A 57671-nucleotide genomic window follows, 5' to 3' on the forward strand; every position below is an offset into this window, starting at 1 on the left:
TCAAGATGAGATTTCCCACAGCATTAAGCTGGTAAGATCCCTGAAAGACGATCAGGTTGATAGGTCAGAGGTGGAAGCGCGGCGACGCGTGGAGCTGACTGATACTAATCGATCGAGGACTTAACCAAATAGAAAAGCGGAAGTGTCCGTTTAGCGGCGTATGGACTGGAGCGCTTCGACTGAGATAAAGGAAACACGAAGAGCGTGAGCGATTCGATGTTGACTTATCATAGGGAGAAGAGCGAAGTACACTAGGCGCTGGACGCTGTAGCTAGACAAATATATTTGATCATTCGTTCCTTGAACTTCTTCTTGCATTATCCAGTTTTGAGGGAATGAAATTTTCCTTGAAAAAACCTAAAAAGGCATTATAATAATAGATGTCTGATTCATTGTCCGGCAGTTATGGCGAGAAGGCCACACCCGTTCCCATCCCGAACACGGAAGTTAAGCTTCTAAGCGCCGATGGTAGTTGGGGCCTTGCCCCTGTGAGAGTAGGACGCTGCCGGGCTTTGATTTATTCCTTAGTAGCTCAGTCGTAGAGACGAGCATCACTTCCACGAATAAGCTTCGAGTTGTATACGCCGAGCTGCTCAATGCATGGCTTACCGAGGCAGGGACACAAATGCGAATGTTGAGTATAATCTATGATTACTATTCCGCAGTAGCTCAGTGGTAGAGCAATCGGCTGTTAACCGATCGGTCGTAGGTTCGAATCCTACCTGCGGAGCCACTAATATTGAATTTAACTTTTAATGCTTCCATAGCTCAGTAGGTAGAGCACTTCCATGGTAAGGAAGAGGTCAGCGGTTCGAGCCCGCTTGGAAGCTTTTTAATAAAACGGCCCCTTGGTCAAGCGGTTAAGACACCGCCCTTTCACGGCGGTAACACGGGTTCGAATCCCGTAGGGGTCACCATTTGGAGGATTAGCTCAGCTGGGAGAGCATCTGCCTTACAAGCAGAGGGTCGGCGGTTCGATCCCGTCATCCTCCACCATATCTTTTATAACCTGATAGTTATTATGCCGGTTTAGCTCAATTGGTAGAGACGAGCATTACTTCTATGAGTAAGCTGCGAGTTGTACACGCCGAGCCGCTTCTTGCATTGCTTCCTGAGGCGGGGACACAGCGAAAGGCTAAAATAGGTTATGGAAATGATATGTATATGACTACTTATTATGCCGGTTTAGCTCAATTGGTAGAGCAACTGACTTGTAATCAGTAGGTTGGGGGTTCAAGTCCTCTAGCCGGCACCATTTTTTCGGTGGGGTAGCGAAGTGGCTAAACGCGGCGGACTGTAAATCCGCTCCCTCAGGGTTCGGCGGTTCGAATCCGTCCCCCACCACCATTTTTGAATAAGTTCCACTCAAAAGAGCAATACTATGTTTGTTCTTTTTAATTTGTATTGAAAAGCTTAATATGGAAACGATATTATTATTGGGCTATAGCCAAGCGGTAAGGCAACGGACTTTGACTCCGTCATTCGTAGGTTCGAATCCTGCTAGCCCAGTCTTTTTTATTTTTTCTTGGGCCATTAGCTCAATCGGTAAAGACGAGCGAGGCTTCATGAATATACTGCGAGTTGCGAGAAAGAACGGAAGCTTACGGAGCATCTTACATAAAATAAGGGGACAAATCCCATTCGAGCCATTAGCTCAGTCGGTAGAGCAACGAGCAACGCTTCATGAATAAGCTGCGAGTTGCGGAGTAGGACGGAAGTTCTACGGAGCATCCAACATAAATTAATCAACATTTAGGGGACTTTATCCCATTCGAGCCATTAGCTCAGTCGGTAGAGCATCTGACTTTTAATCAGAGGGTCGAAGGTTCGAGTCCTTCATGGCTCATTTTCATTCTTGTCTTATAATTATATTTTCGTTATAATATTACCGTATGCGGAAGTAGTTCAGTGGTAGAACACCACCTTGCCAAGGTGGGGGTCGCGGGTTCGAATCCCGTCTTCCGCTCCATAGCCGGGGCCTTAGCTCAGCTGGGAGAGCGCCTGCTTTGCACGCAGGAGGTCAGCGGTTCGATCCCGCTAGGCTCCACCATCACATTTACATAAAGACCATTTTGCCTTAAATCATCTCTGATTTAAGGCTTTTTTATGCTTTATATATAAAACTAGCTAAGGATTAGTAATTTACAGATAAGCCCAAAATCATTTCTGTTGGCTCTTCGGCCGCTAAAATAAAATAGATCGCTAAAGTCAGACTTAGTGACTGAACAACAATGGCCAGCCGTTCCTTCGGTTCCTAAACGAGGACGTATTAACTGAAGAGCATATGCCAGTTGGTGCTTCGGTCACTAAACGACGATTTATTAACTGAACAGCGGCTGGCGGCCGTTCCTTCGATCACTAAACAAGGACTTATTAACTGAAGAGCAATGGCCAGCCGTTCCTTCGGTTCCTAAACGAGGACTTATTAACTGAACAGCGGCTGTCAGCGGTTCCTTCAATCACTAAACGACGATTTATTAACTGAACAGCGGTTGGCGTCCGTTCCTTCGGTCACTAAAGTTAGACTTTTGACCGAATAGCAGTAGGCAGGCCGTCCTTCGGGTTCTAAAGATGTTTTTACAACGTTCGATAATTAAGTTCGGATAGTAAACCGGTAAATCAAGATTTAGCTGTCCGAAGAGCCCCCAAGTTCAGACAGCGACCATGCAAATCAAGCTTCAGCTGTCAAAAGCCTTCCCACCAACTCCCCACAGCTAAAAAGGCATCTTTACCTTTGCAATGTATATATATGCAAAATAATGTCAACTTGAGTCATTGCAATGAAAGCGGTTAAAATAGAGGCAATAGAGGGGGAGTAAAATGAAAAAACTGTCCATTATCGGGATGCCAATGGACCTGGGGCAATTGCGCCGGGGAGTTGACATGGGTCCGAGTGCGATTCGATATGCAGAAGTGGTCGACCGGCTTAGAGGTTTATTTGAAGAAATTGAAGATTTAGGCGATATTCCGGTCGGGAGACCCGAAGTCGTCATTGATCAGCAGTCAAAACTAAGAAATTTGGAGCTAATCACGAAGAAGAGTGAAATACTTGCCACAGAGATTGACAAGGTGGTTGAGAAGGGTTCATTTCCGTTAATTCTAGGAGGAGACCACAGTATTGCCATCGGAACGCTTGCGGGAGTTTCAAGACATTACGAGAATCTTGGGGTGATTTGGTACGACGCCCATGGTGATTTAAATACCGCGGAAACCTCTCCAACGGGAAATATCCATGGAATGCCCCTTGCAGTTAGTTTGGGAATTGGACATAAGTTGCTGACAGAATTAGGGGGATACAGCCCTAAGGTAAAACCTGAGAATGTCGTCATTATTGGCGCGAGAGCACTTGATGACGGAGAAAAGGAACTGATAAAAGAAACGGGTATCAAAGTCTACACTATGCATGAAATAGATCGAATGGGCATGGCAAAGGTTATGGAAGAAACCATCGCATACTTAAAGGAAAGGACAGACGGAGTCCATCTTTCCCTTGACCTGGATGGTCTCGATCCTTTAGATGCCCCAGGAGTGGGAACACCGGTAATTGGCGGGATTACATACCGGGAAAGCCATCTGGCAATGGAAATGCTGGCCGAGGCTGAAATCATTACTTCTGCTGAATTTGTCGAGGTGAACCCTATCCTTGATGAGAAGAACAAGACGGCGAGGGTAGCTGTCGAATTAATGGGTTCTCTTTTTGGGGAAAATCTCCTCTAATTCATTCATGCAATAATAAGGAAACCAGGAGCCTAGTTAATGTGGGCTCCTGGTTTTTAATATAGGGGAATGGTCCTCAGCATGGGTTTAATTCTTTTTATTCATTAAAATGTTGTATGTGTTTAGTAAAGAGTCCAGTTTTGTGCTAGCATCAATGACAGTATGGTCGGTTAGCGAAGATTGAGTCGCGAGCTGAATCATTTCATTGCGGGAAGATTCAATTTCCCTGGCAAGTTTTGATAGCAGAGGGCACATAAATACCATTTCCTTTCATTAAATTACTATTTTTATCTCCTAAAAGATGAAAAATCAAACCTATGTTTAGCAGATATGGTAAGATTTTAATTAAATTGTTTTATGTAATATGAAACTTTTTTGCAAGCGGTTCGTACTATAGATAGCCGCAATTAGAGGCGGAGGTAAAAAATTGGATGCACTTGTCAAAAAAAGAATCAAGCAAATAAAAAAAGGCGATCAGGATGCATTTGCTGAGATTGTTGAATTGTATAAGGATAAGTTATTCCAGCTCGGGTACCGTATGTTGGGGAACCGGCATGAAGCGGAGGATATCGCCCAGGAGGCTTTTATCCGTGCGTATGTGAACATCGACAGCTTTAAGCAAGAATATAAATTTTCAACATGGCTCTATCGGATAGCAACGAATCTTTGTATTGACAGAATCCGCAAGAAAAAACCGGATTATTATCTTGACGCCGAAGTTGCAGGGACAGAAGGACTGACCCTTTATTCCCGTATTTCTTCAGATATGCCTCTTCCGGAAAAAGAAGTGGAAATGATGGAGCTGCATGAAACAATACAGGGAGAAATTTTAAAGCTGCCCGAAAAATACAGATCTGTGATTGTTTTAAGATATATTGAAGAGTTATCGCTGAATGAAATAAGTGAAATTCTTGGTTTGCCATTGGGGACGGTAAAAACGAGGATTCATAGAGGGCGGGAAGCATTAAGAAAGCAATTAAGACATGTATAAGAGGTGAAACAATGTGAACTGTCCCGAAGAAATGATCGTCTATATGCATGAATATCTTGATGATGATTTAGAACCTGAGAATGAACGGGTGCTAAGAGAGCATCTGGGCAAATGTGAAGACTGCCAGGCTCTATTCCACGAGATGAATAAAACGGTTGCCTTGATTCAAAGTACCGCTAACGTCCATGCCCCTGAAAACTTTACAGCATCGGTTATTGCAAAACTTCCTAAAGAAAAGAAAAAAATCAGTTTTCAACGGTGGATGAAACAGCACCCCATGATTGTAGCAGCAGCGGTCTTTATGGTCCTAATGGCTGGAAGTCTCTTTTCGGCCTGGGAAAGTGACCGAGATTTTTCTACAACAAATGCCGACCAGGTCGTGATTGAGAATGATACAGTCATTGTTCCTGCGGGCAAAGTTGTAAAAGGCGATTTGGTTGTAAAAAATGGCGATATTAAAATAGAAGGCGAAGTACAGGGGAATGTTACCGTTATTAATGGCGAGAATTATCTAGCGTCAGCAGGGAATGTGACAGGGAAAATTGAAGAGGTTGATAAGGCCTTTGACTGGATATGGTATAATATTAAAAAAACTACTATAGATCTCTTTAGCCTGGATGGTAAAAAGGGAAACGATGAAAAATAGCCACCTGTTGGCTATTTTTCAATTTTAACCTTTTTGGACCGTAACCGTTTCGTCATTCCATTGCTACGGTCAGGAATTATTTTATGGTATAATAAGAAAGTTACATATCGAAAACCCCTAAAAATGTAGATGGTTACGTATACTATTATAAAAGCAGGCATGAAAAGCTTGCCCTATTTAAAATGACTAATCAGCCTTAAAAGGCGTTTTTAATTAACTTACCGGAGGAAAGCCAATGCCTTTTGGAGATATTAACCTTTTCCGATACTTGGCGAGCATTGTAGATATCGCCATTATCTGGTATGTCGTCTATAAATTAATTATGCTCATAAAGGGTACGAAGGCAGTCCAGCTTTTAAAAGGAATCTTTGTCATCCTGCTAGTGAAGCTATTCAGTGACTTTTTGGGATTGAGGACCCTTAGTTGGCTCGTGGACAATATCATCACCTGGGGTTTTCTTGCCATTATTATCATTTTCCAGCCCGAATTAAGGCGGGCGCTTGAACAGCTAGGCCGGGGGCGGTTTTTCTCGAGGACTGGAGGCCAGGAAGAGGAAGAAGGGGAGCGGACAGCTTCAGCGATTATTAAAGCCACTGACTATATGGCAAAGCGGAGAATAGGCGCACTCATATCAATTGAACGTGAAACTGGCATGTCGGACTATATTGAGACAGGAATCAGAGTGGACGGCAAAATCTCGTCCGAATTGCTGATTAATATATTTATTCCGAACACTCCTCTTCATGACGGGGCAGTTATTTTGCAAAAAAATAATGTTGCGGCAGCAGCATGCTATTTGCCTTTATCTGAAAGTCCTTTTATATCGAAAGAACTTGGGACAAGGCATAGGGCGGCACTTGGAATCAGTGAGGTCACGGACAGCATTACAATTATTGTATCTGAAGAAACCGGAAGCATCTCACTTACGAAAAATGGGGAGCTGTACCGGGATTTAAGCAGGGAAACATTCAAAGATATGATCACAACTGAAATCGTAGGGAAGGAAAAAGAGAAAGCTTCCTCTTCAACCCTTTGGAACTGGAGGATGAAGAAAAATGGATAAAATGCTTGATAACAGCTGGTTTGTGAAGGTTGTCGCCCTGCTGCTTGCATTCCTGCTCTATTCGTCCGTTCCCACGTCAGATTCAGATGGGAAAAAGCTAAAGGAGAAATACGTACCGGGTGACGAAACAACGGAAACGATTAAGGATGTTCCGGTAAGTGCCTATTATGATACAAAAAATCTTATTGTAACAGGGATTCCGGAGACAGTTGATTTGACAGTCGCAGGCCCAAAAAGCCATGTGCAAAATGCGAAAACGCTGAAAAACTTTGAAGTGTATGTCGACTTAACTGGAGCAGAGATTGGCACGAAAACAGTCAAACTCAAGGTGAGGGACTTGTCGGATAAGCTTCAGGCATCCATTTCTCCAGCGTCTGTAACGATTTCCATTCAGGAAAGAATTACAAGGGAATTCAGTGTCGAGGCGGAGTATAACACCTCTCTTGTAAAAGACGGCTTCGGTGCCTCCCCCCCGAAGGTCCGTCCGGATAAAGTGAAGATTACAGGGGCAAGGGATGTCATCGATAGCATTACTTATGTAAAGGCAACTGTGGATATTAAAGAGCCGCTGGTCGAAACAACTACGAGAAATGCGAAAATCAAAGTTTTTGACAGGGAACTGAACAAGCTGGATGTAATCGTGGAACCTGACTCCGTAGAGGTCACGATCCCTGTTAGAAGTGTGACGAAGCAAGTGCCAATTCAACTTATTCAAAAAGGCTCGCTCCCAGACGGGCTTGCACTTGAGTCAATAGATATGGATACGAAGCAGGCAGTTATTACAGCTGAAGAAGATGTGCTGGTAGCGGTAAAGGCAGTAAGGGCCGAGGTTGATTTAAGCAAAATAAAGGAAACTGAGACCGTATCGGTGCCTGTACTTATTCCGAACGGCGTCATAACTGTTTCTCCAGAACTGGTTAAGGTAACGGTCAAAGTGCGTAAAAAAGAGGAGGAAAAGAATATTTCCTCTATCCCAGTCAACATCAGGGGCCTTTCACCTGACCAAACGGCGGAATTTAAGGACCCAGCTTCGGGCAGTGCAACTCTGCTTGTGTACGGTTCATCAGATAAAATTAGGACGCTAGGTCCAGCTGATTTCAGGATTTTTGTAGAACTGTCGGGTTTGGAAGAAGGAGAACATGATGTGGACATCCAGGTTGATGGGCCGAAGGATGTTTCCTGGCGAATGCCCAAGTCAACAGCAACGATAAAAATAACAAACGATACTGATGCTTAATATTCGGATTTGGATTGATCAGGAGGAGCGATAGGATAATGGGTAAATATTTTGGTACCGACGGAGTGCGCGGAGTCGCGAATAGTGAACTTACACCAGAGCTTGCATTTAAACTAGGCAGATTTGGAGGATTTGTCCTTACAAAAGATACAGAAAGGCCGAAAGTCATTATTGGCCGAGATACCCGGATATCAGGCCATATGCTAGAAGGAGCCCTCGTAGCCGGCCTCCTATCCATAGGTGCAGAGGTCATGAGGCTCGGGGTAATTTCCACGCCAGGTGTTGCCTATTTGACAAAGGCACTTGGAGCGCAGGCCGGGGTGATGATTTCCGCCTCGCACAACCCGGTAGAAGACAACGGCATTAAATTTTTCGGTCCGGATGGGTTCAAGCTGTCCGATGAACAGGAAGATGAAATTGAGCAGCTGATGGATCTTCCTGAGGATAATCTCCCACGCCCTGTAGGCGAAGCGCTTGGTCTGGTAAATGATTATTTTGAAGGCGGTCATAAATATCTTCAATACTTGAAGCAAACGGTTGATGAAGATTTTTCAGGTATCCATATTGCGCTTGACTGCGCACACGGGGCCACGTCTTCGCTGGCGACCCATCTTTTCGCCGATCTGGATGCTGACCTGTCGACAATGGGAGCCTCGCCTGACGGGCTGAATATTAACGCGGGAGTCGGATCGACCCATCCTGAGGCATTGGCTGCTTTCCTTTTAGAAAAAGGAGCGGACATTGGACTTGCTTTCGACGGTGACGGTGACAGGCTGATTGCGATTGATGAAACCGGTGCAGTCGTTGATGGCGACCAAATTATGTATATTTGCGGCAAATACTTAAAAGAGCAAAACAGGCTGAAACATTCCACTGTTGTATCGACAGTTATGAGTAATATTGGTTTTTATAAAGGCTTGGAGCAGAATGGAATTCAAAGTGTGCAGACTGCTGTAGGTGACCGCTATGTAGTCGAAGAAATGAAAAAAAACGGATACAACCTCGGTGGCGAGCAGTCGGGCCATATTATATTCCTGGATTACAACACAACAGGCGATGGTCTTTTGTCAGGCATTCAACTTGTTAATATTATGAAAGCGACGAAAAAGCCGCTTTCCGAGCTTGCGAATGAAATCAAGAAATTCCCGCAGTTGCTTGTTAATATCCGTGTGACGGATAAGTATCATGTTACTGATAATGAGAAAGTAAAGGCGGTTATCGAGCAGGTGGAAGCTGAAATGGCCGGTGATGGACGGATCCTCGTTCGCCCGTCAGGTACGGAACCGCTTGTCCGCATTATGGCTGAAGCACCGACTGAGGAGCTGTGCCGTGACTATGTAAACCGTATTGCCGAAGTCGTTGAGGCGGAAATGGGACTAAAGGAATAGGTTGGACATCGATGATATGCATAAGGGAACATTCCTGTTCTCTTATGCATATTTTATTTTAAAGCGAGTCCGTATTTTTGAGAGATGTTTTAGGTCAAGACAGGAAGAACTTTACATCTTGACGGATGTCCAATCGTCCTGTAACATGGATTTTGCTCGTTTTTAAAGTTGGCATTTTTATCAAAATAACACCAACTTTCATTCTAAACAGAAGGGTGGACAGAGGTTACACCATTCAAAGCGCCAGAACTAATCCGGACGGAGATGGGATTAGTTGACGAGGTGGAGGTTTATCGAAGATTTCGGCGGATGCCTCCCGGCCGCAGCGCATGGCCGTATATTGCTCCTTAAAGCATTGAGGCGACTTGATGGACAAAGGGAAGCAAGCTGCGCATAGAAAAGGATGTTGGAAGAAAGGCATCCTACTAGAACATTACAGAGATAAGGGGGCAAGCTTTGCCCTCGGCACAGTCTTGCCCTCTTTTTAACAGGAGGAAAGAAAATGTGTGGAATCGTTGGCTATATAGGAAATCAGGATGCGAAGGAAATTTTGCTAAAAGGCTTGGAAAAGCTTGAATACCGTGGCTATGACTCAGCAGGAATTGCTGTAATGAACTGTGAATGCGTGCAGGTGTTCAAGGAAAAAGGCCGGATTGCGGACCTGAGGGGAATCGTCGACATGGGTGTTGAAGCGAATGCCGGCATCGGACATACCCGCTGGGCAACCCATGGGGCGCCAAGCATTCGCAACGCGCATCCTCATCAAAGTGACAGCGGCCGGTTTACGCTCGTCCATAACGGCGTCATTGAAAACTATTCAGAGCTAGAACGTGAATACTTGAACGATGTTGAGCTTAAAAGTGATACGGATACAGAAGTCATCGTCCAGCTGATTGAGCTTTTTGCAAAAAATGACCTTAGTACTCTGGAAGCTTTCCGCAAGACGCTTAGTCTGCTGAAGGGTTCTTACGCGCTTGCATTGCTTGATGAGAAGGATAATGAAACCATCTATGTGGCCAAAAACAAAAGCCCGCTGCTTGTCGGTCTTGGTGACACCTTCAATGTTGTTGCAAGCGATGCAATGGCGATGCTGCAGGTAACTGACCAGTTCGTTGAGCTGATGGACAAGGAAATTGTCATTGTTAAGAAGAATGAAGTCATCATACAGGATCTGAAGGGTGAAACAATCAGCCGGGCACCATATAAGGCTGAATTGGATGCAAGCGATATTGAAAAGGGGACCCACCCCCACTATATGCTGAAAGAAATTGACGAGCAGCCGCTTGTCATGCGCAAAATCATTCAGAAATATCAAGATAACGATGGGGAACTGGCCATTGACGGCACAATCATTGATGCAATCAAGGCAGCTGACAGGATTTATATTATTGCGGCAGGGACGTCCTATCATGCCGGCCTCATTGGGAAGCAACTGATTGAAAGTATGGCTAAAATTCCGGTTGAAGTCCACATTTCCAGCGAATTTGGCTACAATATGCCGCTTTTGTCCGAAAAGCCATTGTTTGTCTTTATCTCGCAAAGCGGAGAGACAGCCGACAGCCGCGCTGTTCTTGTCCAAGTGAAGGAAATGGGCCATCCGGCGTTAACGATCACGAACGTGCCTGGCTCGACCCTTTCACGCGAAGCGGACTTCACCTTGCTGCTCCATGCGGGACCGGAAATCGCGGTTGCTTCCACGAAGGCCTATACAGCCCAGCTTGCCGTACTGGCAATTGTAGCGGAAGTGGCAGCGAAGAGCCGCGGTGTTGAAATCGGCTTTGACCTGGTCAAGGAACTCGGCATTGTGGCAAATGCAATGGAAGTCCTTTGCGACTTAAAGGAAATCATTGAGCATATTGCGCGTGAATTCCTGACTGTCACAAGGAATGCTTTCTTCATTGGAAGGGCGGTTGATTATTATGTCAGCCTTGAAGCCGCCTTGAAGCTTAAGGAAATTTCCTATATACAGGCGGAAGGTTTTGCCGGCGGCGAGCTGAAGCATGGCACGATCGCCTTGATAGAGGAAGGGACACCGGTCATCGCTCTGTCCACCCAGGAGAAGGTAAACTTAAGCATTCGCGGAAACGTTAAAGAAGTAGCTGCCCGCGGAGCCTACCCTTGCATCATTTCCATGAAAGGACTTGAACAGGACGAAGACAGCTTCGTACTCCCAGCAGTCCATGAACAATTAACACCGCTTATCTCTGTCATACCTTTACAGCTATTAGCTTATTACGCGGCCCTCCACCGCGGCTGTGACGTCGATAAGCCAAGGAATTTGGCTAAGTCAGTGACGGTCGAGTAGGAGGTAATACACTTCAAAAAGATTTGATTTATTAAAAGAAAGTTGTTAAATATAAAAGATAGTTGTTAAATTTAAAAGTAAGTTGTTAAATATAAAAGTAAGTTGTTAAATGGTTCTCCTCTACTTTGAGGGGGACTTTTTTTTGTGTAGTTTGAATAAAATTACCTATTATTGAAATACTAGACAATATAAAGAGCAGTGGTAGCCAATGACATATTGACGGCCAGCTACAAAAAAGTAACCAACACCTTACAACATCTGCTACAAAGCGGTAAGGGTTGGTTACTTTTTTATAATAATGCAGCTTTTACTGCCTCTTCCACTGTATCAAATGGGCGTGCCCAGACTTTGCCAGCGCGCAAGGACCAGACAGTATATCCACTTTCGTTTGATTTTTCAATTGGTGAATCCGTCCATTTACCTTTAGTAAATAACCTAACAGCAATATCTAAATCACCTTCAAAATCTCTAATATCCAATAACTTTTTACCTGCATCTTGGACAATTAAATTTTCACCTTTTGGATCCAATGCATATATCTTGTTGTCCTTCCAGACAAGGAAATCCGGGAAGAAATTTCTGCTAGTCCCCTTATGTAATAAGGGGATAAAATACCCCCCATTTGAGGGGTTTCTTGACCAGGGATATCCTTCTTTATCTATAGCCCTCGCAAATTCCAATTCTAAACTATTTAGCCCACTGTACTTAGAATGTAGTGCATTTTCAAAATGCTGAACTGAATCTGGATTAACCATAACTGGTCCAACTTCATAATAATTTTCTCTGTCTGATACCAATAAGGAATTTTTTAAATATTCATCGACAATATTGTTCCCTGCTTGTTTTAATACCTGATGAGCAGGACTAGTAAACTGTGTCTTTGCATCAAGTCTAGGATCAGTTAATAAGCATACTCCTCGGGCTCTAGGATATAATTTTTGAATTTCCCTATCAATAATCCACCTGGCAGTTACCCTATTGGTTTGAGGTAAGAGAGTGCTTACTATCTCTGATTTTTCAGAAGAGGCCACTTTTTGTACAGTCTCGGAACGTACTCCTTGTCCGACAGTATTTACGTTATCCCCTCTATAGTCGTGGATACTATTCAATATTCTTTCAATAGGCAAAATTGCCTCACTTGCATCAATGTGAGTTTGAGGAACTTTCATAACCCCCTTTACGGGTTCCTGGATTCTTGATCCAGATGACCCTGTATTGGTATAGCTGTTAAAGTCAACCTCAGGGAACTCACTTGCAATCTTCGCACGTACTTTCTCAATAATTACGGGAAAAACTGTCCTATCATCCATCCGAATATAAAAGTGGGCAGTGTTTAAGTCCGAATCTGGAAAATGAGTTGCGTTTGGTTGCCTTAAAACCCGTCCTATTACTTGCTCAACTTGTACACTAGATTCCATGCTTTTATCAATGTAAGCAAAGTAACAATTCGGATCATCCCAACCTTCCTGTAAACTAAGATTAAAGATGATGTGCTTATAATTTCCATTTTGAAATTCCTCGAAATCACTTTCACCATTGGAGAACAAAATGAAATCATCCGGGGGTGGAAAGTCTTTCGAAAATTTTAAATCGCAATAAACTGCTATTGATTTAGGATCAACACCTTTTGTAACCAGATATTTCCATATTAGTATTGGAGGAGCTTTTCGTAATTCAAAATCCCGGGCAGGATTATCAGGAATACCTTCCTCCTGATTAATATTCGTTTTGCATACATAAATTGCCTTAGGATTTATTTTGAGATTTAATTCTTCAACTTTACTTTCAAGTATTTGCATTTTTTCAAGTAAAGGGTCTATTGCAAGTTCCATTGTGGTTTCATACCCACCAAGCAAAATTTGTTTTTTAACTAACTGTGCATCTACTATATCCTTACTTGAAACAATCGTGACTAAATCATCGTTAGTCCTTCCAGTTGCCTTAATCCTGTCAATCATCTGTCCTAATTTCCCTGGTGTTTTTAAAGTTGCGCTGGCAACTAATAGTGCTTCGGGTTTTAATCCCAAAAGAAGATCTATTTGCTGGTCTGAAAGGTTATGACCTTCATCGTATACAATTATTAAGTCTCGACTTTTACCCTCAGCTGTTTGCCTTTGTTTTACTAGCTCCCATAAAGATATGGAGGATTTATCTTCATTGGTTTGATATATCTTTAATGAACTATCCTCTTGATCCCTTTGATTAAAAGTTCCTGTTGTTGCTATTGCAATAACTGGTTTAGTTCCATCTTTTATATCGGATTCAGATAAATCCTTAAGATAAGTAATAGTGAATGAATCTAATAAATGTGCATATTTACCACCTGCACGAAAGTTACCGTATGTTTGGTCTACAACTGATTTTGCTTTTGAAATCCAAAGCACTATTGGCTCTGTTGGCATTGATAATCGTATTTGAAAAACAGTGTCAGCTAAAATTGGTGTCTTTCCTCCTCCAGTAAGTGCAGAGAGAGCTTGGTAATATGGAGTAGGGATTGTCCTCGTTTCATATGGCCTAGTATCACTGTTTCTAAATTCAACATATCTATTAGCCATCTGTTCAGATGCTTTTATTTGAAAGGGCATTAACTCAATCATTTTGAGCTACCTCCATGTTTATTCTTCTTCGTTATACGGGTCAATTGCTTCATTGTAACCAAGGTGAGCTAATAAACGATCCGGTATTTGATAAAACTCGATATTAGGTCCTTGGTAAGACCAAAGTCGAGCATAAACGTGGTATCTCTTTTGCAAACCAGCCTCTTTAGCTTCTGTAGCAATCGCATGGAAGGTAGATCTATCTAATATTGGTGATGCTTTAGGCCCTTCCCAAACTAAGAAATATCCTTCATTTCTACTATTTGTTGCAAATAAATATCTATGGCTGCCTGGTTCCAGTCTCCTTAGATGGGATCCTCCCCTATCTTGTTGTTCCCAATGACTGACTAGAAGAAGGTCAATCATTTCTTCTCTTTCAAGAGCAAGTAAAGCCGGTGAATCAACCTTCTTTGTCAAAGTAATAAATCGAAACCCGCTATTAAGAGGTTCAAATAACCCCTTATCCCATTTACCAGAGATTACTCTTTTAATCCGCTCTGCTGTAAGAGTTCTAGCATATGGATCTCCCCGATCTTCTCTTCCTTGTTCTATGAGAATAAAGCGGCGGTTAGTATTGGGTACGGTTTTATTCAACATCAATACTGCATGTCCTGTAGTTCCTGAACCAGCAAATGGATCTAAAATAATTCCGTCAGGTGGGCACCAAAGCTGAATAATTTTCGTGATTAATTTTAGTGGTTTTACTGTTTGGAATCCGTGCCCCTTTCCGACTACAGCATCCAGCTCATTTATTCCTGCCTGACTGTGACCTGATTCTTCATGGTCCCAAGATTGAGCTCCAAGGTAAAGGGGTTGGTCATAATCTTCATTTGCCCAATATGAAAGGGGTACTTTCCCTCTTTTAACTTTATTAAGATGGCGTTTAATCCTTGGGCGTCCATCACCCTCCCTTAAGAAGATTAAGTTTGGCCAGACTTCATTGGCCTGTATTTCATGAGCTTTTTCACGAGCATTTTTTATTTTTTCATTTTGTAATAAACCGTAATGATCAATAACAGGATTATTCTCTAGGTTCGGATTTTTGGGTATCTCTGGAGTGATGCCATTCTTTAATATTAGGGCTTTGGCCCTTCCATCTCCTAAATTCTTTTCTATGTATTTAGAACCCCATTGCTGCAACCATTCTTTCATTTTCTTTTTTGGGTATCTCCAAGCACCTTTTCCAGGATAATGTAAAGCTCCAGTAAACGGGGATTGGATAGCATAACGATCTTTATCTGTAGGGGTAGATGCGACAGGATCCCCTCCAGTCCATAATCCTTCAGGGTCATTATCGGGATTCTTATATTTCGAATTCATATCCTCGTCACGTGGCGTTAATGCCGTCTTTGCACTCTCCGCATTTTTGGCATAGATCAAAACGTACTCAGTTGCAGTAGACACATGGCTACTGTCATTTTTAGGTGAATATGATTTTTGCCAGTTTATTATAGCAATCCTATTTTCTTCACCGAAAATTTCATCTAAAAGCATTCCCAACCTAAACAGTTCCCTTTGGTCAATACAAATTGCTAGGACCCCATTTGGTTTGAGCATTTCTTTCATCATCCATACACGTGGAGTCATAAACCTTAACCACTTAGTATGTTTTGAACCATCATCCTTAGGTACTAAATGACCTAAATCAGGGTCATTTGGGTCTTCGTCCCATTTGTCATTGTAACGGAAGTCATTCCCTGTGTTATAAGGGGGATCGGCTACTATCAAATTTACCTGGCCTCTATACTTATATAAAGAGACCATTGCTTGAAGGTTTTCGCCTTCAATAATCATATTTGATGTTTGATTTGCTTCAGAACCCACGGACAAATACTTTATGATATTTTGAGCTCTTGGTTTTACCTTTCTTACTATCTGCCACGGTGGTGTGCGCCCATTGTATGTAATCCGAATTCCACCATTTTTTTCTTCTTCAATTAGGTCATGTAATTTTGCATTCTTTAGCATGATTTTATCTCCGATTCTAAAAGGTAAAGTTTTGTTAATAAGTAATTTTGGGGTAAAATTTGTATTAATAAGTAAATTATAATTCAGTGTCTAAATATTTGGAATACAAAAAAGGCATTATTTTAACATAAATGATAAATAACGGCAATTTGTTACAAATTATTCAAGCGAGAGGGTGTTTAGTCATGGCCAAAAGAAGATACTCCTTGACTGAAGATAAGATAAAAAAATGGATAAAAGAAGGCCGAGGTAGTGGGCAATTAAAGGAATATAAGCCGTGGCTTACTATTCATGATGTACCAAGCATAGGAAACTCCTCTCGCTTAAAGGGATGGAAAACCTCAAGAATACATCACTTTTTGTCAAATGTTGAAAAGAACTACTTTTTCTTATTGGAGTGGAGTGACATTGTTTTAGATATACGGGAGCAATATCCTCTCAATAGAGAGGAAACTCTTCGAATTGCCGAAAAGCTTAACATTCCTCATCCCATGGATAACTCGGTTTTGACCGTGATGACCACTGATTTCTTAATTACTGTTAAAGGAAATGGGAAATCCAAAAGTATAGCACGAACAATTAAACCGGCTAGTGAATTAGAAAAAGAAAGAGTTATTGAGAAGCTTGAAATTGAAAGGGTTTTTTGGGAGGAGAAAAATGTGGATTGGGCTATAGTCACTGATATGGATATTCCTAAGGAGTTCGCAAAAAACGTTAGCTGGCTACATAATTTTTATCAGTTACCAGGGAAAGATGATCATGCCACAGCACTATTATTTTTAAAGTATCTAAAAAATTTTAGGGAAAGTCCTATAAAGGTTGTGGAAGTTTGTACTCTATTTGATGAAGAATACTCTCTTGAATTTGGATCCAGCATTAACTTTTTTAAGCATCTCTTAGCTAAAAAATTTATTGAGTTAGATATGAATCAAAAAATAAACCTCCCTACATTACAAGTCAGCCAAATGAAAATCCATGAACAGGAAGATCAAAATGAATTATATAGCAGTTAATGACCTTTTTACTGATGAGAATAATGTTTATAGAGTCCTCTGGAAAGACCCGGGCAATATTATTTGTTATGTTATTGAAATTAACGAGAAAAGCTCTCTACCTAAAAAATATCTAATTAAGGAAATAGAAGAAAACCTCACTAATGAGGTTTATCGGATTATCCAAGATAAATCCCTTGTCCAAAGGCTATCTTCCAGTCCTCCTAATGAAAAGGATTTAGCTTATAGGGACAATGCTTGGAATCATATTCGAGAATTAATAAGCAAGGAGCCAGCGATTTATGAGAGACAACAGCGTGGTTTGTTAATCAAAGAAGCGCAATTAAAACAGAATAAATCATTTAACACCTTAATTAAGCTTCTCAGGAAGTACTGGCAGCGCGGTTTAGTTAAAGATTGTTTATTACCTGACTATCATAATTGTGGAAAAAGTGGATCGAGAGTATTTACAAAGAAAACTGGAAGGCCCAGAAAGGCAGAAAATCAAACAGGGATAAACGTTGATAAAGATATATTAAAAATGTTTGAAATAGCGATTAAAAAATATTACTTAAACAATATTCGTCCTAGCCTAGCCTTTGCATACAGGAACATGATTAAAGACAATTATACTAAAGGGTATTATTTTGATGATAATACCAAAAAATTGGTTATTGAGGATGTCGATAAAATTCCGAGTAAACATCAATTTTACTACTGGTTTAAAAAAATATTTAACTCAGAAGAAATTATACGTAAACGGGAGAGTAACTCTGCTTTTGAAAGGAATCATAGAGCATTATTGGGCTCAACTGAATTTGAAATGATGGGGCCAGGCTCACTATATCAAATTGATGCTACACCAGCTGATATATTTTTAGTCAACAGATTAAATCCGAATTGGCTCATTGGAAAACCAACAGTTTATTTTGTAACCGATGTTTTCAGTAGAATGATTACTGGCTTCCATATAAGCTTAAGAAACCCTTCTTGGATTTGTATGGCGGCGGCTCTTTCTAATACAAATGCTTCTAAGGTGGAATTCTGTGCTCAGTATGGCATAAACATTCAAGATAAAGATTGGCCTGCCAAATATTTGCCTGATGCAATTGTCGGGGATAGAGGAGAATTAGAAAGTCATTTTGTTGAGAGCTTGATTACCGGGCTAGGAATAGACATTAACAATAATCCTCCACATAGACCTGACTGGAAAGGTATTGTGGAACAGTTGTTTAACAATTCACAAAAAAAGCTAGGTCCATTATTGCCTGGTTATTTACCAAAGCATGCAGCTGAAAGAGGTTCAGGTGATTTTAGACAAAATGCTACTTTAACATTGGATGAGTATATAAAAGTGATAATCCATTATGTATTACAATACAACCATCATCATTATATGGATAATTACAACAGAAGTGAAGATATGATTAGGGAAGGAGTAAGGCCAATTCCAATTGAGTTATGGAACTGGGGGATTAAGAATAAGTCTGGTTCTTTACGGGCATTTTCTCCTGAAATAGTTAATTTCTATTTACTCCCTAGAGACTCAGCAACTGTCACAGCTAATGGTATAAAATTTAACAAAAAAATGTTGTATTCTTGTGACAAGGCTGTAAGAGAAAATTGGTTTTCACTAGCAAGAAAAAAAACTTGGAGAGTAAAAGTTTCTTATGATCCAAGGAATTTAAATCAAATATTTCTGCATGAGAATGATGGATCAAACCCATATACAATTTTAACATTAATAAGTCACCAAGAAGATAAGTTCAAAAATAAAACAATAGATGAAATAGACCAGTTAATTGAATTCGAAGAACGAGAAAAAAGTAATTTCAAACACGCAAAGCTTGAGAGTGAAATAAACTTGATAGCTGCAGTCGAGGAAATTGTAGATAATGCTATTAAGAATAAAGAAAAACATAAAAACCCATCCATTAGTAAAACAAGAAAAATTAAGGAAGTTAAGGAACAGAGAGAGAAGGAAAGAGTAATTAGGGACGTTGAAGAATCATTTGTAAAAACAATTGAAAATGAGCCCCGGCCTGAACCAATTCTAAATAATACCGGTAGCACAGGAGGTTCAAAAGTTTATTCTATAAAAGATTTATTCAAGAAAAATAAGGAGTTAAAAAACAGTGATGGTTGAGAGCGATTACCTAATTTCTGAAAATGGAAAAAGGCTTCCTTACGCCAAATATACTACTCAAGAAATTGCGGATTTTAAGAATAATCCTTTGATTGAAGCCCTGCCTCCTATTCTGTCTTTTGAAGAGGCTTATAAAAAATTGAGTTATCTACCTGAGTTTGATTTAAAAGAGAGAAATTTGTCCATCCATCATCGCTATCATGCGCTTCTTAGACTAACAAGGTTTTATCAGCCTATTAATCAAACTATAGAGTTGGAATTTAAATTTTCAAGGTTTATTCGTTATGGATATGTTCACAGAAATCCTTATCATAAAAATCATACTATGGTTTTGAATGAGCTCCATGATCGATTATTAAACAAAGAAGCTTTAGGGCTATCACCTGATATTAGAACGACTTCATCAAGTTTTACTCTGATGGGGTTCTCAGGTATAGGAAAAACATCTGCTATTGAAAGAGTCCTTTCTCTATACCCTCAGGTAATTGTCCATAAGTATCCTTTAAACTTAATGCAGATCGTTTGGTTAAAATTAAATACTCCTTATGATGGTTCAATTAAAACCTTGTGTATGGATTTTTTTCTAAAGGTAGATGAGTTATTAGGAACAAATTACTTCGAAAAATACGGAAATAGGCGTAATTCTAATAGTTCCATGGTGGTTAGGATTGCACAAGTAACACGTATACATTGCATTGGTGCAATTATTATTGATGAAATTCAACACCTCTTAACTGGGAAAAAATCACAAACAGATGAATTAATGAATTTCTTTGTAACCTTAATAAATGAGGTTGGAGTACCAGTCATGTTGATTGGGACAATGAAGGCCAAACAAATATTACAGAGGGATTTTAGACAGGCCAGACGTAGTAGTGGACATGGAGATATGGTTTGGCAGCAAATGGCTAATGACGAAAATTGGGAAGTCTTATTGGAGTCGATGTGGGAATACCAATGGACAAAAGAAGAAGTTCCCTTTTCGGAAGAATGGAAAGATTTTTTTCATAAGGAAAGTCAAGGAATTACAGACGTGGCAGTAAAACTGTTTTTGCTGGGCCAGTCCTATGCCATAGAAACGGGAACTGAAAAAATCACCCCGCAAATAATTAAGCATGTAAAGAAAGAACATTTAAAATTAATAAATCCAATGTTAAAGGCCCTTGAATCTGGTATTGAGTCTGAAATTGCTAAATATGAGGACATTACACCAATTGATATGGAAGACTTATTGCTTAGCCGAATGCCTCTTATCGATATGAAGAAAAAGCTGCAAGAAGCGAAGGAAAAACAAGCGCAAAAGAGAATGGATAAGGAATTACCCTTACTCGAAAAAACCGTTTTAACTCTCATATCACTGGAAGTGGATGAAAGAGTAGCTGAAGAAGCTGTTAGGAGAATAATAAAAACTAACCCTGCAGCTACAAGTCTAGAAATAATATTATTAACTTTGGAGGAGATTAGAGAAAAAAATAGTAAACAAGAAAAGGTTCAGACTAAGGAAGTTAAAAAAGGAATTAAGAATAAACTACAATTGATTGTCAATAATGGTAGGAACAATAAGAAGTCAGCACGGGAATCTTTAATTGAAAGTGGCTATATACATTCCGTGGTTGATGAACTTTTTATTTAAAGGAGTCCTACCAGTATGCTCTCTATGTTCCCTAAGCCTTACAATGATGAGTTGTTATATAGTATAGTTTCTAGATATCATAGGCAAAGCGGGAACATAGAGACAAGATATACTCTATCCGATCTTTTTGGTGAAGAGAGAAAATTTCTTTCTTCCGATTTTCCAACAAAACTAAATGTTCTTTTTGAGAGGCTAAGGCATTTTATTGCAATTGAACCCTTAGTTTTTTTAAAAGAACATACTCCATATTTATATTACACCAACTTCCTTTCTCCGGAGATAACGGAAAAAATACAAAATAATATAATGTCAATACGCACTAATGTCCATTCCAGTACGGGGCAAATGGCGAGCACAGTAAAGGACTCCCCTTTTTTCAAATTCTGTGATTTGTGTGCACAAGAAGATTTTAATCAATTTGGAGAGACATACTGGCGTGTGTCTCATCAACTACCTAGCGTAATGATATGTACAAAGCATGGAAATTTACTTAAAGAATCATACATTAGATACCGTGGCGGAGAAAAGTGTCAGTTACATTTTGCTTCAACAGAAAACCAGATTAATGCTAAAGAAATCTTTCAAGATATATTGCTCACCCAAGAGGATCTAAATCATATAAATGACATCGCTTTACAAAGTGAATTACTTTTAAAAGAATCTTTTAGTCGTGGAAAGGATTTCTTTAGAAGCGCATATTTCTATTTATTAAAAGTTAATGGCTATACATCATTTAAAGGTACAATTTATCAAACAGAATTGAGAGAACATTTTATCCGTTATTTTGGGGATAAAATACTAAGGCTTTTTCAGTCTTATCCATTAAATCTGGATAGCAATTGGCTTGAAAGTATTACAAGGAAGCATCGGAAGTCATTTCACCCCCTAAGACACATATTACTTTTGCTTTTCTTGAGAACTCCTGTCCAGGATTTTTTTAATTTAGAAATAAATGGCCCAAGGTTATCTGTTTTTCCTTTTGGCCCCTATAAGTGTTTAAATAAATTTTGTCCACAGTTCAATGAAAATGTTATAGAAACAATTATTGTAAAAACATGTAAAGATACCAAGAGACCTCTTGGAGAATTTAGATGTAGCACATGTGGATTCACCTATACAAGGCTAGGTCCAGACCTTATAAGTCCCTTAGAATATTCTATTAGAAGAATTAAGGATTATGGTTGGTTGTGGAGGGAAAATTTAGTCGAGTTCGTTGATAAGAAGGAACTAAGTTATCGGGCAACAGCAAGAGAAATGGGGGTAGACGTTAACACGGTTATAAAATATTATCGGTTAGAAAAAAATTCGAAAGATGCCCATGTAACTGATGAAGTGGATGAAGACAAATTAAAGTGGATGGAATTAATAAGGAATAATCCTCAGATTACAAAAAAAGCATTAAGAGAGTTAGAACCGGCTTTATTCTCTAGAATATACCGAAAAGATAAGGAATGGCTTAAGAGAACTCTTCCTAACAATCGTAAAAAAGTAATTAACAACAGGGTTAATTGGAACGAAAGAGATAAAGAAACCTTAAGACTAATAAAGGAATATATCTTAAACAATAGGAGTGAAGTTAGGCAGAATAGAATTACTATTTCTTTTATTGGGGCCAAAATAAACAAAACATCTCTACTACAGAAAAAGTTAAATAAAATGCCTCTTTGTGAGTGTTTTTTAAAGTGTTTATACGAGGATTTCTTTGAACTGAAGATTAAAAAAGGTAAATTGGCATCCTAATTTAGGAGTGAAAAAATGCTCTCCCATTTTCCAGCCCCTTATGAAGGTGAGTTGTTTTGGAGCGTAGTTGCACGATATCATGAAAGATCACTGGCCGTTAGCCTTACTGATACTCTAAAAATGTTACATGGAAAAAGTGATAAGAACCCCCAGTTTAATTTAGAGCGTATCTTAGATAGGGTTAAATATTTTGAATATTGTTCTCTTGATGAAATACTCAATAATAATACCACTTATAATTTTCACGTTTTCTTTATTAACCAAGATCAAAGTAAAAATTTTTTGATGATGTTAATAAACGGTGCCATTAATTTTAAAAATGATAAAACTAATCTACGGTTTTGCCCACATTGTTTAAAAGAAGATATAAATGATAAAGGTGAAACATACTGGCGGTACTTTCATCAAGTACCTTCTGCATTTACATGTTTAAAGCACAATACTCTATTACAAGAAAGCACAGTTGAATACAAAGCTAAGAAACTGGCTGCAGCTAACGAAAAAAACTGTATCGCTTTACCACCTAAAAAAATTTCGCGTAAAACATATTTTATGTTGCAGCGAGTAACTATTGAAAGTGAATTTATTTTTATAAATAAAGCAAAATTTGATCACTCAAAATTGCAGTTATTTATTGGCCGCAGCTTAGAATCAAAAGGTTTGATTGATCAATTTGGTGTAGTAAAAAAGCCTTTACTCTTTTACCAATTGATTAAAACATTTGGTTTGGAATTTTTTCAGTACATTAATTTTGATATTGAAAAATTTATTGAGGTCATTTTCACAACGTTTGGGCATAGTGGTGTCCAAAGTTACCTATCATGTACAGAGTTATTAATTCTGGTTATTTTCCTATGTGGCTCAGTAAAGAATTTCCTTAAAGAAATCAGTGAATTTTCGGCTAGAGCAAGGAAATGCATAGTATGTGGTAATAGTTCCTTAACTAGCCGTCTTCATATGGATGAAAAAACAAACAAGTGCACAATGGATACTAAATGTGCTTGTGGAGTTTCTCAGTTTAGCATTATGGGCGATAGGTATATATCCTACCGCTCGCTAAAAATCATTTTTAAAACTAGGGAACATGAATTGGATTACTATTATAATCAAATTTTTAATAAAGGTCTTAGACTCGATAAGCTTTCCTGGAAGTTAAACGTAAATGAAGTCCAAATTGAGCACCTATTGGCTGAATGTTTGGCAGCAAGGCAAGAGGATAAATCCATAACCCGAAAATACAAAAAAGAATGGGAAGCTTTATCAGATGCAGTAACGCCAATTGAAGAACTTAAACTACTTAATTATCCTGCTTACATCTGGCTTCATACCTATGCTTTTGATTATTTATTGAAATTTAATTACCCTCCATTAAATGCTTCTTCAATTAATAAAGATATTTGGAAGAAAAGGGATAAAAAGATTAAGGAAACCTTAAGGGATTTTCTGTTTTCAGATAGACTTTCTTGTAAGAGTGGAAGAATTATTATCACGCTAAATTACAGATACGGTGAGGGTTTGTGTTTAAAGTGGCCCATGGAAATTTCCTGTTTGCCTGAAACAAAGAAGTTTATTGATAAATTGAAACTTCTGAGAGATGGATTGCTTATATATAAATAGCTTTAATATGAATCCTTCCTTCATGTCCTTAATATGAGGGTTTTTATTTGGCTTAATTAAATATTAATTTTAATTATTATTCATTGAACTTTCACAGACAAGCTTATGTCCTATATGGTATTAATTGGTATAGGTTGAGTTAGGAGGTGATTTGTTTCATGCCAAAAGGAAAAACAACTTTTAATAAAGATGCTTTGCAGAAGGCGGTGTTATTGTACCAAGAAGGCAACATAAAGGTTTTGGACATAATTAAAGTAACTGGATGCAGCCAAGGTAGTTTGTACAAAGCCATTCACAAACAGAAAATTCAAATGAAATATGATGTTAAGCAATTTGATTTTTTAACTCGCAGAAACCCTATTTAACAACTTACTTTTAAAATGAATTTATAAATCGGTGGGTTTTTATTTAACAACTTACTTTTAATACTTCCCATCTATGGTCCTAAGGACAAGGGTTTTGTAGTTTTTTATTTAAAGACTTACTTTTTAAGAATCAGATTGTTACGTGGAAAAGTCCCGGAAACAAAAAAGAATTGAGATTTCTGCTAAAAAATTGGCTAAAATCTCAGTGCTTTTTCATCTGCGTTGTTAAAAAGGGGCTGTCTCAATTTTCATGAGACAGCCCCTTTTTATGAATAGGATATGCAATTCCGCATTCACGATCAGCATTAACAAGTAACTTTGATCGTTCCTGTATTTAAAAACAAATGCCTGTTATGCTTTTCGAGGTGTTCCTTCAGCATTTGATACAATCGCATCAATTTGGATCAAAGCATCTTCAGGTAAAGCTGATACGCCAACTACTCTACATGCAGGAGTACCTTGTGGGAAGAATGTTTTGTAAGCTTCGTCTACTGCATCCATATCCTGGATGTTTTTAACGAAGATATTCACTTTAACGACATCTTCCAAAACATGGTCGATGCTTTCTACAATTGCTTTGATATTCTTCAAGCACTGTTCAGCCTGCTCTTTTACCCCACCAGCTACCAATTTGCCCGTTTTTGGATCCAAAGGCAATTGAGCTGAAAGGTGATTGTAATGAGAGAACGCTACAGTTTGTGTAGACAGGGAATCCTTTGGTGCATTTTCAGTGTTGTTTGCCCAAATGACAATGCCATGTCTGTCTTCAATTTCTTGTGGAGGTGTACCGTCTCCGTGTGACACGACTGCTTCGATTTGAACAGAAGCACCCAAAGGTAGAGCAGCAGCTTGAATTGTTGTACGTGCAGGGACGTAGGCTACAGTTCTTGCAATCGCTGAATCCGGGAAGAACTTAGAGTAAACTTCATTTACAGCTTCAGTATCAGCCAAGTCTGTAAGGAAAACGTTGATTTTAACGATATCGTCAAATGGAACATCAATGCTTTCCAAAATTGCCTTGATGTTCTTCAAGCACTGTGCAGTCTGCTCTTTGACACCGCCAATTACTAATCTGCCCGTTTTTGGATCGATCGGCAATTGAGCTGAAAGGTTATTGTAATGAGAGAAAGAAACGGTTTGTGTAGATAGAGGGCATACTGGTGCATTTGCCGTGTTATTTGTAAGTTTTACGAGGTCGCCTGCTTGTGGCGCGTTCGGAATTGTACCTTCACCATGTGATACAAGTGCTTCAATTTGCACCATAGCATCCATAGGCAAAGCTGCAACTGCCACTGTTGTCCGTGAAGGAACATAGGTTGGGAAGAATGTTTTATAAACTTCGTCTACAGCGTCAACATCTTTGATATCCTTAACGAATACCGTGATTCTAACAATATCGCTCATAACATGACCGATGCTGTCTACAATTGCCTTGATATTTTTAAAGCACTGTTCAGCTTGCTCTTTAATCCCACCAGCTACCAATTGGCCAGTTTTGGGATCGATAGGTAATTGAGCTGAAAAATTATTGTAATGGGAGAAAGCTACGGTTTGTGAATATAGCCCATTACCGTTTGGAGCATTTTCCGTATTTTTTGCTGATACTGCGTTATAGCCGCTCATGATGTATTCCCCTTTTCTTAAAATTTTTCAATGAAACATCATTAAAAGTATGCACAAAAAAACCGGTCTAATCCATGGGACCGTGATTGAAACAATTCCCACTAGACACAGACTTCGTTTTTGAGCAAGTGCCAATTATAGCAGTCTTTCTTTCTGTTGGCTACATGTTTGCTTTGAAAAATTTTTGAGTTGAGTTTTTTTCTGGAGAACAACAGTTAGGGCCACGTCAAATGATTGAATCAATTCGACGCAGCCCTTGCTAAGCTTATGCATTAGCCTACGAAACTTCGGCCAGTTATTTTAAAAGTACTCATTCGCTTCGTCTTTTCTAATTTAAACGAACGTTCGATTAAATTCGAATTGAGCTTGTTATAACAATGGTTTTGCCTGATTTGACATTTTGAAAACTGATAAATTTTTGTCCAACAAAGAGATAAAATGCATTGATGCAGGAGATAGATGGATCCCGCGATGATAGACGCAGTTAGCTCCCAGATGAACTTTATACTATTAATTGGCACTTCGATTAATTTTGAGTTAGCTTCTATATTCAATGTCGCATCACAATGTCTTTTGCCGCTCCAGTAATTGGATTGCGGATTGAACCATCCACTTTACACCGACTTTAATGGCTTCTTCATCAACCATAAATTCCGGGTGATGGAGGCCATGGATGATCCCTTTTTTTTCATTTCTTGAGCCCAGCCATACGAAGCAGCCAGGAACTTCTTTCTGATAGTGGGAAAAATCTTCACCACCCATTGTTGTTTCGGCTAGGAGTGTGTTTTCCCTTCCGACTACCTTGATTGCGGCTGAACGGGCGACATCTGTCACTTTAGTGTCATTTACAACGGCGGGAATCAAAAATTGGTAATCGATTTCAACTTCACCGCCGAGTGCTGTGACGGTATTGGCCACGACAGATTTAAACAACTTATAAATATTTTGCCGTACCTCTTCATTGTACGTCCTGACAGTTCCTTTAAGGATTGCCTGGTCCGGAATGACATTGTTTGTCGCTCCTGCTTGGAAAGCCCCGATGCTGATGACCGCAGATTCCTTGGTGGAAATGTTTCGGCTTATGATTGTCTGTAACTGGGTAACAACAGCGCTGCCTATCATGATCGGATCAATGGTTCTTTCAGGCGTTGCGGCATGTCCGCCTTTCCCTTTTATAGTAAGAGTGAAATCATCAACGCTGGCCATCGAGAAACCTTCTTTTATTCCAATTGTGCCTGTTGGTAAATCAGGGGAATTGTGCAGGCCAATAATTGACTCAACACCGTCCAGCAAGCCTTCCTCTATCATAGAGACAGCCCCTCCCTCTGTTTCCTCTGCTGGCTGAAATAAAATGCGGGCATTCCCAGGAAGGATATCTCTCAGTTCCTGTAGGATGATTGCAGCACCCAATGCAATCGTGGTGTGTACATCATGGCCGCACATATGGCTAACGCCGTCTATTTTAGAGCGATATGGAAGATCGGATTTTTCCTGGATTGGCAATGCGTCTATATCCGCACGCAATGCAACCGTTGGCCCCGGCCTATCCCCCGTAATCTGGGCAGCCGTCCCCGTTCTTAGATTAGTAGGGATGAGGGGAATTCCAAATTCATTTAGCCATTTGTTAATACTTTTTGTTGTATTGAATTCCTCATTGCTAAGCTCGGGATACATATGAAGATGTCTTCTAATGTTCACAAGCTGGGGAAACAATAGCTCTACTTTTTCGTCCAATATTGCAGCAAGCTTTTCGTTCGGTTCAGATTCCATCGTGAAGCCCCCTATTATAATAGTCCTAAAAACTCTTTCGTTCTCTCTTGTTTTGGATTCTCAAAAATATCATTCGGGGAACCTTGCTCGATGATACGTCCTTCGTCCATGAAGATGACACGATCGGCTACTTCCCTCGCAAATCCCATTTCGTGCGTGACTACAACCATTGTCATCCCTTCTTTAGCTAATTGCTTCATAACGCCAAGTACTTCACCAACCAATTCGGGATCGAGAGCGGATGTAGGTTCATCAAATAGCATAAGTTTAGGTTCCATGGCTAGAGCTCTAGCAATAGCGACCCGCTGTTTTTGCCCGCCGGACAACCGGTTTGGGTACTCCTCAGCCTTTTCCGCCAATCCGACTTTTTTCAGCAGTTGCATGCCTTTTTGCAATGCTTGATCTTTGGTCATTTTTTTTAACAATACAGGTGCCTCTATGATGTTTCCCATTACAGTCATATGCGGAAACAGGTTAAATTGCTGAAAAACCATTCCGATGTCCTGGCGAAGCTTGTTCAACGATCCCTCTTTTGTTCCCACTGCTTGTCCATTGATGGAAATCGTGCCGCTGCCAGCGGCCTCCAAGAAATTCAGGCAGCGGAGAAACGTGCTTTTCCCCGAACCACTTGGCCCAATGATGACAACAACTTCACCCTCGGCAAGTTCCAGATCTATCCCTTTCAACACTTCCAATTGGTTAAATGTTTTAAACAAACTTTGGCAAGAAATCATTCATAAGCACCCACTTTATACTCGAGTTTTTTGACGAGGTATGACATTGCAGTTGTTAGTAGAAGATAGATGATGCCGACCATAAAAAATATTTCCATATAGCGGTACGTACTGCTAATGATTTGCTGCCCCGTCCGGAGCAAATCATATAAAGCAATCGTTGATACAAGGGACGATTCCTTTATCAAGGCTATGAATTCATTTCCTAGAGGGGGCAGCATCCGCCTGAAGGCCTGAGGGATAATGATGCGTCTCATCGCCTGGCCGGAGCTTAAGCCGAGAGATCTTGCCGCCTCCGTCTGGCCTTTATCAATTGATTGGATCGCCCCCCTGGCAATCTCCGCTATATAGGCGCCTGCATTAATCGACAGCGCGATGCATGCAGAGACGAATGGAGGCATGGTAAGGGACGGGAACACTGATGGGATGGCAAAGTGTATGACAAACAATTGCAGAAGCAAAGGAGTTCCCCTAACAACCCAAATATAAAATCGGCTGATCTGGCGAAAAAAGGAGTACCTGGAAACACGGCCGAGGCCCACCAAAAGCCCTAAAAGACTGCCAAAAATAACACTTATGAAAGCGATTTGGACAGTAACCCAAGCACCTTGCAATAGATAGGGTAAATAGGTTAACGAAAAGGATATAAACTCGCTCACTTTTTTCTCTCCTTAAAATAAAAAGGGATAAAGCCGGTAACCCGGTTTTACGTTTTTATTAGTTTTTTGTAATGTCCGCCTTAAACCATTTCTGGCTGATTTCACTTAATGTGCCATTGTCTTTAAGGGTCTGGACGGCTTTTTCCAACTCTTCACGAAGCTCAACGTCATCTTTTCGGACCGCGATTCCCATAGGTTGTATTTGGAAGGATTCTCCGACCACTTCGAATACTCCAGGTTTTGTTGTCATATAATAGCGGCCTACCATTTCACCGATAACAGCGGCATCCAACCTGCCCAGTGCCATGTCATTGAACACATCGGTATTGGTATTATATTTTTTCACTTCTTTGATATCCTCAATTGAATCTGCCGCGGCTTCCCCGGTAGATCCCAATTGAACTCCTACGACTTTTCCTTTAAGGTCTTCCACTGATCTGATGCCGAGTGGATTTCCTGCCTTTACAGCTACAATCTGCCCCGCACCAAAGTATTCAACAAAATCAACTTGTTTCTTCCTTTCGTCCGTCACACTCATAGAGGAAAGGATGATATCAAAACGCTTTGCACCCAGCCCTGGAAGGATGCCATCCCAAGCTGATGGGACATACTTTACTTCAACTCCAAGTTCTTTTCCGATGGCCTTCGCAAAATCAATGTCATATCCAACTAGCTCATTTTTGTCGTTACGGTATTCCATTGGAGGGAACGTATCGTCCAAGCCGATGATTATTTCGCCTTTTTCTCTTATTGCGGCCAAGGTATTACCACCAGAGACCCTGCTGTCATTTTCTGTCTGGGAGATTGGTAATTCGGGTTGCGCACCACAAGCTATAACGAGTAAAGCAAGTGTAAAAGTGAATAAAGATAGAATGAACTTTTTCATGGTGTTTCCTCCTATTAATCCTTTATTGCTTTATCTGTTTATCAGAGTAAAGGATTTTAGATACTATATTATAAAAATAAGCGGAGGTTTTCAAGAAATTTCTTTAGATTAATCAAATTTTAATTTGGAAATCTACCAATTTCATTACGAATCATAAAAAAAGATGATCTATCCCAGGTTGTTGCTTAGTACTTTTTGCCAAAAACGAATTTGAAATTTGTCCACTTTAGCCAATGATTAAATGTAGTTTAAGGGATAAGATAAAGACACAAGTTTATTGTGAAGTGTTTCACAAAGTTATTTATGAGCCAATTTCAGCATGAAACAAACCAATGGAGTTGGTTATTATTTTAAAAGTAATTGTGAAATACTTCACAAGCGAAACCAGTCAGTATTTATAAAAAAGAAGAAGAGGTGTTTTCAAAATGGCGAAAGTTTTAGTAGCAGGGGAAATTCCACAAAAAGGTTTAAAAATTTTAACTGAAAAACACGAGGTTGAAGTCTTTCAAGGAGAGAAATTGATTTCAGAAGCAGAATTAAAGGAGCGCATGAAAGATAAAGACGCCCTGTTAAGTTTACTTTCCACACCCGTTACGAAAGACGTGATTGATCAAGCGCCGAATCTGAAAATCATTGCGAACTATGGAGCGGGATTTAATAATATTGACTTTGAATATGCAGCGTCAAAAGGGATTCCTACTACTAATACGCCATTTGCTTCTACGGCGGCAACAGCCGACTTAACGATTGCCCTCTTATTAGCTTCAGCAAGGAGAGTCGCAGAAGGGGATGAAGTCTGCCGGACCATCGGGTTCAATGGCTGGGCTCCACTTTATTTTCTTGGCCGGGAAGTCACCGGTAAAACAATTGGGATTGTCGGTTTTGGACAAATCGGCCAGGCAGTCGCGAAAAGGGCGGCGGCTTTTGATATGAAAGTTCTTTACAGCAACCTCCATCGAGTAGATGCTGAGGTGGAAGAAGCAGTAGGTGCAACCTATGTTTCCTTCGATGAGTTATTGGCTCAATCTGATTTCATCACCATCAATTGCTCGTACAATCCAAGCATGAAACACATGTTTAGTACCCAACAATTTGAAAAGATGAAATCAACAGCCTACCTAATCAACTGCGCTCGCGGGCCAATTGTTGAAGAAGCAGCCCTCATTAAGGCATTGGAAGAGAAAGTGATTGAAGGAGCTGCCCTGGACGTCTTTGAGTTCGAGCCTGAGATTGGCGAGGGGTTAAAGAGATTGAAAAATGTTGTGTTAACACCACACATCGGAAATGCTACTTTTGAAGCTCGTGATGATATGGCCGTCATGGCCGCAAACAATATCGTAAAGGTGTTGAACAATGAAGACCCATGTTATGTGGTAAATGGTGTGGAAAAGGAACCCGTTCTTCCTTAACAAAATGATTTTACTCAAAGTTGTTTAGTTGTTTTTCATTAAATATATAGGTTGAGCTTAAAAGTATAACGTAGTTGATTGGAGTGGAAGGTGTGAAGACTCCGGCGGATGTAGCGGCAAGTTGGAGACCCCACAGGCGCTCAGGCGCCGAGGAGGCTCCAGTGACGTCCCGCGGAAAGCGAAGCACCTGGAGCTCCAATCAACGACTATGTTCAAAGATTGTTGAAAGGAGAAATCCAAAATGACAACAACATTGGAAGCAACTAAGAAAAGATTTTTCAAGATTGAGGAACTTGCGCAATTTGACAAAAGACAAGGGAAAAAGACCATTTTCTATGAAACAGAAAAGACGGCTGGTGCAGTTTGGTGTTTAGAACCGGGACAGGAAATTTTTAAACACGCCCATACAACATCAGATGACCTTTGGATTTGTATCGAGGGAACCGGGACATTCTATCCGGGAAATGGGGAAAAGGTTGAGATTACGCAAGGGGATCTGATTATTTCCTATCCTGGCCAGCAGCATGGCATGCGAAACACAGGAAATGAGCGCTTTATATGCGTAGGCGTTGCCGGCCCAATCCCGATGGACTTAGTTTTGCCTGAAGACAATCAATAAACCATTCTTTAAAATGCTGATTCGCTAAAGGACGCTAATACCCTTGGAGAATCAGCATTTTATTAAAAGTAAAAGGAGCCTTCCCGATGAACCATCAGCCAATCGACCAAGTGATTTCGCTTGCCTTAAAAAAGAAAAAGCTGTTAAATGATTCTCCTCTTAGATATTTAATTAGGGCCGCCTTATCGGGCTTTTATGTTGGAATTGGTCTGGTGATCTCATTTCGCTTAGGTGAAGGATTTTTTGATATCCAATCACCTGTCACAGCCCTCATGTCATCCATTTTCTTTGGGATTGCTCTTGTATTAATCATTTACGGTGGGTCTGAACTTTTTACTGGCAATACGATGTATTTTACAATGAGTACATTGAAAAAAGAAACGACCGTAAAGGATACCCTTCAAAACTGGGCCGCCTGTTATGGAGGAAATTTCATTGGCGCGGTGACGTTTTCTATCATTGTCATGACTTCCGGCTTGTTTTCCAATCCGGAAAACAGCCAGCTTTTAATGTCCCTGGCAGCCCATAAAATGGAGCCGGATACTGTGGAATTGTTTTTCCGTGGGGTGTTATGTAATCTTGTCGTCTGTTTGGCTGTTTGGATTCCAATGCATATAAAAGGAGACGGGGCAAAAATATTCGTGATGATGTTTTTAGTGTTTGGTTTTGTTGCGGCCGGATTTGAACACAGTGTGGCAAATATGGTGACATTTTCACTTGCATTACTCGTCCCGCATCCTGAGTCTGTTTCACTTGCGGGGGCTTTGCACAATCTTATTCCTGTTACTTTGGGGAATATCGTTGGTGGAGGTTTCTTTCTTGGCGGAGTATATTTTTATTTAACATCTTCTAACCGAAAGCAGCCGCTTGAGTTAAAAATGAATGAAAGAAAAACAGTGAGCACAAGTGTTTTTCAAAAGGAAGCTTAGGATCAGTGTAGAGCGATTATCACCAAGAAGAGGATAGACCGTGTATGGTCTATCCTCTTCTTGGTGTGCGCCCGGAATGGGAGCAGTCTATAGGCGAAGGCGCCTTCTTAAACAAGGAAACCGGAAACGATTTCTTTGAAGCGTGCTGTTGCTTTTGCAGGCTCGACGGCAATACCAAGCTCAATCATTGTTTCACCAATGAGTTTAATGGCTTTTTCGAGCATTTGTTCTGTCGTATTCCCCATATGGCCGATCCGGAATGCTTTCCCTGCCAGATGAGCGAGGGCGCCGGCGACGATGAGCCCTTTTTTTGCGAGGGCGGCGCGGAAAGCTAGGTCGTCCATTCCTTCACGATAAACGATACAGCTGAGTGTAGCGGCAGCCGCCTCTTCTTCCGCCAATGCTTTCAATCCATAGACAGACAGCGCGGCTCTGACGGCTTTCCCGAATGCCTGGTGACGCCTGAAACGCCTTTCCAGACCTTCCTCTAACACGATCCTCATACCCTCATCATACGCGTAAATAAGATTCACTGGGGGTGTGGCGAAATATTTAGAAGGGTCGTTCATAATCGGAATCCAGCGATGGATATCACAATAATAAGCAGGAACGTTCCCAAGTTCGTTTCTTGCAGCGAGCGCGGTCTGGTTAAAGGCGACAATGGCAAGTCCTGGAGGGACGCCGATCGCTTTTTGTGATCCTGTTAACACAATATCAATTCTAGCGCCTGATGTGCCATATGGCTTGCTCATATCTTCTTCCATTGCGGCAGTCGCACAAACACCGTCCAGAATGACAAGTGCACCGTGCTCTTTTATGATTGGCACCAATACGTCCAAATTAGCGGCAACTCCTGTTGAAGTATCGGCATGGGTGAGGGTGACGGCTTTATATGTATCACTGGCCAGTTTTGCCTGAACAGCTTCAGGAGAAACCTGTTTTCCCCACTCGGATTGAAGGACGTCGACTTCAATGCCAAACGCCTTTCCTAATTGAATGAAGCGATCCCCGAAGTAGCCTTGGCTAATGACTAATATCTTCTCCCCCGGGGCAACGGTATTCACGAGTGCGATTTCCATTGCCAATGTTCCGGATCCGGAAATGACGAACACTTCACCGTCCGTTTTTAACATCGCCTTAGTTTTTTCAATGGCATCCCGAAAAATGGCCACAAATCTAGCATCAGTGTGACTCCGGGTTTCCTGTGCGAGTGCATCATAAATAGAATCGATAACTGGCGTTGGTCCCGGTATGAGCAGCATTTCTTTGTTAGGCAACTTTCTCCACCTCCATGAAATATAAACAACCCAAGCTTACACTATCTATAGTACCTCAATTCTTATCTCTATTTTGCCATATATTTTAAAAATCTATTACTTTTTTGATAGATTGATTGTCTTTTGCAAAAAATTCAAGGTAGAGCCACCGCGTAATCGGAGACTTGCCCCGGCTTGCGCGCCAATCCGCCTGCTATTCAACATACATTGGCACGAATCACTGGCTTGCGCGCCAATCCGCCTGCTATTCAACATACATTGGCACGAATCACTGGCTTGCGCGCCAATCCGCCTGCTATTCGACCATACTTTGGCACGAATCACTGGCTTGTGCGCCATTCCGCCTGCTATTCGACCATACTTTGGCACGAATCACTGGCTTGTGCGCCATTCCCCTTGCTAAACAACCATACTTTGGCACGAATCACTGGCTTGTGCGCCATTCCGCCTGCTATTCAACATACTTTGGCACGAATCACTGGCTTGTGCGCCATTCTCCCTGCAATTCAACAATACTATGGCGCGAATCTCCGCCTTGCTCGCCATTCCCCTTGCTAAACAACCATACTTTGGCACGAATCCCCACATTTTTTTAGAACTTCAACCCCGGGCTTCTGCAATTTAAATTAACCTATCGTTTTCGTGAAAATAGAGCGCATGAGCAAGGCCATTCTTAAATACAGGGAGTTTTGTGGCTCGTGAACAGCGTATCCAAGAATGTCTTCGCATTTAGCAATTCGGTATTTTACGGTATTCCGATGAATATACAGTTTTTTCGATGTTATCGTTATTTCGCAGTTATTTTCCAAAAAAACAATTAATGTGTGGATTAAGTCCTCTTCTTCCCTTGTTTTGGGATAAGCGAGGGATCTTAATGTATTTTCATAAAAGATCTTTAAGTTATCTTTCGGAATTAAGTGTATGAGCTCCATTAATTGTTTGATTTCATAAAGGTTTATAAATTTCTTTGTATACAACTCTTGTCCTTTTTTCCATGCTTCGACTGCTTCAGAGTAGCTGATTGGAATATAAGTTACATCATTTACAAAGTTCCCTACCCCGAAAGAAAGGGATATTTTTAAAGTGGTATACATCTCATCTTGAAATTGTACAAGCTTATCCTTTAAGGAACTTAATTCCTGGTCATTCGTTGATTGAATAATGCTGACAAAGTATTCATCTTTTATAAAAAGAAGACTATCCTCATTTATTTTTCCGAGTGATTTTTTAAATAAATCATATAATAAATCATATGGTCGATTCTCCGTAAATCTAATTTGGTTTAAGGCTGACTGTCTTTCCTCGTCAATTTTGAAAACAAAGCAAAGGTATTTGGGCTTATCCAAAAGTCCATGTGGTTTGCCCCGATAGATAATCTCTTCCTTTGAAGAGATATTCCCTTCGACAAGAGACCCGAAAAAGTTGTTTTCTTGTAACAAACTGCTTTCCCGGATTGCTTCGTTTTTTAACAAAGTAAAAGAGATAACAGTAGACGCCTGCTCAATGGCCAACTGGGAGGATGGGTATGGCAATTTTTCTGGATTAAAAATAATGAGCAAGCTTGGGTATGCATGCATTGTTTTAACTTGAAATAAACCGAGAGACATAGTAGAACTGCTGTCGTTTGGATTAGGGATCGTAATGATATCATGTTCAAGGTATTCCTCAATTTTCCACTTAAAAAATACCTCTACATATTCCTTTACATTTTTCATCGTTTCCTTACTGAAATGGTTAGAAGATGAAATGACTTCGCCAAACGGATTCAGCAGCAGAACAGGGTTTTTTAGAAAAAACCCTAAATTCTCAACGAGAGATTGGAGATTATAGCCCTTGATCATCATGTCGGTAAATTTCTTGTGAACATGGATCGCATAAAATAGTTCCTCAATTTTAGTATTCCAGATAAAACTCAACAGCTGGTGGGCGACAGAGCCTAATGTAAGAGACATTGGAATTTGAATAATAGGAAAATCCAATGAGTCGGCCAATTCGATGACCTCTTTAGGGATTTCATCGATAAATCTATTTAGTTTAATCGCCATCCCAGAACATGGATGATCATTCATTTCAGAAATTAACGTGCCAAGGTCCAGGGGATTATCTTTGTAAGCATAACCTGTTGTCAATAAAAGCGAGTTCTCAGCTAAAAAGTGGATCACATCCGGAGTTTCCGAAACCTCTATGGACTCGACTATTCGGTTTAGTCCGGAATGCCCGGCAATGACTTTAGCATCTTTGAAAGCATCAACGATAAATAAATCTTCTACTTTTTTCATTTCACACCTCGGCATTATCAGTACATTATTGCTTTCGACATGTTCTCTCTATATTATTATACAGCAATAGTATCTGCCTTTTTGGCTGTTTTGTATATTATAGCTTAAACTTTAGGATTTATTTATTCAAAAGGGACAATGACAATCTACCTGAATGCGATTACAATACAAAGTGAATTACGTTAAAAAAAGATTAAAAATTGTTGCGGTTAAATAAAAATCGCATAACACATTGAGGGAGAAGTGGTTTTTTAGAAAACTGTTAAACCGCTTCCAATTTAATCTAATAATAAAAGGTAAAAACAACTCAGGGAGGGAAACCCTTTGGAACAGATGAAGGATCCATTGGAACAGGGCTTAACTATTAGTAAAGATTTATTGCCGACAAAGAAAGAAGACAGGAAATGGGGAATAGGAAATTATTTTACCCTTTGGATGGGGGCCGTACATAATGTTCCATCCTATGTAACAATTGGTGGATTTTTTGCTCTCGGCTTATCTGTCGGGCAAGTCTTTTGGTCGATTATGATCGCATCCATCATTCTTGGAGCAGTTTTGGTTTTATCAGGCCATGCTGGGACCAAGTTCGGTGTTCCGGCTTCGATGCTATTAAGAACTTCTTTTGGTTCAAAGGGTGCAATGGTTCCCGGGATTATAAGAGGGTGTATTGCAGCAATTATGTGGTTTGGCTTTCAAACGTATGCAGGAAGCCTTGCTGTTACGATCTTGCTCGGAAAGCTATGGCCGGCTTATTTACAATTAGGTGGAGACTGGAGCTTCTTTGGCTTGAATCTACCAGGATTAATTTCCTTCCTATTATTTTGGGGATTAAATGTTTTGTTTGTTTTTGGCGGCATGGGTGTATTGGGGAAGTTCACCAACATCCTCTCTCCATTGGTTTATGTCGTTTTCGGCGGTATGGCTATCTGGGCCATTAAACTGGCTGGAATTAATTCGATTCTCAATTACACTTCAAAAGGAATTGAGGGAAATAGTGTAATTGTATTCTTGGCATGTATAAGTGCCTTATTGGCGACTTGGGCGGCACCGGCCGTGAGTGTTTCCGACTTTACGAGAGAAGCTAAAAGCCAAAAGGCTCAAACAGTTGGACAAATTATGGGCATAGTACTGACATACTTATTATTTGCAATCGCAAGTATTGCAGTGATTGTCGGTTCGGAAATTGCGTTTGGAACACCGATTTGGAACGTACTTGATGTTGTCGATAAATTCGACAGTAAATTTGCGATAGGTATTTCCGTTTTAACCATTTGTTTAACAACATTATCTGTAAACATTACTGGTAACATTATTCCGGCAGGATACCAATTGTCGTCCCTTTTTCCAAAAAAATTAAATTTTAAAACGGGTGCATTAATTGCTGCTGTTGTTGGAATCATGATTATGCCATGGAAACTCATGGAGAATGCCACAAGTATTTTCACCTTCTTGGGTATAATGGGCGGCTTATTAAGCCCGGTTTTAGGAATCATGCTCGCACAGTACTTTGTTATAGCGAAAAAAGAAATCAATATGAAGGATTTGTATAGTGGGAACTCCACTTATAATTACCAAAATGGATTTAATATTCCGGCCTTAGTAACGATTGTGATTTCAGGGTTCTTTAGTTTGATTGGACAATTTGTCCCAGCTTTTAAGCCTTTTTATGATCTTTCATTTTTTACAGGAACAATCTCTGCGTTTTTAATCTACACGATCCTTGTTAAAAAAGGTCTGTTTTTCTCGAACAGTACTTTTAGTATTAAAGGCAGATTAAAGAAGAAGATTTCTTAGGTTAATCAGGTGCTTTATAGCACCCCAGGAGAAAAATAAACTCAATGTACTTCAGGGAGGAATTACTGTGAGCTACGATTTGATTATTAAAGGCGGGAATGTTGTATTCCACGACGGGGTTCGCAAAGCTGATATTGGAGTAAAAGATGAAAAGATTGTCTGTATCGCTGAGCAAATCACAAGCGATGCAAAAGAAGTAATTGATGCTGCAGGTCAGTATGTTATGCCGGGAATGATCGACACACATGTGCATATCAGCGAGCCTGGCCGCACCCATTGGGAAGGGTTTGAAACGGGTTCTAAATCGCTGGCTGCTGGTGGGACTACATGCTATGTAGAAATGCCGCTAAATGCACTGCCTGCAACAACTAGCAGAGAGAATTTACAGCTTAAGCTCGATGCTGCAATAAATCAAAATTATGTCGATTATTCCTTCTATGGCGGACTAGTACCGGATAATTTGGATAAGCTTGCAGAACTGGACGAAGCAGGAGTACCAGCTTTCAAATGTTTCTTATCAGATATTACAAGCGAGGTCCCAGGAGACTTCCTTCATGTAGATGATTACACGCTGTATAAAGGCATGCAAAAGTTGGCTGAACTAGATCAATTGCTATGCATCCATGCTGAAAATCCTTCGATTACCAAAAAACTTGGCCAAGAATTTGCCAGCTTAGGAAAAAATTCAGGAGTGGAATATGCTGAGTCACGACCGGTATTTACAGAGGTAGAAGCTGTTTCCCGTGCAATTCTTTTTGCGAAAGAAACCGGATGTAAACTACATTTGGTTCATATTAGTACTTCCGAGGCCATTCAAGTAATTCAAAAAGCTAGGCAGGAAGGCGTGGATGTAACAGTTGAATCTTGCCCGCACTATTTTGCCTTCACTGCTGAGCAAGTGGATGAAATAGGCCCGAAAGCAAAATGCCAGCCGCCTATCAGACCTGCTAACGTTCAGGCAAAGCTATGGGAAGAGCTTTTAAATGGAAATATCGACTGGCTTACTTCCGACCATTCACCTTGTACGGAAGATTTAAAGCAAGGAAATCTGTGGGAAGCTTGGGGCGGAATTAGCGGCTGCCAAAACAATGTCGACCTTATGTTTGACTTGGCCGTAAAGCAGCGTGGATTAGCGGTTGAAAAGTTTGTTGATTTAATTGCAACAAATCCGGCTAGACGCTTCAACATCCCTACTAAAGGTGAAATCGCCCTATCTAAAGATGCAGACATTATATTGGTGGATCCTAACCAATCCTATGTTGTAAAAAGAGAAGACCTCTATTATAAAAACAAACATAGTGCTTATGAAGGCAGAAAAATTGACTGCCGTGTAACGAAAACGATCGTTCGCGGAAATGTCGTTTTCGACCTGGAAAAAGGCATTGTCGGTGAACCAACAGGAAAGCTTGTAACGAAGAAATAACTTATACGCCATATTCAGTCTTCCCATCGCCTAGATTTGGCGATGGGAATCAAACGCTAGGGGGATTAAAAGTGGCTAGTTTCGACTTAATAATAAAAAATGGACAAATCGTTACCGAAGACGCAATCGTTCAAGGAGATATCGCGATTAAGAACGGAAAAATTGCTGCTGTCGGCAACTCTTTAGAGGGAAATGCGGATAAAGTAATTGACGCAAAAGGACTCCACATTCTGCCTGGTCTAATTGATACCCACGTTCACTTTAATGAGCCGGGAAGAACAGAATGGGAAGGTCTTGAAACAGGGAGCAGAAGTTTGGCCGCGGGCGGAGTAACTTCCTTTGTAGATATGCCGCTAAATAGTACGCCTCCTACGATAAATAAGAAAAATTTAGATTTGAAAAAATCTCTTGCTGAGGAAAAATCCATCGTAAACCCATATTTTTGGGGCGGCTTGGTACCGGAAAATATTGATGATTTGAAGGAACTTCATGAAAATGGAGTCTTAGGCTTTAAAGCATTTATGTCACCAAGTGGAATTGCTGATTTTAGCAATGTAGATGATGAAACCATCTTTAAGGGCATGAATGAAATTACCTCTGTAGGGTCTTTTTTAGCTGTACATGCTGAAAGCACGGTCATTTGTGATCAACTTGCGCAAAAAAAGCAAAAAGAAGGCAAAACATCTGCACGCGATTTTGTCGAATCCCGACCGATCATTTCAGAAATTGAAGCGGTGCGCCGAATCCTTTCCTATGCAGAAGCAACTGGATGCCGATTGCATATTGTGCACGCCAGCAGCAGGAAGGTTGTCGAGATCATTGAAGAGGCGAAACAAAGAGGAGTAAATATTACTGTTGAAACTTGCCCGCATTATCTGTCTTTAACGGTGAAGGATTTGGAAGAAAAAGGCGGATTAGCAAAATGCTGCCCTCCTCTTCGGGATGAAGAAGAAGTGGAAGACTTGTGGGTAGCTGTAGCCAATGGCGAAATTGATGTCATTGCTTCCGACCATTCACCAGCGCCTGCCTCCATGAAGAAGATTGAAGGTAACTTCTTTGAAGGTTGGGGCGGTATTTCAGGTGCGCAGTCCACTTTGAATATTTTGCTGACAGAAGGTTATTTTAAACGAAATATTCCATTGGAGAAAATCGTCGCTTTAACAGCTACAAACCCGGCAAAGTTATTTGGGCTTTCAAATAAAGGAACCATTGCTGCTGGCTACGATGCCGATTTGGCGATTGTTAATTTGGATGAAAGCTTTGAGCTTAAGGAAGAAGATTTATTCTACCGTCACCAGCACTCACCATATGTTGGCATGACATTTAAAGGGAAAGTAAAAACAACCATTGTCAACGGAGAAATTGTTTTTGACAATGGCCATATTACCAAAGAGTTAACGAATGCTTAAACAATTATAGAATCAAAAAGGGCGTAGAGGATATCTTCTCTAGCCCTTTTAATATAAGGCAGCTTTTTTACCGAAAGCATCGACTCCCTGACACAATCACTTTGATTAGAAAGGTTTGAAGCTGCATATGGAATTCAGAGTTAAAGATTTACTAAATATACCATCACTTAAAGACGCAGTCGTTCTTAGTGGAAACGGCTATTTGAATAACGTAATAAAAGGGGCCACAATCATGGAAGCTCCAGACATTACGGACTGGTTAAAGGGTGGGGAGCTGATTATGACAAGCTTTTATCCGATTCGTTCTTTTAATGAAGAGGAACAAAAGCGGTTTATTGTCAAATTGGTAGAAAAAGGGGTTAGCGCCCTTGTAGTAAAAACCCATCGCTACGTCGCTGAAATTCCCGAACCTATGGTAAGTGCGGGTGAAGCCTACCGGATGCCGATTATCCAAATTCCGAAGGAGATTCCCTATGTAGACGTGCTGTATCCAGTCATGGGGAAGATACTTAATAATCAAGTGATCAAACTGCAATATTACAAAGAAATACATGACAGATTTACGGCTTTATCTCTGGCTGATGAGGGGCCCGATAAAATAATTGAGACGTTAGAGAGGTTGATCGGCAATCCCGTCGCCCTTTTTGATCGGAATTTCCATTGTATAGTGTCAACACTTCCTTCCCTTGCCGCATTCGAACTAGTTGAAAAAATCCCATATTATAAACAGACTGAGGGGATTAAATTTCCTCATTTCCGGCAAATTGTCAAATACCCAGACCTAAGTGGTCAAATAGGATATCAAATCGTTGTACCGGTTGAAACGATGAACAATATCAAAACCTATCTGTTGATTGGTGAAGTTCATAAACCACTTGAAGAACTTGATTTTATCGCTGTTGAAAATGCCGCAACCGCGCTTTCCCTTGAATTAGTCAAACAGTTTGCGGTCGCGGAAGTGGATAAGAAATTTAAAAATGACTTATTAGGTGAATTAATTGAAGGGAAAGTACAATCTCCTACATCCATCTATCAAAATGCCAATTTAATTGGATGGGATTTATCTGGTTCCTTTGCAGCTGTTTTGTTTAAAGTGTTAAATCATGGCGAAACAATTTCTTCCAAGAGAAATAAATGGGGCCTGTCAATGCAGAATGAGATGATGGTGTATGATGTGATCCATCGTTTCCTGCCAAATGAGATTATTGGAACAAAAAGCAACTTAGTCATCGTGCTTTGGAAAATCGATGATAAGGAAGAAAATGATAAGCTATGGATGTCAAAAATAAATCAAACAGCTCGAAAGATCCAAGAGCTGCTAAAAACACAGAATAGCAAGATGGGGCTTCAAGTAGGAATTGGAAACATCGCTACTAGTATGGCTGAAATTTCGGCGAGCTTTAAAAAAGCACAAGATGCACTAGAGCTTGGAGAGGTTTTACATGGAAAAGAGACCATTACTGCGTTTTCGGAATTGGGCATATTTAGGCTCTTGAGCCAAATTGAAGACATAGGTCTCCTAAAAACGTTTATTCCAGCTTCATTGCAAAAATTGCTAGATTATGCACAAGCAAATCAAAAAGATTTGTTACAAACGTTAAAAGTCTTCTTGGAGTGCAATCAAAATGCGACAAGGACGGCGCAAGTACTTTACGTACATCATAAAACCGCTGTTTATCGGCTTGATAGAATCAAGGAGATTACCGGAATGAAGTTTGAAGACCCGGAGGAAATGTTATCTGTTCAAGTCGGGTTGAAAATTATCAATCTTCTTGAACGAGAAAACAAACCAATATATTGAATACGCTAGCTGTTTTTTGAACGCCTAGAAAACTTAGCACTTTATGCTAATTGTGTGCATAGTGCATTAAACTCACGGTCTATTTTGTTCAATTTGTTGGTTGAAAGCCAGTGAAGAAAGATGTAAATTATAGGAGGTTGATAGACTGATTGCTTCTCGTATAAACCACATAATTTATTCGTTTACGGTCAATAGAAAAGGGAGGAAATTGATAAATGGATTTACCTGTAAATATATTGATGTGGCTGATGGCTGCTTTACCTATAGTAATCCTTATTTTACTCATGGTGAAGTTTAATTGGGGAGCTGCGGAAGCCGCGCCCATTGGACTTTTGGCGGCATTTATCATTTCCATCGTTTTTTTCAAATCGGATTTGCAATTAATAGGTTTGGAAAGTGCGAAAGGTATTTGGACTTCTGTAACCGTCATCATGATTATTTTGCCTGCTATTCTAATATATGAAGTGGCCAGTGAGGCCAACGCATTTGATAGTATTCGCAACGGATTAAAAAAATTCACGTCAAATGAACTGCTTCAATTAATGGCTATAGGCTGGGTGTTCGCCAGTTTCTTGCAAGGGATCACTGGCTTTGGTGTTCCGATCGCGGTTTGTGCCCCGTTATTAGTCGGACTGGGTGTCAGACCACTATGGGCTGTCGTCATTGCTCTATTAGGGCAGGCTTGGGGCAATACGTATGGAACCTTAGCTGTGGCATGGGACGCGCTTGTTTCCCAGGCGGGTATTCAAGGATCAACGTTAACGGAAGCCGCTATATGGGCTTCTTTATTCATCTGGATTATTAATATAGCCACAGGTATTACGATTAGCTGGGCCTATGGCCGCTGGACGGCTGTGAAAAAAGGTTTGCCGGCAGTTCTCATTATCTCTTTAATTCAGGGTGGAGGACAAACGCTTTTATCACAAACAAATCCTGCATTAGCAGCATTTATTCCATCATTACTGTCACTGGTCGCAATTTATTTCATTGGAAAGATCAGCATGTACAGGCAATCTTGGAGTATGCATGCTAGTCCCATCATGCTTCGTCAAGAAAGAGAAACGGATGAGGTTGAAGTGGCTGCTGATGATTCTCTTACTATGAATCAAGCATTTTTTCCTTTTTACGTATTAACTGTTATCACATTACTTGTTTTACTAATTTCCCCTTTAAAGGAATTTTTGAATCAATGGAAGGTTGGTCTCAGTTATCCTGAGACGTCGACTGTCTATGGCATAGTAAACCATGCTTATGATTTGTTCTCACCTCTTATGCCATTAACGAATTCCGGTTTATTTCTGCTTCTATCCGCAATCACAGGCTTTATCTTTTTTAAGAAAAAAGGAAAGATTGAAAAAGGCGGAGGAATGCGGGCGATCAGGAGAACGATTGAAAAAACCATCCCTTCTACGATTGCAGTGATCGGACTGATCATTATGTCTAAAATAATGGGCGGAACTGGACAGACAACAGAACTTGCGATGGGAACTGCCGGAGTTATGGGTCAGACTTATGTATTTTTGGCACCGGCGATTGGCGTTCTAGGATCATTTATGACTAGCAGCAATATGTCCTCCAATATATTATTCGGTGGGTTCCAACAGGCGACATCTTCGCTATTGCGTTTAAACGAAGCAGCTATATTGGGTGCTCACACTGCAGGCGGCGCGCTTGGGTCGGTTCTATCGCCAAGTAAAATCATTCTTGGGACAACAACGGCTGGAATCCTTGGTCAGGAAGGCCATGTCCTTAAAAAGATTTTGCCTGTCGTCATAACGGTTGCTATTTTGATAGGAATCATATTAACGGTTGTTACACGGTTTATTTAGGAGGAATATTAAAAATGAAGGGTTTTTTTTCAAGCAAAATAGGTTACCAAACAATTGCTACGCTTGTTACACTCTTGTCCTTCCCTTTTCTTTATGTGGGCGGCACACAGCATAGTAGCGGTGTTTTGAATATTGGCTTCTTATTGATGCTGTCAGGAATGCTGGCTACCCCAGTTATAGGGTTTGTTTATGGGAAAAAATCAGCAAAAACAGAAATTGCCAAAGAAGTTGCGAAAGAAGTTTCAAAAGTTGCAAGCCCGAAATTACGTGGCAACGAAGTATAAATTTCTAAGCGAAGGTTAAAAAACATCGGCAAAAGGCCCGATGTTTTTTCTTCCACATTGCTTTTGTCCAATGTGGATAAAAAAACATATTAATTTTATCTATATATCATAATGAAATCTAAAGTGAAAATGCTTACACTAAAGTAGGGAAGAATAGATATGAATCGTTATCTGAACTTTTTTCTTGGGGGTAACACCAATGGATGATTTACAAAGAGAAGTAGCTGAAAGATTGGATTGGTTAGGCGAGTTTGGAAAAGATCCAAAAGGAGGAGTCAGCCGCCTATTATATTCCAAAGAGTGGACCGAGGCTCAGCATGCTTTAAAAGCTTGGATTGAGCAAGAAGGCCTGGAAGCCCAATTTGATGAAATTGGCAATTTATTTGGGGTATTAAAAGGAAAAGATACCGGCGAAACAGTTCTTACGGGTTCGCATGTTGATACCGTTATAAACGGCGGGCGATATGATGGCGCCTATGGAATTGTGGCTGGAATCCTTGCGCTGAAGTATTTAAAAGAAAAATATGGCCAACCGCTTCGAAACATTGAAGTCGTTTCAATGGCAGAAGAAGAAGGTAGCCGCTTCCCTTATACCTTCTGGGGCTCAAAGAACATTGTAGGATTAGCCAAACGTGAAGATGTTGAAAATATTCGCGATTTTGAAGGCACATCGTTTGTTGAAGCAATGAAGAGCTCAGGCTTTGATTTTAGAGATGAATCGAAAGAAGCGCGAAAGGACATCAAAGCGTTTGTTGAAGTTCATGTTGAACAGGGAAGTGTGTTAGAAACAGAAAAGAAATCAGTTGGTGTGGTACATAGTATTGTTGGTCAGCGAAGATTTACTGTTGAAGTAGTGGGAGAAGCGAACCATGCAGGTACAACTCCAATGGGATACAGAAAAGATGCAGTTTATGCTGCAAGCCAAATGATATTCGAACTGATTAAGATGGCAAGAGAAGTGGGCGACCCACTTGTCACAACAGTCGGCAAGATTGAGGTGCAGCCGAATATCGTCAACGTTGTGCCTGGAAAAGCAATCTTCACCATAGACGTGCGCCATACAGATAAAGAGGCAATCGTATCCTTTACAGATCAGATCACTGCAAAAATTAATGAGGTTTCAAAAGAACACGGTGTTGAAGCGGCCATTGACATGTGGATGGATGCAGACCCGGTTCCAATGGACCCCCAAGTAGTTGAATTGATTGAGAAGCAATGTAAGGAAAACGGTTTGAATTATAAGTTAATGCATAGCGGCGCGGGACATGATTCGCAAATTTTTGCGCCACATGTGCCGACAGCAATGTTATTTGTACCTAGCCTTAAAGGGATTAGCCATAATCCAGCCGAATATACCGAGCCGGAAGATTTAGCTGAAGGGGTTAAAGGACTCATTGGCGCCCTTTATGAACTAGGTTATAAATAAGATACAAAAACTACGTTTAGAGGAGATATGAGATATGGGTTATCCAAAAGATATTCTTACTAGCAGATCCATTATTAAGCATGGTAAATATGCTCTAATTGCCCCTGAGGGTTTGGTAAATAATGTTGTCCCTGGGTTTGAAAATTGTACCATCTCCATTCTTGGATCACCAAGGCTTGGTGCAAGCTTCGTAGACTATATCGTGACCATGCATGAAGGCGGTAAAAACACGGAAGGTTTCTGCGGCCAGGAAGATGTAGAGTCATTTGTTTATGTACTTGAAGGAAAAGTAAAAGCATCAGCTGGCGAACAGGAATATGTCCTTGATGGCAGCGGCTACTTATACTGCCCGCCAGGAGTGAAAATGTACCTTGAAAACCTTGAAGCCGGCGATTCAAAGCTGTTCCTTTATAAGCAAAAACACAAGCCGCTTGAAGGACGTAAGCCATGGGTTGTATCTGGGCATGCTGACCAAATTGAGTTTGCAAATTATGACGATATGCATAATGTCCATCTTAAAGACTTATTACCAACAGATATTGCTTTTGATATGAACTTCCATATTTTATCCTTTGACCCAGCGGCAAGCCATCCGTTCATAGAAACGCATGTTCAAGAGCATGGCGCTTACCTGCTATCCGGTGAGGGAATGTACAATCTCGATAATAAATGGATTCCAGTGAAAAAAGGCGATTATATCTTTATGGGACCTTATGTTCATCAGGCAGCATACGCGGTTGGGCGCGAGCCGCTTGCATACCTCTACTCAAAAGATTGCAACAGAGATGCTTCATTATAAAAAGTAGGTGCACAAATGAAAGTAACAAAAGAACAGTTAAAAGAATTAATAAAAAACAAGCTTCATAAAGCAGGCCTTAAGGAAGACCATGCCGACACAGCAGCAGATATTCTTGTGTTTGCTGATGAGCGCGGAATTCATTCCCATGGGGCAATGAGAGTAGAGTATTATGCTGAACGAATTGCAAAAGGCGGAATTAATGCCACCCCTGACTTTCAATTTGAAAAAACGGGTCCTTGCACAGGAGTCTATCATGCTGATGGCGGTTCGGGTTTTGTAGCAGCGAAAAATGCTATGGATGAAGCGATTGCGATGGCAAAAGAAAGCGGCGTGGCCATTGTAGGGGTAAAGAATATGTCACATAGCGGTGCCATCTCTTACTTCACCCATCAAGCAGCCGAGGCAGATTTAATAGGGTTTTCAGTCTGTCAATCGGATCCGATGGTTGTCCCATTTGGCGGGGCTGAACCTTATTACGGGACTAACCCAATAGCCTTTGCCGCACCGAGCAGCGATGGAAAAAAAATAACCCTGGATATGGCTACAACAGTTCAGGCATGGGGTAAAATCCTCTATGCCAGGTCCAAAAATGAGCCAATTCCAGACACCTGGGCTGTTGACAATAACGGGGAAGCAACAACAGATCCATTTAAGGTAAATGCGCTCTTGCCAATAGCCGGGCCAAAGGGCTATGGATTGGCAATGATGGTTGACGTTCTTTCCGGAATCCTACTTGGGCTTCCTTTTGGGAACAAGGTATCCTCCATGTATGATGATTTAACAGCCTACCGCAAATTAGGCCAGCTTCATATTGTCATTAATCCAGCTTTCTTCACAGGGTTAAGCGAGTTTAAGCAAGACATAACACAAACGATGGAAGACTTAAATCAGATTAAACCTGCGCCAGGTTTTTCTAAAGTTCTATTCCCTGGGCAAAACAATGACATGGTCATAGCGGAGTACCAGGAAAAGGGAATTGAAATTGTAGACGAAATTTATGACTATTTAATCTCTGATACGATTCACAACAATAAATACGACCACAAAAACCCATTTGCTAAATAGAGACAATCCTTCTAACAGACAGCTTAAAACCTACTATACCCAAAGAGGTGCGACAGATGAGGGTAACAAAAGAACAATTAAAAGACTTAGTTGTCAATAAGCTTCATAAAGCAGGCCTACTAGAGGAGCATGCAGCTGGTGTAGCGGATGTACTTGTTCATGCAGACGCTAGAGGCGTACATTCCCACGGCGCAATGCGAGTTGAATATTACGCTGAAAGAATTGCTAAGGGTGGAATCAATAACAGCCCCGAATTTAAATTCGAAAAAACAGGACCATGCTCAGCGATTTTTGATGGTGATAATGGAGCTGGACACGTGGTGGCGAAATTGGCCATGGATGAAGCGATAAAAATGGCCAAGGAAAATGGAATTGCTGTGGTGGGTGTAAGGAGAATCGGCCATAGCGGGGCTCTTTCATACTTTGTTCAGCAAGCGGCAAATGAAGATTTGGTTGGAATCTCTGTCTGTCAATCCGACCCAATGGTCGTACCATTTGGCGGTGCCGAGCCTTATTACGGGACAAATCCAATCGCTTTTGCCGCTCCTGGCAAGGACGGAGAGCATATTACATTTGATATGGCAACAACCGTGCAGGCTTGGGGAAAAATCCTTCATGCCAGATCGAAGAATGAACCGATCCCTGCTGACTGGGCTGTTGACGTTAACGGGGAGCCGACAACCGATCCATTTAAAGTCAATGCATTATTGCCGATCGCTGGACCAAAAGGCTATGGCCTGATGATGATGGTGGATGTTCTTTCGGGAATCCTCCTGGGACTGCCATTTGGGAACAAGGTATCTTCGATGTACCATGATCTGACAGAATATCGAAATCTTGGTCAGCTGCACATCGTTATCAATCCGGAATATTTTACGGGATTGGGTGCCTTTAAGGAGGCAATTGCCCAGACGATGCAAGATTTAAATAACATTAAGCCGGCACCGGGATATAAAAAGGTTTCCTACCCAGGCCAAAGAAGTGCCGAGAGAGAACAAGCGTATGAAAGGGACGGCATTGAAATTGTCGACCATATTTACGAATATTTAACATCAGATGTCATTCATAATAACGCCTATGATAATAAAAGCCCTTTTGCAAAATAATTGAAGATATCATTTTTTTATAAAAGGGCGACTAGAATAAGTCGCCCTTTCCAATTTAAAAGTTGAAAATTCACATAATTAAGCAATAGGATAGAAACCGCCTTCCATTGCAGAAGATAAGAATAGTGCTGCAAGCAGAGGGAAATAGCGAGAAAAATGTTTCTAAGCCAAAAAATAAAAAAAGAGGTGCTTCAACGAATGCTTTATACCATTATTAAACAGAATTCCTACCAGGATTCCATTAACTTAATGCTTCTTACGAATAAAATTTCTACTATGGACGGAATTAATAAAGTCCAGGTTATGATGGGAACTCCGGCCAATAAAGATATCTTTAAATCGTCTGGCCTTTATACAGAAGAGCTTGAAAAAGCAGCTCCAAATGATATGTGTATTGTTGTTGATACAGATTCCGAGGACAAGGTACAGGAAGTTCTTGACGAAGTTGAGGACTACTTAAAGAACCAGTCAATCGCAGGCAGCAAGCAGGACTTTGAAACTGTACGTACATGGGATAAGGCACTTAAAGTTATGCCAGACGCGAATGTTGCTTTGATTTCCACACCGGGGCAATATGCGGCGGAAGAAGCAGACAAAGCGCTTGACAATGATTTGCATGTCATGATTTTCAGTGACAACGTATCAATCGAAGATGAGCGCCGCCTCAAAGAAAAAGCTCATGAAAAAGGCCTTCTCGTCATGGGCCCTGACTGTGGTACAGAAATTTTGAGTGGCGTACCGCTCGCATTCGCGAACGTTGTGAAGAAAGGAAATATTGGACTTGTTGGCGCTTCAGGAACTGGAATCCAAGAAGTGACCGTCCAAATTGACCGTCTTGGCGGCGGTGTGACCCATGCAATCGGAACTGGGGGACGTGACCTTTCTGATAAAGTCGGCGCGATTACAATGATTGACGCAATTAAAGGTTTGGCTGCGCATAATCAAACAGAGGTAATCGGAATTGTTTCGAAGCCGCCTGCAAAAGAAGTGCGTGACCAAGTGGTTGAACTCCTCCAAAGTCTGTCAAAGCCTGTTGTGGCGATTTTCCTAGGTGAAAAGCCGCACAATCATGAAGGAAACATCTATTATGCCAATACACTTGAGGAAACAGCAGCCATCGCGGTAGATCTTTCAAAAGGGAATCCTGTTAAAGGAAGCTACAATCAAATGAATACCGAAGTACCGGCAGTTAATCTAAAGCCTGAACAAAAAACAATTAAAGGGCTTTATTCCGGTGGAACGCTTGGATACGAAGCAGCTACCCTCATTAGCAGAGGCCTTGGTATCGGCTTGAGTGATTCTCACGATGAAGGATACCTGTTACAGGAAAATGGCTTTGATGTAGCTGACCTTGGTGACGATATCTTTACTCAAGGAAAGCCGCATCCAATGATCGACCCTGAAACAAGAGTGAAATACTTCAAAAAGGCAGCTGAAGATGAGTCAACAGCCTTGATTCTTTTCGATGTCGTTCTTGGTTACGGTTCCCATGAAGATATGGCTGGCGCGTTGATTCCTGCCATCCAAAAAATTCAAAGCGATGCAAAAGAAAAAGGCAAAGAAATTTACTTTGTCGCGACTGTTTGCGGTACTGAGCAAGACCCACAAGATATTCAGGAGCAAAAAGCAAAACTTGAGCAAGCTGGCGTTATTATTAGAAACAGCAATAACCAAGCGGTCCGCACAGCTCTTGCCATGCTGGACATCGAGCTGAAAGAAGTCGAGAAGGAATTGGTTTCCGTTAACCAGCCTGCAAAAGCGGAAATTAGCATCTCACCTGCGCTTGAAAAACTATTGAATGAAAAACCAAGCGTGATTAACGTTGGTTTGAAGAGCTTTGCTACAGCCGTTACTGAAACTGGCGGTAAAGCGGTTCAATATGACTGGCGTCCAGTTGCCGGCGGAAACGAAAGAATGCGCAAGGTATTAAGTGTCCTTCGTTAATTGGGTGGAACAAGGATTTTAAATCTAAAAAGAGGGTTGCATTGCAAAAAATGCTAAAGGTTTAGCGCGCTTTGCGGCCCTTTATATTGTAAAAAACGACTTACGAATTCAGGAGGAAAGACACATGTATGGATCATATAAAACAATTGATGAAGCAAACCGCGCGGTAATCGATAAAATCGTATCAGGCGCCCCATTTTTAGTTGATGTTGTCCCAGCAAAATCAGTCATTCAAGAATTAAATGGGAAGGTTCTACTTCATGCAGGCCCGCCAACAAAGTGGGAGAACATGCCAAGCCCAATGCAAGGCTCTTGTGTAGGAGCCGCATTATTCGAAGGCTGGGCAGCAAACGCAGATGAGGCGTTTAAATTGTTCGAGAATGGAGAAGTTGAATTCATTCCATGTCATCATGTAAACGCAGTTGGCCCGATGGGTGGAATCACATCAGGCAATATGCCAGTTGTTGTCGTGGAAAATCGTGACGGCGGGAACCAAGCCTATTGCACAATGAACGAAGGAATCGGTGCAGTACTTCGCTTCGGCGCATATTCCGAGGAAGTAACAAATCGTCTTGCATGGTTCAGGGATGTTCTAGGTCCTGTTCTTTCCAAAGCTCTTCAGAAAACTGAGGACGGATTGAATATTAACGTCATGATCGCAAGAGCTATTACAATGGGCGATGAATTCCACCAACGAAATATTGCAGCATCACTTATTTTCCTAAAAGACATCGCACCATACATTTTACAAACAGATGCATCTGAGAAAGATAAACAAGATGTCATTCAATTCTTAGCTGATACAGATCAGTTCTTCCTAAATATAGCGATGGCAACATGTAAAGCCGTCTTGGATACAGCTAGACAGATTGAGCACGGAACAGTCGTTACGGCCATGTGCCGGAACGGCCACGAATTTGGGATTCGCATTGCGGGCATGGGCGATCAATGGTTTACCGCACCTGTTAATACGCCGCAAGGTTTGTTCTTTACAGGCTATGACCAAGATATGGCTTGCCCTGATATGGGTGACAGTGCCATCACTGAAACATTTGGTATCGGCGGAATGGCAATGATCGCTGCACCTGGTGTTACTCGTTTCGTAGGCGCGGGCGGCTTTGATGATGCACTTAAAACAAGCGATGAGATGATGGAAATTTGTATCGACCAAAACCCTAACTTTTCAATCCCAACTTGGGATTTCCAAGGCTCATGTCTTGGTATTGATGCGAGGAAGGTCGTTGAAACTGGAATTGAACCAGTCATCAACACTGGTATTGCCCATAAAGAAGCAGGGGTTGGCCAAATTGGCGCGGGTACTGTTCGCGCACCGCTTGCTTGCTTTGAAAAAGCAATTGATGCTTATGCGGTTAAACTCGGCCTAATCGAACCAGCTAATTCCTAATGGATAAAAAGACTCTTTTTGGAGAGGAATATAGTCATCTAGTTCCTCTCCTTCTTTGTAAAAAGACGAGAGGCCAAGTCCATAGTATTTTTACAAATGGCTTTAATATTATCATGGGGGACTCTCTTGTTTTTATTGGGAATCGTAAAAACGGTCTCCTGCCATTTGGCATTCATCTTCGGGAAATGGACACTTCTAGGGCCGTTGCCGCTGTAAATAATGGAGACTCGGTTTTTTGGAACATAAAAACGGAGTCTTTGGAATTTCCAAGGATAACGATTCGTTTAAATAAAGGAAAAAGCTTTAAAAATGAATTAGCCGAACTGAAGGAAACGAAGATTTTTGAAGCGAGTTTTGAAAGGCTTTTTACCCAATTAGTCGGTATAGAAGAAAGAACAGGGTTGGATGTTGATATCCAATTATTCTTGGAAAAATGGAATGAACGAAGTGGACAAACATGGACGGATACAGAAACATTTATAATCATGTTGATCGAAGCAGCCACGTCCAGTGACGAGCACTCCATTGAGAAGGCTCTTCGATACTTTCTTGGTAGAGGACAAGGCTTGACGCCTTCGGGTGATGACATGGTTGTTGGACTGCTTGCATTCGATGCTGTCTCCCACTTCATTTTTGCTCCGTTTTATCAAAAGCTTTCCAAGCTATTGGGTGAACCCATTACAACTGATGTGGGCAGAGAATACTTAAGGTATGCATTGGAACATGAATTTAGCTCAACGGTTTCTAAAATGGTCAATGCACTTGTCATCGAACGTGATTCCGACTTCAAAGAGGTCTTTGGGAATTTGCTTGGAGTTGGCCACAGTTCGGGAATGGATACATTATTCGGCATCCTGATAGGAATGCTAGCTTATAAAAATTTTTACAGAGAATAAAACGCAATTTAAATGACAACGGTGGAGAGTGTTAATATGAGTAAAATCGTTCTAGCAATTGGCGGAAATGCCATTATAAAAGAGGGTCAAAAGGGTACGATTGAAGAACAGCAAAAAAATATTAATGAAAGCTGTGAGCCTGTTCTTGGTCTAATCGAGGAAGGCCATACAGTTGTCATCACACACGGTAATGGCCCGCAAGTTGGGAATACGTTAATTAAAGGTGAGATGGCTAAATCGGTCGTCCCAACCTATCCATTAGATGTATATGATGCTGAAACACAAGGGAATTTAGGCTATTTGATTCAGCAAGCTTTTAAAAATAAAATGGTTGAGCGAAATATTAATAAGACAGTTGCCACGATCGTCACACAGTCAGTTGTTTCCAAAGATGACCCGGCATTTGAAGCACCAACAAAGCCAATCGGGCCATTTTATACAAAAGAAGAAATGGAAGAAATAACCAAAAAGGACAACCTTACATTTGTAGAAGATAGCGGAAGAGGCTATCGACGTGTCGTTGCTTCTCCAAAGCCAGTTAAAATAGTTGAAAAAGAAGCAATCGAAGCATTGCTTGAGAAGGACATTACGGTTATTACTGCCGGCGGTGGCGGAATCCCAGTCACCGAAAATAACGGCAAGCTGGAAGGCATTGAAGCAGTCATTGATAAAGATTTCGCAAGCGCACTCTTGGCTGCTGAAATAAATGCCGATTATTTATTCATCGTAACGGGTGTAGAGCAAGTTGCGATTAATTTTGGCAAACCAAATCAACAGAACCTATTTGAAATGACAGTGGAAGAGGCACTTCGTTATATGGAGGAAGGCCAATTTCCAAAAGGAAGCATGGGGCCGAAAATTGAAGCAGCCATCATGTTCCTTCAAAAAGGCGGTAAGAACGTCATCATTACATCAATTGAAAAACTTCAAGATGCTCTTGCCGGAAAAACAGGTACACGTATCGTAATGAAATAATTCAACTAGCCTCTATATGTAAAACATATAGAGGCTTTTTTAAGAATTGTCCTGTTTGTGCACCTAAGTAAGGGGCCAGTGATTTTTTCAGCGTTGATTGAAGCGAAGGGCACCGACTCCGGCGGGATCTAGTGGCAAGGTGGAGACCCCACAGGCGCCTTGGCGCCGAGGAGGCTCAACTGATGCCCGGCGGAAAGCTTGTGCCTCGTGACAAGCGAAAACCGCCTGTCTCTGCGATGATTATTCCCAGAAGCTTTCCTTGCGAAGAGGAAATCAACAACCATAATAAAAGAAAAGGAGGGACATTTTTTGAGAAAATCGGAAAATGACTATTCGGTGATGAAAAACGGCCCAATCAAATTTACGGAGTCTAAGGAACAACATGCCCGTTTAAATGCCGTGTTAAAAAGTATGACTGAAGGAATTATTCTAGCCGATAACAAAAAGAATATTGTTTACCAAAATGAATTTGTCACGCATTCTCTTTTTCCTGGGATGAGGGTTGAAAATCTTCAAACAGAAGTTGAACTAATAAATTTTCTGCAAAAACTCAGCATTTCTGAAAATGACCAACTAAATCAGTTACCACAATTGGAAGATATCTCAGTCAAACTGACGATTGAGAAGGATAAACGATTAAAATATATTATGTTGAATAAATTTAGTGTGTATTCTGATACATCTTATATAGGCAATGGATATTTACTTCGTGACATTACAAAAGAAGAAGAAATTGATCAGCTTAAAAGTAATTTGATTACGATTGCCAGCCATGAATTTAAAACCCCAATCACGAGCATTCGCGGCAGTGTGGAAACATTGATGATCCAGGATGCGGATTGGGATGAGGACTTCAAACAAGAGCTTTTGCAGGGAATTCATGAAGATATTTTACATCTTCAGGATTTGATTTCAGTCTGGCTTGATATCAAGAAAATTGAAATGGGGACGTTGTCTCTAAATAAAGGTCATTTCGTGGTCTCTCAGCTGATTTTAAACACGCTTGACCATTTGCCAAATGAGTTTGTTCAAAGTAAGCTTGTCAGCTTTAAAGAGGAGAATGATGTTAAATTCCCTTTACTGTATGGTGATGAAAAGCGGCTTCAACAAGTACTGCTGAACTTAATTATGAATGGGCTAGTCCACAATGATTCTCCTGCGAAAAAAGTTGAAGTGTCTGTCACTTCAGATTCCCGGTATGTATATATTCATGTGAAAGATAATGGCATTGGGTTTTCAAAGGAACTGAGTAAAAAAATATTCGACCGCTTTTATAGAGCCGATAATTCGCCCCAGCGTAAAACTGGAGGAACGGGCCTCGGTCTATCAATCTGTCTTGGTTTAATGCAAGAGCATAATGGTGATATACTAGTCAAAAGCGAACTTGGAAAAGGCAGTGAGTTTACAATGAAGCTGCCAATTAATCATGATGATCAAGGAGGTTCACGATGAATCTTAAAGTTGCGATTGTGGATGATGAACCTAAAATTGTCAGATTTATCAAGGCGAATTTATTATACAGAGGATATAAAGTAGAAACATTTTCAGACGGAAAGCAATTTCTGGATCATTTTGATTTGCATAAGCTTGATTTAGTCCTGCTGGATGTGATGATGCCGAATATGGATGGGTTTACCGTGTTGAATAGGCTGAGGAAGTTTTCGAATGTTCCGGTTATTATCTTGACAGCAAGGAGTGATTCTAACGATTTGGTAGAAGGTTTTGAGCTTGGGGCCGATGATTATTTAACGAAACCCTTTTCGCTCGATGAACTATTTGCAAGAGTGAAGGCGGTACTCCGAAGAAGTTCCCATAAAGAGCCGATAGGGCATGAGGAAAAGTTGGTTGCCGTTGGCGGGTTTAAAATAAATCTCGCCCAAAAGCGAGTATTTGTTGATGAGAAGGATATGCACTTCACAAATACAGAGTATTTGATTTTGGAGAAGCTGGCCATCCATGCCGACAAAATTGTCAGCCATGAACAAATTCTCGTTTCTGTATGGGGAGAAGAGTATAAAGATAGAGTCGAGTATTTACGAGTGGCTATCGCCAGAATACGGAAAAAGCTAAAGGATGCAGGATGCACGGATATTTCAAATATCATATGTACGTATCCGGGGATTGGATATTCCTTTATAACGAAGGGAAAATAGAAAAAAATAGGACTCAAACATTGATCGAGTGTAGTGTATTTTATGTACACTTCTCGATCTTTTTTAATTTAAACGAACGTTCGATTTAATTGGAATGAAGCTTGATGGTTCAACCATTTTCTCTTAATTGACCTTGTTTTTATGCAAGCAAAAGTACAGAACAGAGGGGGGATTGACAAGGAAATTTAAAAGTAGTATTATTATCTCGAAGGTGAGATAACTTAATTAAGTGTAATTTTGCGATTAAAAATAATAAAAAACGAATGGTTAAAGGAGTGAACTAAAAAGTGGAACTATTAGGATTGCACCATGTATCAATTTTGACAGGAAAAGCAGAAAAAAATTACGAATTTTATACGAAAGTTTTAGGACTGAGATTGGTGAAGAAGACGGTGAATCAGGATAACACAGAATCCTATCATCTTTTCTATGCTGATGCAGAAGGAACCCCAGGCACGGAGGTAACGTTCTTTGACATTCCACACCTTGGAAAAACATACAGGGGTACTTCAGACATTTCTACTGTATCGCTAAGGGTTAAAAATTCAGATTCATTGTTATTTTGGAAAGAACGCTTTACACACTATGGCGTTGAACAGGATGATATTCAAAAAAGAGCGAATCGGGATTCATTGGCTTTTAGAGATTTCGAGGGAACCCGTTTAATCCTTGTCGCTGATAACGATGAAAAAGGTGTAAAAGCAGGAGTTCCTTGGCATAGAGATGACATCCCATTGGAGCATGCCATTATTGGTTTAGGCCCTGTTACCCT

The 57671-nt window shown here is 40.7% G+C and carries 45 protein-coding genes, 10 tRNA genes and 2 rRNA genes (1 of these 57 running past the window's edge); 46 read left to right on the forward strand and 11 right to left on the reverse strand.

Translation table 11 applies throughout. The annotated features are described in order from the left end of the window. The 13 genes from D1B31_RS19160 to rocF form a co-directional block, all read left to right on the forward strand. A 23S ribosomal RNA gene (locus D1B31_RS19160) occupies positions 1 to 128 on the forward strand; the annotation flags it as partial. 267 nt (positions 129 to 395) lie between these two features. Further along, a 5S ribosomal RNA gene (rrf, locus tag D1B31_RS19165) occupies positions 396 to 511 on the forward strand. A gap of 147 nt (positions 512 to 658) precedes the next feature. Then, positions 659 to 733, forward strand: a tRNA-Asn gene (locus tag D1B31_RS19170). Between the two features lie 24 nt (positions 734 to 757). Then, a tRNA-Thr gene (locus D1B31_RS19175) sits at positions 758 to 830 on the forward strand. Between the two features lie 12 nt (positions 831 to 842). Further along, a tRNA-Glu gene (locus tag D1B31_RS19180) sits at positions 843 to 917 on the forward strand. Positions 918 to 920: 3 nt separating this feature from the next. Continuing rightward, a tRNA-Val gene (locus D1B31_RS19185) sits at positions 921 to 996 on the forward strand. Positions 997 to 1179: 183 nt separating this feature from the next. Then, positions 1180 to 1255, forward strand: a tRNA-Thr gene (locus D1B31_RS19190). 7 nt (positions 1256 to 1262) lie between these two features. Further along, a tRNA-Tyr gene (locus D1B31_RS19195) sits at positions 1263 to 1347 on the forward strand. A 90-nt stretch (positions 1348 to 1437) separates the two neighbouring features. Further along, positions 1438 to 1509: transfer RNA gene (locus tag D1B31_RS19200), tRNA-Gln, on the forward strand. 264 nt (positions 1510 to 1773) lie between these two features. After that, positions 1774 to 1846: transfer RNA gene (locus D1B31_RS19205), tRNA-Lys, on the forward strand. A gap of 48 nt (positions 1847 to 1894) precedes the next feature. Then, positions 1895 to 1969: transfer RNA gene (locus D1B31_RS19210), tRNA-Gly, on the forward strand. A 5-nt stretch (positions 1970 to 1974) separates the two neighbouring features. After that, positions 1975 to 2050, forward strand: a tRNA-Ala gene (locus D1B31_RS19215). A gap of 770 nt (positions 2051 to 2820) precedes the next feature. Then, positions 2821 to 3717: an arginase gene (gene rocF, locus D1B31_RS19220; RefSeq protein ID WP_118923463.1), complete on the forward strand. Its 897-nt coding sequence runs from the start codon at positions 2821 to 2823 to the stop codon at positions 3715 to 3717. A gap of 87 nt (positions 3718 to 3804) precedes the next feature. Here rocF and D1B31_RS19225 read toward each other — a convergent pair whose 3' ends face one another. Then, positions 3805 to 3981, reverse strand: coding sequence for an aspartyl-phosphate phosphatase Spo0E family protein (locus tag D1B31_RS19225; RefSeq protein WP_240035351.1), 177 nt, complete (start codon positions 3979 to 3981; stop codon positions 3805 to 3807). A gap of 163 nt (positions 3982 to 4144) precedes the next feature. Here D1B31_RS19225 and sigW point away from each other — a divergent pair, with 163 nt between their 5' ends. From sigW to glmS, 6 genes are all read left to right on the forward strand, one after another. Continuing rightward, the gene (gene sigW, locus D1B31_RS19230; RefSeq protein WP_118923467.1) at positions 4145 to 4708 is read left to right on the forward strand and encodes an RNA polymerase sigma factor SigW; all 564 of its coding nucleotides are present in this window, start codon (positions 4145 to 4147) and stop codon (positions 4706 to 4708) included. 13 nt (positions 4709 to 4721) lie between these two features. Continuing rightward, positions 4722 to 5354: an anti-sigma factor family protein gene (locus D1B31_RS19235; RefSeq protein ID WP_118923469.1), complete on the forward strand. Its 633-nt coding sequence runs from the start codon at positions 4722 to 4724 to the stop codon at positions 5352 to 5354. Between the two features lie 235 nt (positions 5355 to 5589). Continuing rightward, entirely contained in the window at positions 5590 to 6417 is an 828-nt protein-coding gene (cdaA, locus tag D1B31_RS19240; protein WP_118923471.1) for a diadenylate cyclase CdaA, read from the forward strand. Then, positions 6410 to 7654: a CdaR family protein gene (locus D1B31_RS19245; protein WP_118923473.1), complete on the forward strand. Its 1245-nt coding sequence runs from the start codon at positions 6410 to 6412 to the stop codon at positions 7652 to 7654. The genes cdaA and D1B31_RS19245 overlap by 8 nt, the downstream gene beginning before the upstream one ends. 38 nt (positions 7655 to 7692) lie before the next feature. Next, positions 7693 to 9042 (forward strand): phosphoglucosamine mutase, encoded by a 1350-nt coding sequence (gene glmM / locus D1B31_RS19250; protein WP_118923475.1) that lies wholly within the window; start codon positions 7693 to 7695, stop codon positions 9040 to 9042. 502 nt (positions 9043 to 9544) lie between these two features. After that, on the forward strand, positions 9545 to 11347 hold the full coding sequence (gene glmS, locus D1B31_RS19255) for a glutamine--fructose-6-phosphate transaminase (isomerizing) (protein WP_118923477.1): 1803 nt from the start codon (positions 9545 to 9547) through the stop codon (positions 11345 to 11347). A 290-nt stretch (positions 11348 to 11637) separates the two neighbouring features. On the opposite strand, the gene D1B31_RS19260 is transcribed toward glmS, so the two are convergent. Continuing rightward, positions 11638 to 13944 carry a DEAD/DEAH box helicase family protein gene (locus D1B31_RS19260; protein WP_118923479.1) on the reverse strand — a complete coding sequence of 769 codons (2307 nt, stop codon included), beginning with the start codon at positions 13942 to 13944 and terminating at the stop codon, positions 11638 to 11640. Positions 13945 to 13962: 18 nt separating this feature from the next. Then, positions 13963 to 15912: a site-specific DNA-methyltransferase gene (locus D1B31_RS19265; RefSeq protein WP_118923481.1), complete on the reverse strand. Its 1950-nt coding sequence runs from the start codon at positions 15910 to 15912 to the stop codon at positions 13963 to 13965. A 185-nt stretch (positions 15913 to 16097) separates the two neighbouring features. On the opposite strand from D1B31_RS19265, the gene D1B31_RS19270 reads away from it, so the two are divergent. From D1B31_RS19270 to D1B31_RS19295, 6 genes are all read left to right on the forward strand, one after another. After that, positions 16098 to 16925: a TnsA endonuclease N-terminal domain-containing protein gene (locus D1B31_RS19270; RefSeq protein WP_118923483.1), complete on the forward strand. Its 828-nt coding sequence runs from the start codon at positions 16098 to 16100 to the stop codon at positions 16923 to 16925. Next, positions 16906 to 19050, forward strand: coding sequence for a Mu transposase C-terminal domain-containing protein (locus D1B31_RS19275; protein ID WP_158587618.1), 2145 nt, complete (start codon positions 16906 to 16908; stop codon positions 19048 to 19050). The genes D1B31_RS19270 and D1B31_RS19275 overlap by 20 nt, the downstream gene beginning before the upstream one ends. Then, positions 19043 to 20683, forward strand: coding sequence for an ATP-binding protein (locus D1B31_RS19280; protein ID WP_118923600.1), 1641 nt, complete (start codon positions 19043 to 19045; stop codon positions 20681 to 20683). Before D1B31_RS19275 ends, D1B31_RS19280 begins: the two co-directional genes overlap by 8 nt. A 15-nt stretch (positions 20684 to 20698) precedes the next feature. After that, entirely contained in the window at positions 20699 to 22423 is a 1725-nt protein-coding gene (locus tag D1B31_RS19285) for a TnsD family Tn7-like transposition protein (RefSeq protein ID WP_118923487.1), read from the forward strand. 15 nt (positions 22424 to 22438) lie between these two features. Continuing rightward, positions 22439 to 24040 (forward strand): TniQ family protein, encoded by a 1602-nt coding sequence (locus D1B31_RS19290; RefSeq protein WP_118923489.1) that lies wholly within the window; start codon positions 22439 to 22441, stop codon positions 24038 to 24040. A gap of 158 nt (positions 24041 to 24198) precedes the next feature. After that, positions 24199 to 24405: a hypothetical protein gene (locus D1B31_RS19295; RefSeq protein ID WP_118923491.1), complete on the forward strand. Its 207-nt coding sequence runs from the start codon at positions 24199 to 24201 to the stop codon at positions 24403 to 24405. 351 nt (positions 24406 to 24756) lie between these two features. Here D1B31_RS19295 and D1B31_RS19300 read toward each other — a convergent pair whose 3' ends face one another. From D1B31_RS19300 to D1B31_RS19320, 5 genes are all read right to left on the reverse strand, one after another. Continuing rightward, positions 24757 to 26028 (reverse strand): RidA family protein, encoded by a 1272-nt coding sequence (locus D1B31_RS19300; RefSeq protein WP_118923493.1) that lies wholly within the window; start codon positions 26026 to 26028, stop codon positions 24757 to 24759. Between the two features lie 561 nt (positions 26029 to 26589). Next, a complete protein-coding gene (locus D1B31_RS19305; RefSeq protein WP_118923495.1) occupies positions 26590 to 27798 on the reverse strand; it encodes a M20 metallopeptidase family protein in 1209 nt (402 codons plus the stop codon). A 14-nt stretch (positions 27799 to 27812) separates the two neighbouring features. Further along, positions 27813 to 28532, reverse strand: coding sequence for an amino acid ABC transporter ATP-binding protein (locus tag D1B31_RS19310; RefSeq protein WP_118923497.1), 720 nt, complete (start codon positions 28530 to 28532; stop codon positions 27813 to 27815). Then, positions 28529 to 29191 carry an amino acid ABC transporter permease gene (locus D1B31_RS19315; protein WP_240035352.1) on the reverse strand — a complete coding sequence of 221 codons (663 nt, stop codon included), beginning with the start codon at positions 29189 to 29191 and terminating at the stop codon, positions 28529 to 28531. Before D1B31_RS19315 ends, D1B31_RS19310 begins: the two co-directional genes overlap by 4 nt. Before the next feature lie 58 nt (positions 29192 to 29249). Then, complete coding sequence (locus D1B31_RS19320) at positions 29250 to 30077, reverse strand: amino acid ABC transporter substrate-binding protein (RefSeq protein WP_118923499.1); 828 nt, start codon at positions 30075 to 30077, stop codon at positions 29250 to 29252. Positions 30078 to 30502: 425 nt separating this feature from the next. Here D1B31_RS19320 and D1B31_RS19325 point away from each other — a divergent pair, with 425 nt between their 5' ends. The 3 genes from D1B31_RS19325 (at position 30503) to D1B31_RS19335 (ending at position 33034) form a co-directional block, all read left to right on the forward strand. Continuing rightward, positions 30503 to 31486, forward strand: coding sequence for a 2-hydroxyacid dehydrogenase family protein (locus D1B31_RS19325; RefSeq protein ID WP_118923501.1), 984 nt, complete (start codon positions 30503 to 30505; stop codon positions 31484 to 31486). Positions 31487 to 31727: 241 nt separating this feature from the next. Further along, complete coding sequence (locus D1B31_RS19330; protein ID WP_118923503.1) at positions 31728 to 32105, forward strand: cupin domain-containing protein; 378 nt, start codon at positions 31728 to 31730, stop codon at positions 32103 to 32105. Between the two features lie 86 nt (positions 32106 to 32191). Then, positions 32192 to 33034, forward strand: a complete 843-nt coding sequence (locus D1B31_RS19335) for a formate/nitrite transporter family protein (protein ID WP_118923505.1) — start codon at positions 32192 to 32194, stop codon at positions 33032 to 33034. A 107-nt stretch (positions 33035 to 33141) separates the two neighbouring features. Here D1B31_RS19335 and D1B31_RS19340 read toward each other — a convergent pair whose 3' ends face one another. From D1B31_RS19340 to D1B31_RS19345, 3 genes are all read right to left on the reverse strand, one after another. Further along, positions 33142 to 34311: a pyridoxal-phosphate-dependent aminotransferase family protein gene (locus D1B31_RS19340; protein WP_118923507.1), complete on the reverse strand. Its 1170-nt coding sequence runs from the start codon at positions 34309 to 34311 to the stop codon at positions 33142 to 33144. A 96-nt stretch (positions 34312 to 34407) separates the two neighbouring features. Beyond that, positions 34408 to 34680 (reverse strand): hypothetical protein, encoded by a 273-nt coding sequence (locus D1B31_RS24440; protein ID WP_158587619.1) that lies wholly within the window; start codon positions 34678 to 34680, stop codon positions 34408 to 34410. A gap of 257 nt (positions 34681 to 34937) precedes the next feature. Continuing rightward, on the reverse strand, positions 34938 to 36590 hold the full coding sequence (locus D1B31_RS19345) for a PucR family transcriptional regulator (RefSeq protein WP_158587620.1): 1653 nt from the start codon (positions 36588 to 36590) through the stop codon (positions 34938 to 34940). Positions 36591 to 36923: 333 nt separating this feature from the next. On the opposite strand from D1B31_RS19345, the gene allW reads away from it, so the two are divergent. The 18 genes from allW to D1B31_RS19430 all read left to right on the forward strand — a co-directional run. Then, positions 36924 to 38384 carry an allantoin permease gene (gene allW, locus D1B31_RS19350; protein ID WP_118923604.1) on the forward strand — a complete coding sequence of 487 codons (1461 nt, stop codon included), beginning with the start codon at positions 36924 to 36926 and terminating at the stop codon, positions 38382 to 38384. A 67-nt stretch (positions 38385 to 38451) separates the two neighbouring features. Continuing rightward, positions 38452 to 39807 (forward strand): allantoinase AllB, encoded by a 1356-nt coding sequence (gene allB / locus D1B31_RS19355; RefSeq protein WP_118923511.1) that lies wholly within the window; start codon positions 38452 to 38454, stop codon positions 39805 to 39807. A gap of 71 nt (positions 39808 to 39878) precedes the next feature. Further along, positions 39879 to 41216 carry an allantoinase gene (locus D1B31_RS19360; RefSeq protein ID WP_118923513.1) on the forward strand — a complete coding sequence of 446 codons (1338 nt, stop codon included), beginning with the start codon at positions 39879 to 39881 and terminating at the stop codon, positions 41214 to 41216. Between the two features lie 127 nt (positions 41217 to 41343). After that, positions 41344 to 43017, forward strand: a complete 1674-nt coding sequence (locus D1B31_RS19365) for a PucR family transcriptional regulator (protein ID WP_118923515.1) — start codon at positions 41344 to 41346, stop codon at positions 43015 to 43017. A gap of 215 nt (positions 43018 to 43232) precedes the next feature. Further along, positions 43233 to 44846: an L-lactate permease gene (locus tag D1B31_RS19370; RefSeq protein WP_118923517.1), complete on the forward strand. Its 1614-nt coding sequence runs from the start codon at positions 43233 to 43235 to the stop codon at positions 44844 to 44846. A 14-nt stretch (positions 44847 to 44860) separates the two neighbouring features. Further along, complete coding sequence (locus D1B31_RS19375; RefSeq protein WP_118923519.1) at positions 44861 to 45130, forward strand: hypothetical protein; 270 nt, start codon at positions 44861 to 44863, stop codon at positions 45128 to 45130. 199 nt (positions 45131 to 45329) lie between these two features. Beyond that, positions 45330 to 46556 carry an allantoate deiminase gene (gene allC / locus D1B31_RS19380; RefSeq protein ID WP_118923521.1) on the forward strand — a complete coding sequence of 409 codons (1227 nt, stop codon included), beginning with the start codon at positions 45330 to 45332 and terminating at the stop codon, positions 46554 to 46556. A 34-nt stretch (positions 46557 to 46590) separates the two neighbouring features. Next, entirely contained in the window at positions 46591 to 47355 is a 765-nt protein-coding gene (gene allE, locus D1B31_RS19385) for a (S)-ureidoglycine aminohydrolase (protein WP_118923523.1), read from the forward strand. A 15-nt stretch (positions 47356 to 47370) separates the two neighbouring features. Beyond that, a complete protein-coding gene (gene allD, locus D1B31_RS19390; RefSeq protein WP_118923525.1) occupies positions 47371 to 48420 on the forward strand; it encodes an ureidoglycolate dehydrogenase in 1050 nt (349 codons plus the stop codon). Positions 48421 to 48476: 56 nt separating this feature from the next. Continuing rightward, positions 48477 to 49526, forward strand: a complete 1050-nt coding sequence (gene allD / locus D1B31_RS19395) for an ureidoglycolate dehydrogenase (RefSeq protein ID WP_118923527.1) — start codon at positions 48477 to 48479, stop codon at positions 49524 to 49526. Positions 49527 to 49724: 198 nt separating this feature from the next. Then, a complete protein-coding gene (gene fdrA, locus D1B31_RS19400) occupies positions 49725 to 51470 on the forward strand; it encodes an acyl-CoA synthetase FdrA (RefSeq protein ID WP_118923529.1) in 1746 nt (581 codons plus the stop codon). Between the two features lie 124 nt (positions 51471 to 51594). After that, complete coding sequence (locus D1B31_RS19405; RefSeq protein ID WP_118923530.1) at positions 51595 to 52875, forward strand: YlbE family protein; 1281 nt, start codon at positions 51595 to 51597, stop codon at positions 52873 to 52875. Next, positions 52875 to 53771: an oxamate carbamoyltransferase subunit AllH family protein gene (locus tag D1B31_RS19410; RefSeq protein ID WP_118923531.1), complete on the forward strand. Its 897-nt coding sequence runs from the start codon at positions 52875 to 52877 to the stop codon at positions 53769 to 53771. The genes D1B31_RS19405 and D1B31_RS19410 overlap by 1 nt, the downstream gene beginning before the upstream one ends. Positions 53772 to 53807: 36 nt before the next feature. Continuing rightward, a complete protein-coding gene (gene arcC / locus D1B31_RS19415) occupies positions 53808 to 54746 on the forward strand; it encodes a carbamate kinase (RefSeq protein ID WP_118923532.1) in 939 nt (312 codons plus the stop codon). Positions 54747 to 54877: 131 nt separating this feature from the next. Continuing rightward, the gene (locus tag D1B31_RS24445; protein ID WP_158587621.1) at positions 54878 to 55075 is read left to right on the forward strand and encodes a hypothetical protein; all 198 of its coding nucleotides are present in this window, start codon (positions 54878 to 54880) and stop codon (positions 55073 to 55075) included. Beyond that, positions 55056 to 56198 carry a sensor histidine kinase gene (locus D1B31_RS19420; protein WP_118923533.1) on the forward strand — a complete coding sequence of 381 codons (1143 nt, stop codon included), beginning with the start codon at positions 55056 to 55058 and terminating at the stop codon, positions 56196 to 56198. Before D1B31_RS24445 ends, D1B31_RS19420 begins: the two co-directional genes overlap by 20 nt. Next, a complete protein-coding gene (locus D1B31_RS19425) occupies positions 56195 to 56899 on the forward strand; it encodes a response regulator transcription factor (protein ID WP_118923534.1) in 705 nt (234 codons plus the stop codon). The genes D1B31_RS19420 and D1B31_RS19425 overlap by 4 nt, the downstream gene beginning before the upstream one ends. Before the next feature lie 287 nt (positions 56900 to 57186). Continuing rightward, a protein-coding gene (locus D1B31_RS19430; protein ID WP_118923535.1) for a ring-cleaving dioxygenase crosses the window boundary here: on the forward strand, positions 57187 to 57671 show its 5' portion. It continues 484 nt past the right edge of the window; 485 of the gene's 969 nt are visible here — the first part of the coding sequence; it begins with the start codon at positions 57187 to 57189; the stop codon falls past the right edge of the window.

The organism is Neobacillus notoginsengisoli (genome assembly GCF_003515685.1).
GTDB classification, from domain to species: Bacteria; Bacillota; Bacilli; order Bacillales; family Cytobacillaceae; genus Bacillus_D; species Bacillus_D notoginsengisoli.

Coding starts and splice junctions, on each gene's coding strand:
- D1B31_RS19265 (WP_118923481.1), bottom strand. CDS start 15,912: ATGCTAAAGAATGCAAAATTACATGACCTAATTGAAGAAGAAAAAAAT.
- D1B31_RS19320 (WP_118923499.1), bottom strand. CDS start 30,077: ATGAAAAAGTTCATTCTATCTTTATTCACTTTTACACTTGCTTTACTC.
- D1B31_RS19375 (WP_118923519.1), top strand. CDS start 44,861: ATGAAGGGTTTTTTTTCAAGCAAAATAGGTTACCAAACAATTGCTACG.
- D1B31_RS19270 (WP_118923483.1), top strand. CDS start 16,098: ATGGCCAAAAGAAGATACTCCTTGACTGAAGATAAGATAAAAAAATGG.
- D1B31_RS19405 (WP_118923530.1), top strand. CDS start 51,595: ATGTATGGATCATATAAAACAATTGATGAAGCAAACCGCGCGGTAATC.
- D1B31_RS19300 (WP_118923493.1), bottom strand. CDS start 26,028: ATGAGCGGCTATAACGCAGTATCAGCAAAAAATACGGAAAATGCTCCA.
- allE (WP_118923523.1), top strand. CDS start 46,591: ATGGGTTATCCAAAAGATATTCTTACTAGCAGATCCATTATTAAGCAT.
- glmS (WP_118923477.1), top strand. CDS start 9,545: ATGTGTGGAATCGTTGGCTATATAGGAAATCAGGATGCGAAGGAAATT.
- D1B31_RS19410 (WP_118923531.1), top strand. CDS start 52,875: ATGGATAAAAAGACTCTTTTTGGAGAGGAATATAGTCATCTAGTTCCT.
- arcC (WP_118923532.1), top strand. CDS start 53,808: ATGAGTAAAATCGTTCTAGCAATTGGCGGAAATGCCATTATAAAAGAG.
- allC (WP_118923521.1), top strand. CDS start 45,330: ATGGATGATTTACAAAGAGAAGTAGCTGAAAGATTGGATTGGTTAGGC.
- cdaA (WP_118923471.1), top strand. CDS start 5,590: ATGCCTTTTGGAGATATTAACCTTTTCCGATACTTGGCGAGCATTGTA.
- D1B31_RS19335 (WP_118923505.1), top strand. CDS start 32,192: ATGAACCATCAGCCAATCGACCAAGTGATTTCGCTTGCCTTAAAAAAG.
- rocF (WP_118923463.1), top strand. CDS start 2,821: ATGAAAAAACTGTCCATTATCGGGATGCCAATGGACCTGGGGCAATTG.
- D1B31_RS19275 (WP_158587618.1), top strand. CDS start 16,906: ATGAATTATATAGCAGTTAATGACCTTTTTACTGATGAGAATAATGTT.
- D1B31_RS19290 (WP_118923489.1), top strand. CDS start 22,439: ATGCTCTCCCATTTTCCAGCCCCTTATGAAGGTGAGTTGTTTTGGAGC.
- D1B31_RS19345 (WP_158587620.1), bottom strand. CDS start 36,590: ATGAAAAAAGTAGAAGATTTATTTATCGTTGATGCTTTCAAAGATGCT.
- allD (WP_118923525.1), top strand. CDS start 47,371: ATGAAAGTAACAAAAGAACAGTTAAAAGAATTAATAAAAAACAAGCTT.
- allW (WP_118923604.1), top strand. CDS start 36,924: ATGAAGGATCCATTGGAACAGGGCTTAACTATTAGTAAAGATTTATTG.
- D1B31_RS19280 (WP_118923600.1), top strand. CDS start 19,043: ATGGTTGAGAGCGATTACCTAATTTCTGAAAATGGAAAAAGGCTTCCT.
- D1B31_RS19285 (WP_118923487.1), top strand. CDS start 20,699: ATGCTCTCTATGTTCCCTAAGCCTTACAATGATGAGTTGTTATATAGT.
- D1B31_RS19305 (WP_118923495.1), bottom strand. CDS start 27,798: ATGGAATCTGAACCGAACGAAAAGCTTGCTGCAATATTGGACGAAAAA.
- glmM (WP_118923475.1), top strand. CDS start 7,693: ATGGGTAAATATTTTGGTACCGACGGAGTGCGCGGAGTCGCGAATAGT.
- D1B31_RS19330 (WP_118923503.1), top strand. CDS start 31,728: ATGACAACAACATTGGAAGCAACTAAGAAAAGATTTTTCAAGATTGAG.
- D1B31_RS19310 (WP_118923497.1), bottom strand. CDS start 28,532: ATGATTTCTTGCCAAAGTTTGTTTAAAACATTTAACCAATTGGAAGTG.
- D1B31_RS19225 (WP_240035351.1), bottom strand. CDS start 3,981: ATGGTATTTATGTGCCCTCTGCTATCAAAACTTGCCAGGGAAATTGAA.
- D1B31_RS19295 (WP_118923491.1), top strand. CDS start 24,199: ATGCCAAAAGGAAAAACAACTTTTAATAAAGATGCTTTGCAGAAGGCG.
- D1B31_RS19425 (WP_118923534.1), top strand. CDS start 56,195: ATGAATCTTAAAGTTGCGATTGTGGATGATGAACCTAAAATTGTCAGA.
- allD (WP_118923527.1), top strand. CDS start 48,477: ATGAGGGTAACAAAAGAACAATTAAAAGACTTAGTTGTCAATAAGCTT.
- D1B31_RS19325 (WP_118923501.1), top strand. CDS start 30,503: ATGGCGAAAGTTTTAGTAGCAGGGGAAATTCCACAAAAAGGTTTAAAA.
- fdrA (WP_118923529.1), top strand. CDS start 49,725: ATGCTTTATACCATTATTAAACAGAATTCCTACCAGGATTCCATTAAC.
- D1B31_RS19245 (WP_118923473.1), top strand. CDS start 6,410: ATGGATAAAATGCTTGATAACAGCTGGTTTGTGAAGGTTGTCGCCCTG.
- D1B31_RS19260 (WP_118923479.1), bottom strand. CDS start 13,944: ATGATTGAGTTAATGCCCTTTCAAATAAAAGCATCTGAACAGATGGCT.
- D1B31_RS19365 (WP_118923515.1), top strand. CDS start 41,344: ATGGAATTCAGAGTTAAAGATTTACTAAATATACCATCACTTAAAGAC.
- D1B31_RS19370 (WP_118923517.1), top strand. CDS start 43,233: ATGGATTTACCTGTAAATATATTGATGTGGCTGATGGCTGCTTTACCT.